The organism is Aliihoeflea aestuarii (genome assembly GCF_024105665.1).
Lineage (GTDB): Bacteria > Pseudomonadota > Alphaproteobacteria > Rhizobiales > Rhizobiaceae > Aliihoeflea > Aliihoeflea aestuarii.
On sequence record NZ_JAAAMK010000002.1, the window covers coordinates 222,581 to 277,440 of the forward strand.

Annotated in this window: 63 protein-coding genes and 1 riboswitch (2 of these 64 running past the window's edge); of the genes, 31 read left to right on the forward strand and 32 right to left on the reverse strand. The window is 61.6% G+C overall.

Going from position 1 to position 54,860, the window contains the following annotated elements:
* A protein-coding gene (locus GTW25_RS05350; RefSeq protein ID WP_252910932.1) for a DNA polymerase IV crosses the window boundary here: on the forward strand, positions 1–884 show its 3' portion. It extends 427 nt beyond the left edge of the window; 884 of the gene's 1,311 nt are visible here — the last part of the coding sequence; the start codon falls outside the window, past its left edge; the stop codon is at positions 882–884.
* A gap of 1 nt (position 885) precedes the next feature.
* On the opposite strand, the gene GTW25_RS05355 is transcribed toward GTW25_RS05350, so the two are convergent.
* From GTW25_RS05355 to GTW25_RS05370, 4 genes are all read right to left on the reverse strand, one after another.
* On the reverse strand, positions 886–1,377 hold the full coding sequence (locus GTW25_RS05355) for a hypothetical protein (protein ID WP_252910933.1): 492 nt from the start codon (positions 1,375–1,377) through the stop codon (positions 886–888).
* A gap of 112 nt (positions 1,378–1,489) precedes the next feature.
* Positions 1,490–4,945, reverse strand: a complete 3,456-nt coding sequence (gene dnaE, locus GTW25_RS05360; protein ID WP_252910934.1) for a DNA polymerase III subunit alpha — start codon at positions 4,943–4,945, stop codon at positions 1,490–1,492.
* 73 nt (positions 4,946–5,018) lie between these two features.
* Positions 5,019–5,294 (reverse strand): DUF2267 domain-containing protein, encoded by a 276-nt coding sequence (locus GTW25_RS05365; protein ID WP_252910935.1) that lies wholly within the window; start codon positions 5,292–5,294, stop codon positions 5,019–5,021.
* On the reverse strand, positions 5,206–5,466 hold the full coding sequence (locus GTW25_RS05370) for a DUF2267 domain-containing protein (protein ID WP_252911461.1): 261 nt from the start codon (positions 5,464–5,466) through the stop codon (positions 5,206–5,208). The genes GTW25_RS05365 and GTW25_RS05370 overlap by 89 nt, the downstream gene beginning before the upstream one ends.
* A 90-nt stretch (positions 5,467–5,556) precedes the next feature.
* On the opposite strand from GTW25_RS05370, the gene GTW25_RS05375 reads away from it, so the two are divergent.
* The 9 genes from GTW25_RS05375 (at position 5,557) to gcvP (ending at position 14,612) form a co-directional block, all read left to right on the forward strand.
* The gene (locus GTW25_RS05375; RefSeq protein WP_252910936.1) at positions 5,557–6,684 is read left to right on the forward strand and encodes an S-(hydroxymethyl)glutathione dehydrogenase/class III alcohol dehydrogenase; all 1,128 of its coding nucleotides are present in this window, start codon (positions 5,557–5,559) and stop codon (positions 6,682–6,684) included.
* A 118-nt stretch (positions 6,685–6,802) separates the two neighbouring features.
* Positions 6,803–7,615, forward strand: a complete 813-nt coding sequence (locus tag GTW25_RS05380; protein ID WP_252910937.1) for a hypothetical protein — start codon at positions 6,803–6,805, stop codon at positions 7,613–7,615.
* The gene (locus GTW25_RS05385; protein WP_252910938.1) at positions 7,612–8,073 is read left to right on the forward strand and encodes a YaiI/YqxD family protein; all 462 of its coding nucleotides are present in this window, start codon (positions 7,612–7,614) and stop codon (positions 8,071–8,073) included. The genes GTW25_RS05380 and GTW25_RS05385 overlap by 4 nt, the downstream gene beginning before the upstream one ends.
* The gene (locus tag GTW25_RS05390; protein WP_252910939.1) at positions 8,070–8,684 is read left to right on the forward strand and encodes a DUF1345 domain-containing protein; all 615 of its coding nucleotides are present in this window, start codon (positions 8,070–8,072) and stop codon (positions 8,682–8,684) included. Before GTW25_RS05385 ends, GTW25_RS05390 begins: the two co-directional genes overlap by 4 nt.
* Before the next feature lie 7 nt (positions 8,685–8,691).
* Positions 8,692–9,540 (forward strand): S-formylglutathione hydrolase, encoded by an 849-nt coding sequence (gene fghA / locus GTW25_RS05395; protein ID WP_252910940.1) that lies wholly within the window; start codon positions 8,692–8,694, stop codon positions 9,538–9,540.
* A gap of 134 nt (positions 9,541–9,674) precedes the next feature.
* Positions 9,675–10,082, forward strand: a complete 408-nt coding sequence (locus tag GTW25_RS05400; protein WP_252910941.1) for a helix-turn-helix domain-containing protein — start codon at positions 9,675–9,677, stop codon at positions 10,080–10,082.
* Between the two features lie 27 nt (positions 10,083–10,109).
* A riboswitch (glycine riboswitch) is annotated at positions 10,110–10,195 on the forward strand.
* Between the two features lie 150 nt (positions 10,196–10,345).
* Entirely contained in the window at positions 10,346–11,443 is a 1,098-nt protein-coding gene (gcvT, locus tag GTW25_RS05405; protein ID WP_252910942.1) for a glycine cleavage system aminomethyltransferase GcvT, read from the forward strand.
* 5 nt (positions 11,444–11,448) lie between these two features.
* Complete coding sequence (gene gcvH / locus GTW25_RS05410) at positions 11,449–11,817, forward strand: glycine cleavage system protein GcvH (RefSeq protein WP_252910943.1); 369 nt, start codon at positions 11,449–11,451, stop codon at positions 11,815–11,817.
* A gap of 14 nt (positions 11,818–11,831) precedes the next feature.
* The gene (gene gcvP, locus GTW25_RS05415) at positions 11,832–14,612 is read left to right on the forward strand and encodes an aminomethyl-transferring glycine dehydrogenase (RefSeq protein WP_252910944.1); all 2,781 of its coding nucleotides are present in this window, start codon (positions 11,832–11,834) and stop codon (positions 14,610–14,612) included.
* On the opposite strand, the gene GTW25_RS05420 is transcribed toward gcvP, so the two are convergent.
* Complete coding sequence (locus GTW25_RS05420; protein WP_252910945.1) at positions 14,609–15,757, reverse strand: GGDEF domain-containing protein; 1,149 nt, start codon at positions 15,755–15,757, stop codon at positions 14,609–14,611. The two genes, gcvP and GTW25_RS05420, sit on opposite strands and share 4 nt — an antisense overlap.
* Positions 15,758–16,003: 246 nt before the next feature.
* Here GTW25_RS05420 and parE point away from each other — a divergent pair, with 246 nt between their 5' ends.
* Positions 16,004–18,061 carry a DNA topoisomerase IV subunit B gene (gene parE, locus GTW25_RS05425; protein WP_252910946.1) on the forward strand — a complete coding sequence of 686 codons (2,058 nt, stop codon included), beginning with the start codon at positions 16,004–16,006 and terminating at the stop codon, positions 18,059–18,061.
* Between the two features lie 23 nt (positions 18,062–18,084).
* Here parE and GTW25_RS05430 read toward each other — a convergent pair whose 3' ends face one another.
* Entirely contained in the window at positions 18,085–19,209 is a 1,125-nt protein-coding gene (locus GTW25_RS05430; RefSeq protein ID WP_252910947.1) for a DUF2336 domain-containing protein, read from the reverse strand.
* A gap of 86 nt (positions 19,210–19,295) precedes the next feature.
* On the opposite strand from GTW25_RS05430, the gene GTW25_RS05435 reads away from it, so the two are divergent.
* Both GTW25_RS05435 and GTW25_RS05440 read left to right on the forward strand, forming a co-directional pair.
* Positions 19,296–19,766, forward strand: a complete 471-nt coding sequence (locus GTW25_RS05435; protein ID WP_443592367.1) for a MaoC family dehydratase — start codon at positions 19,296–19,298, stop codon at positions 19,764–19,766.
* Positions 19,766–20,638: an HpcH/HpaI aldolase/citrate lyase family protein gene (locus GTW25_RS05440; RefSeq protein WP_252910949.1), complete on the forward strand. Its 873-nt coding sequence runs from the start codon at positions 19,766–19,768 to the stop codon at positions 20,636–20,638. Before GTW25_RS05435 ends, GTW25_RS05440 begins: the two co-directional genes overlap by 1 nt.
* On the opposite strand, the gene GTW25_RS05445 is transcribed toward GTW25_RS05440, so the two are convergent.
* Positions 20,639–21,265, reverse strand: a complete 627-nt coding sequence (locus GTW25_RS05445) for a flavin reductase family protein (RefSeq protein WP_252910950.1) — start codon at positions 21,263–21,265, stop codon at positions 20,639–20,641.
* The gene (locus tag GTW25_RS05450; protein WP_252910951.1) at positions 21,265–21,849 is read right to left on the reverse strand and encodes a nitroreductase family protein; all 585 of its coding nucleotides are present in this window, start codon (positions 21,847–21,849) and stop codon (positions 21,265–21,267) included. Before GTW25_RS05450 ends, GTW25_RS05445 begins: the two co-directional genes overlap by 1 nt.
* Before the next feature lie 262 nt (positions 21,850–22,111).
* On the opposite strand from GTW25_RS05450, the gene GTW25_RS05455 reads away from it, so the two are divergent.
* Positions 22,112–23,098: an RgsD C-terminal domain-containing protein gene (locus GTW25_RS05455; protein ID WP_372493082.1), complete on the forward strand. Its 987-nt coding sequence runs from the start codon at positions 22,112–22,114 to the stop codon at positions 23,096–23,098.
* 1 nt (position 23,099) lies between these two features.
* Here the strand turns inward: GTW25_RS05455 and GTW25_RS05460 are convergent, their stop codons facing one another.
* The 6 genes from GTW25_RS05460 to GTW25_RS05485 form a co-directional block, all read right to left on the reverse strand.
* Positions 23,100–23,927, reverse strand: coding sequence for a lysophospholipid acyltransferase family protein (locus tag GTW25_RS05460; protein WP_252910953.1), 828 nt, complete (start codon positions 23,925–23,927; stop codon positions 23,100–23,102).
* Positions 23,928–24,001: 74 nt separating this feature from the next.
* Positions 24,002–25,960 carry a threonine--tRNA ligase gene (gene thrS / locus GTW25_RS05465; RefSeq protein ID WP_252910954.1) on the reverse strand — a complete coding sequence of 653 codons (1,959 nt, stop codon included), beginning with the start codon at positions 25,958–25,960 and terminating at the stop codon, positions 24,002–24,004.
* 95 nt (positions 25,961–26,055) lie between these two features.
* The gene (gene yidD, locus GTW25_RS05470) at positions 26,056–26,379 is read right to left on the reverse strand and encodes a membrane protein insertion efficiency factor YidD (protein ID WP_252910955.1); all 324 of its coding nucleotides are present in this window, start codon (positions 26,377–26,379) and stop codon (positions 26,056–26,058) included.
* Positions 26,376–26,750, reverse strand: a complete 375-nt coding sequence (locus GTW25_RS05475) for a HepT-like ribonuclease domain-containing protein (protein ID WP_252910956.1) — start codon at positions 26,748–26,750, stop codon at positions 26,376–26,378. Before GTW25_RS05475 ends, yidD begins: the two co-directional genes overlap by 4 nt.
* Entirely contained in the window at positions 26,747–27,037 is a 291-nt protein-coding gene (locus tag GTW25_RS05480) for a nucleotidyltransferase family protein (protein WP_252910957.1), read from the reverse strand. The genes GTW25_RS05475 and GTW25_RS05480 overlap by 4 nt, the downstream gene beginning before the upstream one ends.
* An 11-nt stretch (positions 27,038–27,048) precedes the next feature.
* Positions 27,049–27,495, reverse strand: a complete 447-nt coding sequence (locus GTW25_RS05485) for an iron-sulfur cluster assembly scaffold protein (RefSeq protein WP_252910958.1) — start codon at positions 27,493–27,495, stop codon at positions 27,049–27,051.
* Between the two features lie 223 nt (positions 27,496–27,718).
* On the opposite strand from GTW25_RS05485, the gene folE reads away from it, so the two are divergent.
* Together folE and hisI are read left to right on the forward strand one after the other, a co-directional pair.
* Positions 27,719–28,357, forward strand: a complete 639-nt coding sequence (gene folE / locus GTW25_RS05490; protein ID WP_252910959.1) for a GTP cyclohydrolase I FolE — start codon at positions 27,719–27,721, stop codon at positions 28,355–28,357.
* Between the two features lie 15 nt (positions 28,358–28,372).
* Entirely contained in the window at positions 28,373–28,810 is a 438-nt protein-coding gene (gene hisI, locus GTW25_RS05495) for a phosphoribosyl-AMP cyclohydrolase (RefSeq protein ID WP_252910960.1), read from the forward strand.
* A 3-nt stretch (positions 28,811–28,813) separates the two neighbouring features.
* On the opposite strand, the gene ttcA is transcribed toward hisI, so the two are convergent.
* The 3 genes from ttcA to GTW25_RS05510 all read right to left on the reverse strand — a co-directional run bounded on the left by ttcA (position 28,814) and on the right by GTW25_RS05510 (position 31,955).
* The gene (gene ttcA / locus GTW25_RS05500) at positions 28,814–29,647 is read right to left on the reverse strand and encodes a tRNA 2-thiocytidine(32) synthetase TtcA (protein WP_252910961.1); all 834 of its coding nucleotides are present in this window, start codon (positions 29,645–29,647) and stop codon (positions 28,814–28,816) included.
* A gap of 188 nt (positions 29,648–29,835) precedes the next feature.
* Positions 29,836–30,453, reverse strand: coding sequence for a 30S ribosomal protein S4 (gene rpsD / locus GTW25_RS05505; RefSeq protein WP_252910962.1), 618 nt, complete (start codon positions 30,451–30,453; stop codon positions 29,836–29,838).
* A 212-nt stretch (positions 30,454–30,665) separates the two neighbouring features.
* Positions 30,666–31,955 (reverse strand): DUF445 domain-containing protein, encoded by a 1,290-nt coding sequence (locus GTW25_RS05510; RefSeq protein WP_252910963.1) that lies wholly within the window; start codon positions 31,953–31,955, stop codon positions 30,666–30,668.
* A gap of 120 nt (positions 31,956–32,075) precedes the next feature.
* Between GTW25_RS05510 and GTW25_RS05515 the strand changes: the two genes are divergently transcribed.
* Positions 32,076–32,537, forward strand: coding sequence for a phasin family protein (locus tag GTW25_RS05515; RefSeq protein ID WP_252910964.1), 462 nt, complete (start codon positions 32,076–32,078; stop codon positions 32,535–32,537).
* Positions 32,538–32,585: 48 nt separating this feature from the next.
* Here GTW25_RS05515 and GTW25_RS05520 read toward each other — a convergent pair whose 3' ends face one another.
* Entirely contained in the window at positions 32,586–33,122 is a 537-nt protein-coding gene (locus GTW25_RS05520; protein ID WP_252910965.1) for a GNAT family N-acetyltransferase, read from the reverse strand.
* Between the two features lie 233 nt (positions 33,123–33,355).
* Between GTW25_RS05520 and rirA the strand changes: the two genes are divergently transcribed.
* Positions 33,356–33,820, forward strand: a complete 465-nt coding sequence (gene rirA / locus GTW25_RS05525) for an iron-responsive transcriptional regulator RirA (protein ID WP_252910966.1) — start codon at positions 33,356–33,358, stop codon at positions 33,818–33,820.
* Between the two features lies 1 nt (position 33,821).
* Here rirA and GTW25_RS05530 read toward each other — a convergent pair whose 3' ends face one another.
* The 5 genes from GTW25_RS05530 to hemP are packed head-to-tail and all read right to left on the reverse strand — an operon-like array spanning position 33,822 to position 37,826.
* The gene (locus GTW25_RS05530) at positions 33,822–34,610 is read right to left on the reverse strand and encodes a heme ABC transporter ATP-binding protein (RefSeq protein ID WP_252910967.1); all 789 of its coding nucleotides are present in this window, start codon (positions 34,608–34,610) and stop codon (positions 33,822–33,824) included.
* A 7-nt stretch (positions 34,611–34,617) separates the two neighbouring features.
* The gene (locus tag GTW25_RS05535) at positions 34,618–35,709 is read right to left on the reverse strand and encodes a FecCD family ABC transporter permease (RefSeq protein WP_252910968.1); all 1,092 of its coding nucleotides are present in this window, start codon (positions 35,707–35,709) and stop codon (positions 34,618–34,620) included.
* Position 35,710: 1 nt separating this feature from the next.
* Positions 35,711–36,559, reverse strand: coding sequence for a heme/hemin ABC transporter substrate-binding protein (locus tag GTW25_RS05540; RefSeq protein WP_252910969.1), 849 nt, complete (start codon positions 36,557–36,559; stop codon positions 35,711–35,713).
* 15 nt (positions 36,560–36,574) lie between these two features.
* Positions 36,575–37,627, reverse strand: coding sequence for a hemin-degrading factor (locus GTW25_RS05545; RefSeq protein ID WP_252910970.1), 1,053 nt, complete (start codon positions 37,625–37,627; stop codon positions 36,575–36,577).
* A 7-nt stretch (positions 37,628–37,634) separates the two neighbouring features.
* A complete protein-coding gene (gene hemP / locus GTW25_RS05550) occupies positions 37,635–37,826 on the reverse strand; it encodes a hemin uptake protein HemP (protein ID WP_252910971.1) in 192 nt (63 codons plus the stop codon).
* A 216-nt stretch (positions 37,827–38,042) separates the two neighbouring features.
* Here hemP and GTW25_RS05555 point away from each other — a divergent pair, with 216 nt between their 5' ends.
* From GTW25_RS05555 to GTW25_RS05575, 5 genes are all read left to right on the forward strand, one after another.
* On the forward strand, positions 38,043–38,528 hold the full coding sequence (locus GTW25_RS05555) for a hypothetical protein (RefSeq protein ID WP_252910972.1): 486 nt from the start codon (positions 38,043–38,045) through the stop codon (positions 38,526–38,528).
* Between the two features lie 228 nt (positions 38,529–38,756).
* The gene (locus tag GTW25_RS05560; RefSeq protein WP_252910973.1) at positions 38,757–39,740 is read left to right on the forward strand and encodes an energy transducer TonB; all 984 of its coding nucleotides are present in this window, start codon (positions 38,757–38,759) and stop codon (positions 39,738–39,740) included.
* Positions 39,741–39,770: 30 nt separating this feature from the next.
* Complete coding sequence (locus GTW25_RS05565) at positions 39,771–40,022, forward strand: hypothetical protein (protein ID WP_252910974.1); 252 nt, start codon at positions 39,771–39,773, stop codon at positions 40,020–40,022.
* Complete coding sequence (hmuQ, locus tag GTW25_RS05570; protein ID WP_252910975.1) at positions 40,022–40,336, forward strand: heme-degrading protein HmuQ; 315 nt, start codon at positions 40,022–40,024, stop codon at positions 40,334–40,336. Before GTW25_RS05565 ends, hmuQ begins: the two co-directional genes overlap by 1 nt.
* Positions 40,337–40,338: 2 nt before the next feature.
* The gene (locus tag GTW25_RS05575; RefSeq protein WP_252910976.1) at positions 40,339–40,710 is read left to right on the forward strand and encodes a bleomycin resistance protein; all 372 of its coding nucleotides are present in this window, start codon (positions 40,339–40,341) and stop codon (positions 40,708–40,710) included.
* A gap of 4 nt (positions 40,711–40,714) precedes the next feature.
* On the opposite strand, the gene putA is transcribed toward GTW25_RS05575, so the two are convergent.
* A complete protein-coding gene (gene putA / locus GTW25_RS05580; RefSeq protein WP_252910977.1) occupies positions 40,715–44,314 on the reverse strand; it encodes a bifunctional proline dehydrogenase/L-glutamate gamma-semialdehyde dehydrogenase PutA in 3,600 nt (1,199 codons plus the stop codon).
* 142 nt (positions 44,315–44,456) lie between these two features.
* Between putA and GTW25_RS05585 the strand changes: the two genes are divergently transcribed.
* The 3 genes from GTW25_RS05585 (at position 44,457) to GTW25_RS05595 (ending at position 46,492) form a co-directional block, all read left to right on the forward strand.
* The gene (locus tag GTW25_RS05585) at positions 44,457–44,906 is read left to right on the forward strand and encodes an Lrp/AsnC family transcriptional regulator (RefSeq protein WP_290127910.1); all 450 of its coding nucleotides are present in this window, start codon (positions 44,457–44,459) and stop codon (positions 44,904–44,906) included.
* Positions 44,907–45,039: 133 nt separating this feature from the next.
* Complete coding sequence (locus GTW25_RS05590) at positions 45,040–45,651, forward strand: PilZ domain-containing protein (RefSeq protein WP_252910978.1); 612 nt, start codon at positions 45,040–45,042, stop codon at positions 45,649–45,651.
* Between the two features lie 229 nt (positions 45,652–45,880).
* On the forward strand, positions 45,881–46,492 hold the full coding sequence (locus GTW25_RS05595) for a transglutaminase-like cysteine peptidase (RefSeq protein ID WP_252910979.1): 612 nt from the start codon (positions 45,881–45,883) through the stop codon (positions 46,490–46,492).
* Positions 46,493–46,582: 90 nt separating this feature from the next.
* Here GTW25_RS05595 and GTW25_RS05600 read toward each other — a convergent pair whose 3' ends face one another.
* Positions 46,583–47,107: a gamma carbonic anhydrase family protein gene (locus tag GTW25_RS05600; RefSeq protein WP_252910980.1), complete on the reverse strand. Its 525-nt coding sequence runs from the start codon at positions 47,105–47,107 to the stop codon at positions 46,583–46,585.
* Positions 47,108–47,220: 113 nt separating this feature from the next.
* On the opposite strand from GTW25_RS05600, the gene GTW25_RS05605 reads away from it, so the two are divergent.
* Entirely contained in the window at positions 47,221–47,952 is a 732-nt protein-coding gene (locus GTW25_RS05605) for a hypothetical protein (protein WP_252910981.1), read from the forward strand.
* Here GTW25_RS05605 and GTW25_RS05610 read toward each other — a convergent pair whose 3' ends face one another.
* On the reverse strand, positions 47,953–48,162 hold the full coding sequence (locus GTW25_RS05610) for a DUF3126 family protein (protein WP_252910982.1): 210 nt from the start codon (positions 48,160–48,162) through the stop codon (positions 47,953–47,955).
* A gap of 96 nt (positions 48,163–48,258) precedes the next feature.
* Positions 48,259–49,089: a serine O-acetyltransferase gene (gene cysE / locus GTW25_RS05615; protein WP_252910983.1), complete on the reverse strand. Its 831-nt coding sequence runs from the start codon at positions 49,087–49,089 to the stop codon at positions 48,259–48,261.
* A 100-nt stretch (positions 49,090–49,189) separates the two neighbouring features.
* Between cysE and GTW25_RS05620 the strand changes: the two genes are divergently transcribed.
* Positions 49,190–49,990, forward strand: coding sequence for an enoyl-CoA hydratase/isomerase family protein (locus GTW25_RS05620; RefSeq protein ID WP_252910984.1), 801 nt, complete (start codon positions 49,190–49,192; stop codon positions 49,988–49,990).
* Here the strand turns inward: GTW25_RS05620 and GTW25_RS05625 are convergent.
* Genes GTW25_RS05625 through GTW25_RS05640 form a run of 4 tightly spaced genes read right to left on the reverse strand, consistent with a single transcriptional unit; the run spans position 49,979 to position 52,716 of the window.
* Positions 49,979–50,878 carry an alpha/beta fold hydrolase gene (locus GTW25_RS05625; RefSeq protein WP_252910985.1) on the reverse strand — a complete coding sequence of 300 codons (900 nt, stop codon included), beginning with the start codon at positions 50,876–50,878 and terminating at the stop codon, positions 49,979–49,981. The two genes, GTW25_RS05620 and GTW25_RS05625, sit on opposite strands and share 12 nt — an antisense overlap.
* The gene (locus GTW25_RS05630) at positions 50,875–51,651 is read right to left on the reverse strand and encodes an alpha/beta fold hydrolase (RefSeq protein WP_252910986.1); all 777 of its coding nucleotides are present in this window, start codon (positions 51,649–51,651) and stop codon (positions 50,875–50,877) included. Before GTW25_RS05630 ends, GTW25_RS05625 begins: the two co-directional genes overlap by 4 nt.
* Positions 51,648–52,154: a DUF192 domain-containing protein gene (locus GTW25_RS05635; RefSeq protein WP_252910987.1), complete on the reverse strand. Its 507-nt coding sequence runs from the start codon at positions 52,152–52,154 to the stop codon at positions 51,648–51,650. The genes GTW25_RS05630 and GTW25_RS05635 overlap by 4 nt, the downstream gene beginning before the upstream one ends.
* A 43-nt stretch (positions 52,155–52,197) precedes the next feature.
* Positions 52,198–52,716 (reverse strand): cold-shock protein, encoded by a 519-nt coding sequence (locus GTW25_RS05640; RefSeq protein WP_252910988.1) that lies wholly within the window; start codon positions 52,714–52,716, stop codon positions 52,198–52,200.
* A 295-nt stretch (positions 52,717–53,011) separates the two neighbouring features.
* On the opposite strand from GTW25_RS05640, the gene gloA reads away from it, so the two are divergent.
* Entirely contained in the window at positions 53,012–53,452 is a 441-nt protein-coding gene (gene gloA, locus GTW25_RS05645) for a lactoylglutathione lyase (RefSeq protein WP_252911414.1), read from the forward strand.
* A 17-nt stretch (positions 53,453–53,469) separates the two neighbouring features.
* Here the strand turns inward: gloA and GTW25_RS05650 are convergent, their stop codons facing one another.
* Complete coding sequence (locus GTW25_RS05650) at positions 53,470–53,907, reverse strand: hypothetical protein (protein WP_252910989.1); 438 nt, start codon at positions 53,905–53,907, stop codon at positions 53,470–53,472.
* 170 nt (positions 53,908–54,077) lie between these two features.
* Here GTW25_RS05650 and GTW25_RS05655 point away from each other — a divergent pair, with 170 nt between their 5' ends.
* Both GTW25_RS05655 and GTW25_RS05660 read left to right on the forward strand, forming a co-directional pair.
* The gene (locus GTW25_RS05655) at positions 54,078–54,248 is read left to right on the forward strand and encodes a hypothetical protein (RefSeq protein ID WP_252910990.1); all 171 of its coding nucleotides are present in this window, start codon (positions 54,078–54,080) and stop codon (positions 54,246–54,248) included.
* Between the two features lie 202 nt (positions 54,249–54,450).
* On the forward strand, positions 54,451–54,860 hold the 5' portion of the coding sequence (locus GTW25_RS05660; RefSeq protein ID WP_252910991.1) for a DUF1176 domain-containing protein. 637 nt of this gene lie beyond the right edge of the window; only the first 410 of its 1,047 coding nucleotides appear in the window; the start codon lies at positions 54,451–54,453; its stop codon lies beyond the right edge, outside the window.

The following is a 54,860-nucleotide window of genomic DNA, read 5'->3' on the forward strand; positions in this document are numbered from 1 at the left end:
ACGAAGCCTTTCTCGATCTTTCCGGCACGGAAGCGCTGCATGGCCGGCCGCCGGCGCTCGTGCTCGGGCACTTTTCCCAACAGGTCGAAAAGGAAATCGGAATCTCGGTTTCGGTCGGGCTTTCCTACTGCAAATTCCTCGCCAAGGTCGCCTCGGACCTTCGGAAGCCGCGCGGTTTCGCAGTCATCGGCGAGGCGGAGGCGCTCGAATTCCTGGCCGGCCAGCCGGTGTCGCTGATCTGGGGTGTCGGCAAAGCGTTCAATGCGGTGCTTGAGCGAGACGGAATCCGTACGATCGGGCAGTTGCAGCGCATGGAGCAGACAGACCTCATGCGTCGCTATGGTACCATGGGCCAGCGTCTCTATCGGCTCTCGCGCGGAGAGGACGTGCGCCGCGTCTCGTCCGACCGCGAGGCGAAAAGCGTGTCGGCCGAGACGACCTTCGACACGGATTTGTCACGCGCCGACGACCTCGTCCCGGTCCTTCGGGCACTCAGCGAAAAAGTATCGCGACGCCTGAAAAAGCACGGTGTTGCCGGCCGAACCGTCGTGCTCAAATTGAAGACAAGCGACTTCAAGACGCGCACTCGTAATCGCGCATTGTCTGATCCAACGCAACTCGCTGAGCGCATGTTTCAGACCGGCCTCGACATGCTCAGGCACGAGATGGACGGCACGCGTTTCCGGCTGCTCGGCATCGGCGTCAGTGATCTTGCCGACTCCAGTCGGGCTGACCCGCCCGATCTCGTGGATGTGCGCGGCGGGAAGGCGGCCAAGGCCGAAGGCGCCGTAGACCGCCTGCGCGAAAAGTTCGGCAATACGATTGTGGAAACGGGCTATACGTTCGGGCGTCCGCGCAACGGCCGGCCACCGCGCACCGAGTAGTTCACTGACGCTGAAACGAAAGTTGCGAGGTCACGATCTGCTCCTGCGTTTCGGGATGTGCCTCTCTGGTCACGATTTGCAGCGAATTGCCGGTCGCCGATAGCGACATGGCGGCCTCGCGTCCACTCTCCGGCCACGAAACGGAAAGATTGATCGTATCTCCATCGCGCGTGCCGGCCAGATTCGCGGGACCGTGAATAGAACCCGTATAGGTTCCCGAATAGCTGGTTCCGTCCACGGAGAGGTCGGCGCCGATCTCGCGCGACATGATGATCAAGGCGCTACAGGTACCGCGCATCGATACCGCGTCGGCGCTTGTGGTCGACGAAAGCTCGCAGGTCACATCGACCGGTCCGTCCTCCGGCTTGAGACGAATTTGTCCGCCGCCCGACCATTCCCCTGCCAGCGTTTGCAGAAAGTCGGCCTCGGATGCTGCGACGGGCATCGCGAATATGCTTACGGCAGTCAGCAGTGCCGGCAGGAGCTTGCGCATGTCGATCCTCTCGCTTCTGAACGAGGGACAACGCCCGAGCGGCGCAATCAGGTCATTTCTGCGTGCAAATTCGCGTTACCACCCCAAAGCCGCCATTATGGTCGAACTCCGGCTACACCAATTCCACATCGACGACGCCCGGAACCGCTTTCATCGCCGAGGCGATTTGTGGCGACAGGCGATAGCGATCGGGAAGCTCGACCTCGATCTCGCCCTGCCCGCCCTCGCGGATGACGACGAAACTCACCTGCCCCTCGCCGCGCTGGCCAAGCTGTCCGGTCAGCATCGCAAGTGGCGACGGATCGCGCAGGAAGATACGTAGCGCCTTCTGGACGCGACATGCCTCGTCCTCCAGCGATTGCATCGTCTGAACACGCAGATTGACGCCCTCAGGTCGGTTTTCCGCCGCAACTGTCACGACCACCGATTTGCCCGGCTCGAGAAGATCGCGATATTGCGCCAGCATCTCGGAGAACAGGACAGCCTCATACTGGCCCGTCGCATCCGACAACTGCAGGATCGCCATCTTGTTGCCGGTCTTGGTTCGTCGCTCCTGACGCGACGTGATGGTGCCGGCCAGCCGTCCGGCCGATGCACCACGCTTCACTGCGGCCTGGAATTCAGTCCAGTTCTGGACACGCAGTTTTTCGAGCGTTGACTTGTATTCGTCCAGCGGATGCGCCGACAGATAAAATCCGACCGCATTGAATTCGCGATGAAGCCGTTCGGCCGGCAACCACGGTTCGGCCAGCGGCAGATGCAGCTTTTCGGGCTCCGCACCCATCGCGGCGCCGAAAATGTCGGCCTGCCCGCTCGCCGCGTTCTCACTGACGCGCGCGGCAAGGCCCATCATCCGGTCGAGCCCTGCGGCAAGGGCGGCGCGATCATGCCCGAAGCAATCAAACGCACCGGCCGCGATCAGGCTTTCGAAGACGCGTTTACCGACGATCTTGGGATCAATCCGCGAGCAGAAGTCTTCGAGGCTCTGAAACGGACGCTCCTTGCGCACCTCGACGATGTGGTCGACCGCGCCTTCGCCGACCCCCTTGATCGCCGCCAGCGCGTAGAAAATCTTCTTCTCGCCGACCTCGAACGGCCGATGGCTCGTCATCACCGATGGCGGTACGACCTCAATGCCGAGACGCATCGCATCCTGTCTGAAATCAGATAGTTTCTCGGTGTTGTTCATGTCGTACGTCATCGACGCAGCGAGAAATTCAGTCGGATAGTGCGCCTTGAGATACGCCGTCTGATAGGAGACGATGGCGTAGGCGGCCGCGTGGCTCTTATTGAAGCCGTAGTCGGCGAACTTGGCGAGCAGGTCGAAGATGAAGTTCGATTGCGGCTTGGTCACGCCCCGCTCGACAGCGCCGTCGACGAAGCGGACCCGCTGCTTGTCCATCTCGGCGCGGATTTTCTTGCCCATGGCACGGCGCAAAAGATCGGCTTCGCCGAGCGAATAGCCCGCGAGTTCCTGCGCGATCTGCATCACCTGTTCCTGGTAAACGATGACGCCCTGCGTCTCCTTCACAAGATGATCGATCTTGGGATGGATCGACGCGATTTCCTCGTCGCCATGCTTGCGGGCGTTGTAGATCGGGATGTTCTCCATCGGACCCGGCCGATAGAGCGCGACTAGCGCGATGATGTCCTCGATACAGTCGGGCTTCATGCCGACCAGCGCCTTTCGCATGCCCGCCGATTCCACCTGGAAGACGCCGACCGTCTCGCCGCGCGACAGCATGGCGTAAGTTTCGGGATCATAGAGCGGTATGTTCGACAGGTCTATGTCGACACCGCGCCGCTTGATCAGATCGACTGCCCGTTGCAGCACCGTGAGCGTCTTGAGCCCCAGAAAGTCGAACTTCACCAGGCCGGCCTGCTCGACCCATTTCATATTGAACTGGGTGACCGGCATGTCCGAGCGCGGATCGCGATACATCGGCACGAGCTGCCAGAGCGGCCGGTCTCCGATGACGATGCCGGCGGCGTGCGTCGATGCGTGACGGTAGAGCCCTTCGAGCTTCATCGCGATGTCGAGCAGGTTCTGGACGACCGGCTCCTTCTCGACCTCCTCGGCGAAGCGCGGCTCGGCCTCGACCGCGTCCTTGAGCTTCACCGGGTTGGCGGGGTTGGCCGGCACCATCTTGCACAGCCGGTCCACCTGCCCATAGGGCATCTGGAGCACGCGACCGACATCGCGCAGAACGGCGCGCGCCTGAAGCGTTCCGAACGTGATGATCTGCCCCACCTGCTCGCGTCCGTACTTGCCCTGCACGTAGCGGATCACCTCCTCGCGCCGGTCTTGGCAGAAATCGATATCGAAATCCGGCATCGACACGCGTTCCGGATTGAGGAAGCGCTCGAAAAGCAGCGAGAACCGCAGCGGATCGACGTCGGTGATGGTCAGCGCATAGGCGACGAGCGAACCCGCGCCCGAACCGCGTCCCGGCCCCACGGGAATGCCTTGCGCTTTGCCCCATTTGATGAAGTCGGCAACGATCAGGAAGTAGCCGGGAAATTTCATACGGGTGATGATGCCGAGCTCGAATGCGAGGCGCTCGCGATAATCCTCGACCGTATAGCCCGCCGTCGGCCCATGCGCGGCAAGCCGTGCATCCAGCCCTTCGCGTGCCTGCCGCGCCAGTTCGTCGGCTTCGGCCTGGATGGCGGCTTCCGCATCGTCGGAGTCGCCGGTGAAGCGAGGCAGGATCGGCGCGCGGATTGTGGGATAGTACGAACAGCGTCGGGCGATCTCGATGGTCGAATCCAGCGCTTCCGGCAGATCCTGAAAAAGTTCGGCCATTTCAGCCTGCGAGCGCAGGAAATGGTCCGGCGTCAAACGCCGACGGTCGTCGACCGCCACCACCGACCCTGCCGCAATGGCCATCAGCGCATCATGCGCATCGTAATCGTCGGAGATCGGGAAAAACGCTTCGTTTGTTGCGACCAGCGGCAGATCGTGCGTGTAGGCAAGGTCGATACTCGCCGCCTCGATGGCGCGGTCGTATCCGACAGGCCGTTGCAACTCGACATAGAGCCTGTCGCCATACCATTCCCTGAGCTTCAGGAGACGCTGGGCGGCCAAAGCCGGCTGTTCCACTTTCATGGCAGCGCCGATAGGCCCGCGCTCCCCACCCGTCAGACAGATGATCCCCTCGGCGCGCGCTGGTAGCCAGCCGGCATCGACCTGCACCGGTTCACCCGCCGGTACGTCGAGATAGGACTTGCTGACGAGGTCGACCAAATTGGCGTAGCCCGTCTCATTCGCTGCGATCAGGACGAGCGGTGCGAGCCCGCGGTCAAAACGTCGGTCGTTGCCACGCCCGTTCTCCGCCATATCAGCGAAATTCACGTCGATCTGGCAGCCGACGATCGGTTGAACACCGTCCTTGACGGCCTTTTGGGCGAATTCGAGCGCGCCGAACAGATTGTTCGTGTCGGCGATGCCGATGGCCGGTGCCCGGTCTTTGACGGCATGACCGATGATCTTGCCGATCGGCAGCGCGCCTTCCAGCAGCGAATAGGCCGAGTGGACACGCAAATGGATAAAGTCACTGGAGGTCATTGGAACTCGTATTCGGCAGAGTGTCGGCAGGAGAAGAACTCATCGGTCATTTCAACCGAGTCCCGCCCCATTGTCACGCGCGACCGGCCGTCTCCGGCTCGTTCTCCCGGCCTTTCCAGAATTCGTGCGCCTTCCCCGGAAGCCGATCCAGCGCCTTGTTGAAGGTGATCGGATCGACGTGGTGGCGCAAGACAGTCGCGACGATCTCGATCGCCTCATCCGGCGAAAAGTCATGATTGGCTCGCCATGACCGTACTTCCTCATTGAGACTTCTCATATCGCCAAAGCCGCGCATCTTCTCGTGGACGTTCCAATCCTTGACGAAGACGGCCCGCAGAACCGCCGGCAAGGCGTCGGCAAAAAAACAGCCCTTCGCCGATCGTCACGCGCCGGCGGAAAACGCGCAGGACGGATTCCAGCGTTTGATAGGTTTGATGACGCGTATCATGGCCCAGAGCTTGTCTCAGCGCTTCGACGAATCGATCGAAATCTTCGCTTGCGCGCGCATATTCGAGCGGCATTGGCATAGCATGTCTCCTCGCAGATCGGCTTGTCATCGGCGCCGAAAGCTGTGAAACCTGCCGCAAAACGTAACGAGGAGAATTGTCGACATGAAGACCCGTGCCGCCGTCGCAGTCGCCGCAGGAAAACCGCTCGAAATCATGGAAGTCGACCTCGAAGGCCCGCGCGCCGGCGAAGTGTTGATCGAGGTGAAAGCGACCGGCATCTGTCACACCGACGAGTTCACGCTGTCCGGCGCGGACCCGGAAGGGATTTTCCCGGCGATTCTCGGGCATGAAGGCGCGGGCGTGGTGGTCGATATTGGCCCCGGCGTCACGTCTCTCAAAAAGGGCGATCACGTCATTCCGCTCTATACGCCCGAATGCCGCTCGTGCCCGTCCTGCCTGTCGCGCAAGACCAACCTGTGCACAGCAATCCGCTCGACACAGGGCCAGGGACTGATGCCGGACGGCACCTCGCGCTTCTCGATCGGCAAGGACAAGATATTCCACTATATGGGCTGCTCGACCTTCGCCAATCACACGGTCCTGCCGGAGATCGCGGTTGCGAAGGTGAACCCCGACGCACCCTTCGACAAGATCTGCTACATTGGATGCGGCGTCACGACAGGCATCGGAGCGGTGATGAACACGGCCAAGGTGGAGATCGGCTCGACCGCCGCCGTCTTTGGCCTCGGCGGCATCGGCCTCAACGTCATCCAGGGCCTTCGCCTTGCCGGAGCCGACATGATCATCGGCGTCGATTTGAACAATGACAAGAAGGAATGGGGCGAGCGCTTCGGCATGACCCATTTCGTCAATCCAACCGAAATCGACGGCGATATCGTCGCCCACATCGTCAATATGACCAAACGCGGCGCGGACCAGATCGGCGGCGCGGATTACACCTTCGACTGCACGGGCAACGTAAAGGTCATGCGGCAGGCTTTGGAATGCGCGCATCGCGGCTGGGGCGAATCGATCGTCATTGGTGTCGCCGGCGCCGGTCAGGAAATCGCAACCCGTCCCTTCCAGCTCGTCACCGGCCGCACCTGGAAAGGAACGGCCTTCGGCGGCGCACGCGGGCGCACCGACGTGCCGAAGATTGTCGACTGGTACATGGACGGCAAGATCGAGATCGATCCGATGATCACGCATACGCTGACGCTGGACGAGATCAACAAGGGGTTCGATCTCATGCACGCCGGCGAATCGATCCGAAGCGTCGTGGTCTATTAGCACTCGCTGCAAAAAGCGTTCGTCGTTTGGCACCAATCGGAGCATCGCGCGTTCATGAGCAGCGCCCGGCATCTTTGCCGTGCGCATTCTATGGATTCGTCAGATTGAGGACGCTTCGATGACCCGCTCCAAGTCTTTAGCCGCTCTGGCCTTCGGTGCCTCGCTTCTTGCTCTTTCCGCTTGCGGCGAAGAGCAGCAACAGCAATCCAGCGAGGCTCCGCCCCCGGCCACGCAGCAGCAGGACGATGCCGGACAGGCGCTTGACGATGCCGGCGATGCGGCGAACGACGCGCTGTCGCGTCTTCGCGACGCGGCCGGCCAGACGGCGGAAGAAGCCGGGCGTCTTGCCGGCGAGGCACGCGAGCGGGCCGAGCGCGCGCTTGAGGACGCCGGCCCGACGATCGACCAGGCGCGCGATATTGCGGGTCGAATCGGCCAGTCGATCGAGGAAATCGCCCAGCAGGCGCGTCAGGATTTGACCGATGCCGCGGCCGCGCTGGAACGCCGCATCGCGTCGGAAACGGGCGGGACGGTGCCTGACGAGCCGGTCGGCGATCCCGCCGCGCTGCTCGGTCCCGAAGACGAACTCAGCGCCGACACCCGCGCTGCCGCTCGGGCATCCATGGCCCATGTCGGGTCAGACTATGTGGGTGCCTGGGCCGCGAGCGCGGAAAGCTGCGCCCGCATCGACCGGGAGCCGCTCGAAATGTTCGCCGTCATCACGCCGACGACGATGCGCCGCTATGAGAGCGTCTGCAACATAGAGCCCGCCGAAACGGTCAACGGAGAGACGACCGTCGCGGCCTCCTGCATCGCGGAAGGCATGGAAGAAGAGCGCCAGATCAGCTTCGATACCAGTGAGACGAATACCCTCCGCATTTCGCAGGGCGACAATGACGGCATTCCGCTCGTCCGGTGCAGCCTTCCGTGAGCGGTCCGGCCATCTTCGTCGACGCCGACGCCTGCCCTGTAAAGGACGAGGTCGTGAAAGTCGCCGAGCGCCATGACCGCGTCGTCACCTTCGTTGCCAATGGCGGTCTGCGGCCCTCGCGCGATCCGATGATCCGCAACGTCGTCGTCTCGGGGAAATTCGATGCCGCCGACGACTGGATCGTCGAAAACGCATCGACCAACGACATCGTCGTGACCGCCGACGTGCCGTTGGCTGCGCGCTGCGTGGAAAAAGGATGTCATGTCCTCGGCATGAACGGCAGCGCCTTCACGCCCGAAACGATCGGCATGGCGGTGGCCATGCGCGATCTGAAGCAGACCTTGCGGGAATCCGGCGAAATCAAGGGATACAACGCACCGTTTTCGCAGCGCGACCGCTCCGCCTTTCTTTCATCTCTGGACCGGACGGTGCGACGCGCGTTACATGCGGCGGCATGAGACGGCGCCGTCGCCATTTCCCGTTCTACGTCGCGACATTGGCCGCGATGGCGGGACTCGTCATGGGCGCGGCGATCGGCGTTCCGGCAGCGCCCGTTCTTGCCGCCAACCTGTTTTTCATCTGCTATCTCGTCTTCGCGCTTCGCGCCCTTGCGCGGCTGGAACCGCGACATGTAATGGAAGCCGCCGGCGATGACGACCTGCCGGTCGCGCTGATCTTTCTCGTCACGCTGGCGGCGGCAGGAGCCTCGCTCGCCGCCCTGTTCGTTCTGGTCAATAGCGATGATTCACCGCAAGCTGTAAATCTCATCATTACGCTGGCAGCCGTACCGCTTGGCTGGCTGACCGTTCACATCATGGCGGCAATGCACTACGCCCATGTCTACTGGAACGGCGGCAAAGGCATCGGTTTCCCCGAAACGAAAGAGCCGTCCGGCATCGATTTCATCTATTTTTCGCTGACGATCGGCATGACGGCGCAGACCTCCGACGTCGCGGCGACGACAGCGGACATGCGCCGTCTCGTGGTCATCCACGGCGTCGTTTCCTTCTTCTTCAACACGGTCATTTTGGCCGCGGTCGTCAATTCGGCCGTCAGCATCGGCAAATGAGGAAAGCATGAAGACCATTTCGACCGCGAAATCGCATGGCGGCACGCAGGGCGTTTATTCGCACGCTTCGGAAAGCTGCGCCTGCGACATGACCTTTGCGGTCTTCGTTCCGCCGCAGGCCAAGGACGGCCCCTGCCCGGTCGTCTGGTATCTGTCGGGTCTGACCTGCACCCACGCCAATGTTATGGACAAGGGCGAATACCGGAAAATGGCGGCTGAACTTGGCCTCATAATCGTCTGCCCGGACACCAGTCCGCGCGGCGATGCCGTCGCCGACGAACCGGACAACTGGCAGTTCGGCAAGGGCGCGGGCTTTTATCTGGATGCGACACAAGAGCCTTTTGCCCCTCACTATCGCATGTACACCTACGTCGCCGAAGAACTGCCGAAGCTGATTGGCGACAACTTTACCGCCGACATGTCGCGTCAATCGATCTTCGGCCATTCCATGGGCGGTCACGGCGCGATGACGATCGCGCTGAAGCATCCCGATCGATTCAAATCCTGCTCCGCCTTCGCGCCGATCGTCCAGCCTTCGACGGCGGGATGGTCGAAGCCCGCGCTGGAGAAATATCTCGGAACCGACGCAACGAACTGGCGCGCTTATGACGCGACAGCTCTGGTCGAAGATGGCGCGCGGTTTCCTGAGTTCCTCATTGACCAAGGCGCGGCGGATGGCTTTCTTGACGAGGGCCTGCGGCCGTGGCTCTTCGAAGACGTCTGCAAGGATACCGGTATCAGCCTCACATTGCGGATGCAGGAAGGCTACGATCACTCCTATTTCTTCATTTCGACCTTCATGGATGATCACCTTCGCTGGCATGGCGAACGCCTTTTTGCTCCCGATGAGGTTTAGTCAAAGTTCGCATATCTCTGTTTTGACGATGTTTTCCTTTCAGCGGTTGCGATGGGCGATCCCTTCCTACATGCTTACGCCGCTGTCGTTCCGGCAGTGGCAACCACGGAAATGACGACGGAAAGGGGTGGCAGGTGCCTGACACCACGACGATTTATTCTGAGAATCCGGACCTCGACACGCTTGGCGGACGCTTGTCGCGTGCACGCGACGCGGTCGGGATGACCACCGCGCAATTGGCGCGGCGGCTCGGCGTTCAGACGGCGACTTTGCAGGCCTGGGAAAGCGACCGGTCGCAGCCGCGTGCCAACAGGCTTTCGATGCTGGCTGGCGTTCTCAATGTCAGCCTGTCATGGCTGCTCTACGGCGTTGGAACGGCGCCCGTTGACGAGGATTTGCGCGATGAAACCGTCCGCGCCATCTCGGCGCAGCTTACAGAATTGAAGCGCCTTCATGCGCAGAGCGCCGCCGTCATCACGCAGATCGAGGAAGAGTTGAGGATATTCGCCCGCGAGGGTGACAACGCCGGGGCGATCGGCTAGGTTCGCGGCGTCAGGAGCGTCAAGCTCCGCCGGTTCGCGGGAGAGAGCAGCATCGCTGCCGCCGAAGGGGAAATCGCCCGAAATCTCTCAGGCAAAAGAACCGTTTGCCGGTCAAGACACTCTGGAAAGTCGAGGCTCGTCCTCGCGCCGAAGGTGTAAGCGTTGCCGACAGAGTTCCGGCCGCGCAAGTCTCTCAGGCTTCCGACAGAGGGGCACGAACAGGCCGCGTCAGCGGCGGAATGCGTGCGACTTCTGGAGGCCTGATGGCAGATACGGGTGAGCTTAAACAACTTCCATTGAAATCCCTGCATGAGGCGGCCGGCGCGAAGTTCGGCGGGTTCGCCGGCTGGTCTATGCCGCTGACCTATCCGGCCGGCGTGATGAAGGAACATCTTCATTGCCGCGATGCGGCCGGATTGTTCGACATTTCCCACATGAAGCTCTTTGCGGTAAGCGGTCCGGGCGCCGCCGCAGCGCTTGCGCGCGCATGCCCGATCGACCCGAGAGCACTGCCTATCGGACAGGCGAAATACACGTTCTTTCTCGATGAAAACGGCGGAATCCTCGACGATCTGATCGTCACCCGCACGGGCGAAGAGCGCTTTATCGTCGTTGCCAATGCGGGCAATGCAGATGCGGACGAAGCGCAGTTGCGCGCGGTGGCATCTGCGTTCGACTGCACGGTGGAACCGCTCGACCGCGTCTTCCTCGCGCTTCAGGGACCGGCAGCCGCGCAGGTAGCGGCAGATGCCGGGATCGACGGGGCCGATCTCGTCTTCATGCAGGGCAAGGAAACGGATGACGGCTGGTTCATCAGCCGCAGCGGCTATACGGGGGAGGATGGCTTTGAGATCGCGCTTCCCGCAGGCGTGGCCCGCGCAGTTGCCGAGCGGCTTATCGGCGACGAACGCGTCGAATGGGTCGGCCTTGCCGCGCGCGACAGCTTGCGGCTGGAAGCCGGGCTTTGTCTTCACGGTCAGGACATCACCTCCGAAACGAACCCGGTCGATGCCGGGCTTTTATGGGCGATCCCGAAAGGTCTGCGTTCCGGCGGCGACTTCATCGGCGCGTCGGCCCTTGAAAAGGCGATTTCCGACGGCCCGGCGCGCAAACGCGTAGGCCTGAAACCGGAAGGACGCCAGCCCGTTCGCGCCGGCGCTGCGCTGGTCGATGGCGATGGAAACGCTGTCGGCATGGTTACATCAGGCGGCTTCGGCCCGTCCTTCGGCAGCCCGGTCGCAATGGGCTACGTATCCGTCGAGGCAAAAGAAAAACCGATCCTTGCAGAAGTGCGCGGCAACCGCCTGCCACTCCAGATCCACCCTCTTCCCTTTCAGCCACATCGCCAGCGCAAAGGATGACGCAGATGGCACAGACCTATTTCACCTCCGATCACGAATGGATCCGCGTCGAAGGCGATGTCGCCACTGTCGGCATCACGAACTATGCGCAGGAACAGCTTGGCGACCTCGTCTTCGTCGAACTGCCGGAGACAGGCCGCGCGATCGCCAAGGGCGACACGGTGGTGGTCGTCGAATCGGTCAAGGCGGCGTCGGACGTCTATGCGCCGATCGCCGGTGAAATTACCGAAGTGAACGATACGCTTTCGTCCGATCCGGCCCTCGTCAACTCGGCAGCGGAAAGCGGCGGCTGGCTCTGGAAGATGAAGCTCACGGACGCGGCTGATCTCGATGGTCTCATGGACCGCGCCGCCTACGACGCCACGACCGCCTGACAGGAGAAAGCCCGATGAGCTTTGCCAACCGCCATATCGGACCCGGCCCGGCCGAGCAGCGCGAAATGCTGAAGGCGCTGGGCGTGACCTCGCTCGAAACGCTGATCGCGCAGGCCGTCCCAAAATCGATCCGCCTCGACCGTCCGCTCGATCTGCCTGCCCCGGCGAGCGAGCAGGATGCGCTTGCCGAACTCGGCGCAATGATGGACCGCAACGTCGTCGCCAAGAGCTTCATCGGCCAAGGCTATCACGGCACCGACGTTCCGCCGGTCATCCAACGCAATCTCTTCGAGAACCCGGCCTGGTACACGGCCTATACGCCCTATCAGGCGGAGATCAGCCAGGGTCGCTTGGAAATGCTGTTTCATTTCCAGACGCTCGTAACGGAACTGACCGGACTTCCCGTCGCGTCGTCCTCGCTGCTGGACGAGGCGACGGCGGTCGCCGAAGCGATCGGCATCGCCTGGCGTCATCACCGAATGAAGCGCCCGAAAGTGGTCATCGCCGGCGCGTTGCACCCGCAAACGTTGGATGTAATCGAAACCCGCGCCGAACCGCTCGGCATTTCCATAGGCAACGGCAATGTCGATGAGGAGACGGCAGCACTCCTCATCCCGTGGCCCGACACTGCCGGCATGTTCGCCAATCATGCCGACGCCATCAAAGGCGCGAAGGAACGGGGCGCGGTCGTCATTTTCGTCGCCGATCCACTCGCGCTGGTCACGACGCAATCGCCTGCATCGCTCGGCGCGGAGATCGCCGTCGGCTCCATGCAGCGCTTCGGCGTGCCCATGGGCAATGGTGGCCCGCACGCCGCCTATTGCGCGGTGGACGACAAGTTCACGCGCCTGATGCCGGGCCGCATCGTCGGGCAGTCGGTCGATGCGGGTGGCCGGGTCGGGTATCGACTGGCTCTTCAAACGCGCGAGCAGCACATCCGCCGGGACAAGGCGACGTCGAATATCTGTACGGCGCAGGCGCTTCTCGCCAACATGGCCGCCGCCTATGCGATCTGGCATGGCCCGCAGGGACTTCAGGCCATCGCGCAGCGTATCCACGGCCTTGCCGCGCGTCTCCATGCAGGCATGAAGGCCAAAGGCATCGAAGTTGCGGGCAACGCGTTTTTCGACACTGTCACGGTCAAGTCGAAACACGCCGAAGCGATCCTCGAAAAGACGATGGAGCGCGGGCTGTGGCTGCGCGATCTCGGCGACGATCGCATCGGCATCACATTCGACGAGACTTCGACGGAAACCGATCTTCTCGCCATCGCCGATCTTTTCGGCCTCAAACTGCCGGATAACGCGGACGCGCGCCTTCCGGGCAAGCGCGAAGGCGCATTCCTCAGCCAGCCCGTCTTCCACGAAAACCGGTCCGAAACGGAGATGATGCGGTTCCTGCGTCGTCTCGCGGACAAGGATCTGGCGCTCGACCGGGCGATGATTCCGCTCGGTTCATGCACCATGAAGCTCAACGCCGCGGCCGAGATGATGCCGGTGAGTTGGGCCGGCGTTGCGAATCTTCACCCCTTCGCGCCCGAGGGAAGCGCGGAAGGCTATCGCGCGATGTTCGATCAGATCGAGGCCTGGCTGGCGGAGATCACCGGATTCGACGCCGTCTCGCTCCAGCCCAACGCCGGCAGCCAGGGCGAATATGCAGGGCTTCTGGCGATCCGCCGCTATCATCGCGCCAATGGCGACGATCAGCGAACGGTCTGCCTCATCCCCTCCTCCGCCCACGGAACCAATCCGGCAAGCGCCTCGATGGCCGGTATGGATATCGTCGTCGTCAAATGCACGGATCACGGCGACGTCGATGTGGACGATCTGAAGGCCAAGGTGGAGCAGCACGCCGAACGGCTTGCCGCCCTGATGATCACCTATCCCTCGACACATGGCGTGTTCGAGGAAGGCGTGCGCGACATCTGCCGGATCGTCCATGATCACGGCGGGCAGGTCTATCTCGATGGCGCGAACCTCAACGCGATGGTCGGCCTCGCGCGTCCCGGTGATCTCGGCGCCGACGTCTGCCACATGAACCTCCACAAGACCTTCTGCATCCCGCATGGCGGTGGCGGACCGGGCATCGGCCCCATCGGCGTCAAGGCGCATCTGGCGAAGTTCCTGCCGGGGCATGTGGCGGAAGGCTCGCGCAGCGCCGTCGCGGCCGCGCCGTTCGGCTCTGCCTCGATCCTGCCGATCACCTGGATGTATATCCGCATGATGGGCGCGGCCGGGCTGAAACGCGCCACGGAAACCGCGATCCTGTCCGCTAACTACATCGCCGAGCGGCTCGAACGCAGCTATCCGGTGCTCTATCGTGGACGCAACGGGCGTGTTGCGCATGAGTGCATTCTCGACACGCGGGTCCTGAAAGACAGTGCCGGCATTTCCGTCGAGGATATCGCGAAGCGGCTGATCGACTACGGCTTCCACGCGCCGACCATGTCGTGGCCCGTTGCCGGAACGCTGATGGTCGAGCCGACCGAATCCGAACCGAAGGCCGAACTCGACCGCTTCTGCGACGCGATGATCGCGATCGCCGCCGAAGCGGGCAAGGTCGCCTCCGGCACATGGCCGAAGGACGACAACCCGCTCGTCAATGCGCCGCATCCGGCCATCGACCTGATGGCCGATGACTGGTCGCATCCCTATTCGCGGACAGAAGCGGCGTTTCCGGCAGGCGACGAAAATATGGCGTCGAAATACTGGCCGCCGGTTTCTCGCATCGACAATGTGGGAGGAGACCGCAACCTCGTATGCTCCTGCCCACCTCTGGAGGCGCTGGCGAGTTAGATTGCCAACCGCAGATTGCCCTCGATCTCGACCCTATTGCGGCCAGCCTTCTTGGCCGCATAAAGGGCACTGTCCGCTCGGGCGAGCACGTCGCTGACCGAAGGACGCCGATCGTCGCCAAATCCGATGCCGGCACTGACGGTGCACCTGTACAAGCCGTTGCCGACGAATTCTTCGTCGGCAAGCATTGCGCAGATGCGCCTTACCGTGGATGCGGCGTTCTCACCGTCCGTGCGCGGCATGAAGAGCGCGAACTCCTCCCCGCCAAGCCTTATGGCGATATCCCGGTTGCGCTTGCCGTCTTCGAGGATGTTGGCAAACCGAACCAGCACCTCGTCGCCGCTCGCATGGCCGTGCCGGTCGTTGATCTGCTTGAAATGATCGAGATCGAAGATGGCGATTGCCGCATACGAACCGAGTGCCTTGTCCGGCACTGTGAGGATCATTCCGCGGCGGTTGAGCAGACCCGTCAGAGGATCGGTCACAGCTTCGAACCGATGATGCTGGGCAAGACGCGTCTGGTCGAGCGCAACCGAAAGCGCACCTGCGCCGGTCATGCCGATGATGGCCACGACGATGTTCACGCGCTCGGCCCAATTGTCAGGCACGCCATTTACGATCCATTCGCCGTTCGCAAGCAAGACAATGCCACAAAGCCCGAATGACAGGGCTGCCACGTAATAGAGAGCCGCCATGAGAAGGAGAGGCCCCGCCTGCGACCGGTTTTTGAAGTATAGATTTCCCGAAATGACGAGCAGAACGGTCGCTGCGGCATATTGAGCGATGAATGCGACGCCGTCCAGACCGGCGAAGAGCGGCGGCAATGACAGCGCCAGTGAGACGGTCATGGGAACTGCGACGTGCCGTGGCCGTATCGGCATGGCGAAAAACTGTCGCGTCGCGCAATAGATGAAGGCGAACCCCAGTGGCAGCAAGGCGACCATCAAGGCGCCCGTGAATGCCTGCGGATTCCTGGAATAGAAGGAATAGGCAACGACGTGGGCGACGAGAGCGAGAATGCCGATTGCCCATGTCAGTTTGAACACGTCGCGTCGTGACGCGAACCAGAAGGCGATCATCGTGCTCGACAGGCACACGCCGGAGATGACAGTTGCCAGAAGAAGAGACCCGTAATCGACAGCCATCACGCCACCCCGCGCCAAACACCTGCCCCCGCAGGTATCCACATTTACTCCGTCAATTGTTCCTAATCGATTACACTTGCCATTCCACTTTTTGATGAACGTCGTCGTCATGCGCACCGGCCTGTGGACGAATCGGGAACGATACCCTTCAATTTTGCCGCGATCTCCTGCATTAGAGCGTTTCCTTCTATCATGAGAAAGAGCGGATATATCCTCCGCTGATTCGCAAACGGACGATCCTGTGCCATGGACGACAACAATGATCTTTTCGGCGATCTCGGCGGCACGGCCCTGCCGGTAAAGCCGTCCGCACGCCCTGTCGATCCTATCGTAGCCGCGTCCAGGCGTTCCGCGACACCGGCGCCGCGTGAGGCGAGCGATGGATACAGCGCAGCCGACATCGAGGTCCTGGAAGGACTTGAGCCCGTGCGCCGGCGGCCCGGCATGTATATCGGCGGCACCGATGAAAAGGCGTTGCATCACCTCTTCGCCGAAGTCATCGACAACTCGATGGACGAGGCGGTCGCAGGTCACGCGACCTTCATCGAGGTCGAACTCTCGGCCGACGGATTTCTTTCGGTGACCGATAACGGGCGCGGCATTCCGGTCGATCCGCACCCGAAGTTCAAGGATAAATCGGCGCTCGAGGTCATTATGACCACGCTGCATGCGGGCGGAAAGTTCGATTCGAAGGTCTACGAGACCTCAGGCGGCCTCCACGGTGTCGGCGTTTCGGTCGTCAACGCGCTGTCGGACGATCTCGAGGTGGAAGTGGCGCGAGGCCGCAAGCTTTATCGCCAACGCTTCTCCCGCGGCATCCCGCAGGGCGGGCTGGAGGTCGTCGGCGATGTGCAAAACAGGCGCGGTACGAAGGTGCGGTTTCATCCCGATGCGCAGATTTTCGGCGACAAGGCGAAGTTCGAGCCCGCACGCCTCTACAAGATGGCGCGCTCCAAAGCGTATCTGTTCGGCGGCGTCGAGATCCGCTGGTCGTGCGATCCCTCGCTCATCGGGGAAAAGGACCCGACGCCGGACAAGGCGACGTTCCATTTCCCCGGCGGATTGAAGGACTATCTGCTTGCCTCGCTCGGCACGGACTATCAGGTCACACGCGAACCTTTCGCCGGCAGGAGCGAGAAATCGGGCGGCCATGGCTCACTCGAATGGGCCGTGACGTGGCACGGCGGCGACGGTTTCCTCAATTCCTATTGCAACACGATCCCGACGCCTGAAGGCGGCACGCACGAGACGGGCATGCGCAACGCGCTTTTGCGCGGCCTGCGCGCCTATGCGGATCTGACCGGCAACAAGCGCGCCTCGATCGTCACGGCCGAGGACGTGATGATTTCGGTCGCAGGAATGCTCTCGGTCTTCATCCGTGAGCCCGAATTCGTCGGGCAGACGAAGGATCGCCTGGCGACCGGCGAGGCGCAGCGCATCGTCGAGAACGCGGTACGCGATCCGTTCGACCACTGGCTTGCGGACAATCCGCAGGAGGCGTCGAAACTTCTGGACTGGGTCATCGCTCGCGCCGACGAACGTGTGCGCCGCAGGCAGGAGAAGGAAGTCAGCCGAAAGAGCGCGGTCCGCAAATTGCGCCTGCCGGGCAAACTGGCCGACTGCACCCAGAACGCCGCTGCCGGCGCCGAAATCTTCATCGTGGAGGGTGATTCGGCCGGAGGCTCCGCCAAGCAGGCCCGCGACCGCGCCAGCCAGGCCGTGCTGCCGTTGCGCGGCAAGATCCTGAACGTCGCCAGCGCCGGCCGCGAAAAGCTCACCGCCAACCAGCAGATCGCCGACCTCATCCAGGCGCTCGGCTGCGGCACGCGATCGAAATATCGCGACGAGGATTTGCGCTACGACCGCGTGATCATAATGACGGACGCCGACGTTGACGGCGCCCATATCGCCGCGCTTCTGATCACCTTCTTCTATCAGGAAATGCCCGAACTCATTCGCGACGGACATCTCTATATGGCCGTTCCTCCCCTTTACAAGCTGACGCAGGGCGGCAAGACCATGTATGCGCGCGACGACGCCCACAAGGACGAACTCCTGCGCACCGAGTTCACCGGGCGCGGCAAGGTCGAGATCGGTCGTTTCAAAGGTCTGGGTGAAATGATGGCCAGCCAGCTCAAGGAAACGACGATGGACCCGAAGAAGCGCACGCTTCTGCGCGTCGAGGTTCAGGAAGCCGAGGATGAAACGCGCGCTTCGGTCGATGCGCTGATGGGCACGAAGCCCGAAGCGCGTTTCCGGTTCATTCAGGACCGCGCGGAATTCGCCGACGAGCTGGATATCTGACGTAATCTGAAAGATCGCGGCGCTTAGGCGGCGATCGACCGGGACGTTTCGATCGCGGAAGCACGGATCGCATCGGACTGGATTTGACGCAACAGACTGACGATCGCGACCGATTGCGGATCGGAACTTCCCGTCAGACAGTCGATCATCACCTGACTTGCCTCTCGTGGGCCGCCTATATGGTCGCCGCGCATGGAAGCACGCCACAGATGGATCGCCGCGGTCAGCGGTGGATGTATAGACGGCGCGAAACCGGCTTTGTCGAAAAGAGCGACCAGCGCCAGATCGCGACCCGAAACGATAAGGGTCCGCACCCGATCCTGCGGTATGGATGCCAGATGCGCCGCGAGATGACCGAAAAAATCGACCTTGCCGCCCGCAATGCAGCGCAGGACGAGCGCCGTCGTCAATTCGCCGGACTGGCGCAATCGATCGACGAGAGACGAGAACTCGGCCGGGCGTGACCGGTCGATGAGCGAGACAGACGAGCGCGCGCAGGCGTCGCGCGTAACCCTTGCCGCCCGATCCGTTCCGATCAGGGCGCACACGAATGACGACTGGCGCAGAACGTCGCCAAGACTTGCCAGAAGCCGATGCCGGCAATCGATGGGAAGGCGAGGATCGCGGATCAGGATTTCGCGCAACTCGCCGTCGGTTCCGAAGCGCTCCACCATTCGGCGAAAGCACCAGGCAAGAATGTCGGCGTCCTCGTTGCGGGCAAGCTCGATCACCGCCTCTAGTGCGCCGAGTTCGCATAGGGCCGCGGCGACGCGTGCCGTCAAGGCGGGGCGGCGCGCGATCATAGTCTGGCCCTTTGCATCCAGTGTAGCGGCCAGTTCGATGAGGTCGCCCTCGCCCAACAGCGGCGATCGCAGCAGGATCGACCCGGCGACGCCGGGCTGGTCCTTTGCCAGATGAAGAACGATGTGAAGCGGTGCGCGGCTGCTGCCGGCCAATGACGTGGCGATGGCTGCGCGAACCTTCGGGGACGGATCATCGGCCAGAAGCGTCAGAGCGCACTCGGCCGCATGCCGTTCATCTGCGAACGTGCCGATATCGAGATATAGATTTGCGAGATACTCGGCCGCCGTCGCACGATCTGCCGCCCGCGTCGAGCGCAGGAACCGTTCCGCAGTTGCAGTCGTCACTTTAGCCCCCATCGCAAACTCCGGTGGACGCTAGCGCGAATTGGTTTACGAACGGTTCACCATATTCTTTAAGGCATGCGAGCAAGATGCGAGGAGGCACAAACATGGCTGGGCTCTATCTGGAGGAGTTCGTTCCGGGCGAGGTGATCCGTCACGTACTGACCAAGTCGATCACCGAGAGCGACAACATGCTCTTCTCGGTCATGACGCTGAATCCGCAGCCGCTGCATATCGATTTTGATTTCGCCGCCAAGAGCGAATGGGGCAAGCCGCTGGTCAATTCGCTGTTCACGCTCGGCCTGATGATCGGCATTTCGGTACATGACACGACGCTGGGAACAACCATCGGCAATCTTGGCATGACCGATACGGCCTTCCCGCATCCCCTCTTCCATGGCGATACGATGCGTGTGGAAACCGAAATCAAGTCCGTGCGCCCGTCGAAGTCGAAACCGGATCGGGGCGTCGTCGAGTTCGAGCATCGAGCCTATAACCAGAACAATGTTCTGGTCGCCAGATGCACGCGTCAGGCGATGATGCTGCGGAAGCCGGCCTGATGCGGTCGCTGCTCTTCGTTCCCGGCGATTCCGAACGCAAGCTGGAAAAAGGACTGCAATCGGGCGCCGACGCGCTCATCATCGATCTTGAGGATTCGGTCTCAGCCGCGAACAAGCAGGCCGCGCGGGCGCTGACGGCCGAATTCCTTGCCGCGCACAGTGAAAGGACCGCCATTTTACTCGTGCGGCTCAATGATTTGTCCACCGGGCTGACGGACGACGATCTTGCCGCCATCATGGCGGGCGCCCCCGACGCGATCATGCTGCCGAAAGCCGGCGGGCTCGACGATGTCGTCCGGCTTTCGGCAAAGCTGCGGGTCCATGAAGCGAACCATGGGCTGGCCGACCGCGTGACCGGCATTCTTCCGATCATCACCGAAACGGGCGCGGGCGTTCTCAATGCGCACACTTACGCGCCGGATTCGCGGCTCATCGGTCTGACATGGGGCGCCGAAGATTTGTCGGCGGAAATCGGTGCGTCCGTCACGCGACGGGGGGACGGTGAATATACGGACGTTTTCCGGCTGGCGCGGGCGGTGACGCTTCTGGCCGCCAGCGCCGCGCAAGTCGCCGCGATCGATACGGTGTTTCCGAATTTTCGCGACGAAGACGGCTTCCGGCGCGATTGTGAGCACGCCGTACGGGATGGCTTTACCGGACGCATGGCAATCCACCCCGCGCAGGTGCCCGTCATCAATGCGGTGTTTACGCCCTCGGCCGAGGCGATTGCCCACGCGCGGGCCATAGTCGATGCTTTTGCGGACGCCGGAAATCCGGGCGTCGTCGGCATCGACGGTGCCATGTATGACCGCCCGCATTTGAAGCGGGCCGAGCGCCTGCTTCAACGCGCCCGCGTCGCCGGCCTCGCCTGATCAGCCGGTCTTTGCGGGCTTGGTGTCGGCCCAGCGCGGGCGGCGCATCTGGAACGTTTCGGTTACGGCGGCGTAGTCCATGTAGCCGAGGCGAGCGACCGTGCCCGCCTTGACGATGTCGAACAGACCATCGGTCATCACGGCCTCGTCGATATGGATGCCCACCACCTCACCGAAGACGACGAATCGCTCTCCGGTCTTGCCGTCGAGGCCCTTGGGCTCGAGGATTTCCGTGACCTTGCATTCGAGCGCCGCCAGCGCACCCTCGACGCGAGGCGGCCTGACCATGCGTGAGAGTGCGGGCGTCAGTCCGGCATAGTCGAATTCCGAAACGCCGCGCGGCGCATCGACGGCGGACGCGTTCATCTGCTCGACGAGCGCCTGCCCCACCAGATTGACGACGAACTCCCCGCTCTCGCGGGCAAACACAACGCTGTCCTTTTCGCCTTCGGACGAGAACATCACGAGATGCGGATGCGTCGAAAGCGCATTGAAGAACGAATAGGGCGCCAGATTCACGTCGCCCTTGGCGTTGATCGAGGAAATCCAGCCGATCGGCCGCGGCGCGACGATGGCCTTGAAAGGGTCGTGCGGCAGGCCGTGGCCCTTGGCGGGTTCGTAGAACATTATGTTTCCTTCGGGCCGGAATAATCGGACGTGACGGCGTCGAGATCGGGACGCGGGCGCTCGAACACATCACCGTCGAAATTGCCGATATGGACGAAGCCGATGACACGCTCATGCGGTTCGAGCCCGAGTATGGCACGGCCTTCCTCGACATCGGAATACCAGTTGGTGATCCAGTTGGCGCCGTAGCCCATCGCGTTCGCCGCGATCAGCAGGCTCATGGCCACCGCCCCGCCCGACAAATGCATCTCCCATTGGGGAATCTTGGGATTGTCGCGCGGCACATGGACGACGCCGATGACAAGCGGCGCACGCGAAAAGCGCGTCAGTTCCTGCTCGCGGCGGGCGTCCGTCAACGGTCCTTCGCGCTTCTCGGCAAGGTCTGCGAGCTTTTCACCGACTTCGCGCCGCGCGTTTCCACGATAAAGAATGAAACGCCACGGCACGAGGCGGCCATGATCCGGCACGCGCGCGGCGATCGTCAGCAGGGTTCGGATTTCCTGCTCGCTCGGTCCGGGATCGCGCAGTTCCGCTATGGGAGCGGATTTTCTGCCAAGAAGGAAGTCGATCGTCGAAGACGTCAAACCGTTGCTCCTGTTCGGGGAGGTTTGGGGAACGCGCATGCCGCGCGATGAGAGCCTTGAAAATGCCACCGGATTCAGGTTCAACGCAAGACATGATCGCTTGCTTCCACCACTCCCCATGCGACTGACCTCGGTCATTGCTCTGGCTGCGCTGACAGTTGCCGCTCCCGCACTCGCGCAGGAAGGCGGCCCCGGTGGAATGTTCGGTGGTGGTCCTGGCATCGGCGGCAATCGCGACGTCTCGCAACCGCCTTCCGGCGCGATGCCTCGCCTCGAACTGCCGGGTGCCGTTACGCCGGCCCCACTCTCGCTGCCCCCGATCCAGTCACAGACAGACACGCAGTCGGGCGCTTTACCGCAGTTTCAGCTCCCGATGCCGCTGCCGCAGATCGAGCTGCCGGGGATAACCGGCTATGCCGCACCGATCATCGGCACCCCGCTCGCGCTGCCGGGCGCAGGATCGCTGACGCTCTCGGCACGGCTGACGCCCGAGGGCGACGAAATTCAGCGCGGTATGGTCTGGCGGGTCTTCCGGCCCGAACCCGGCCCGGACGGCGCGCTGCCCTTGATCGCGACGGCTCAGGGAGGAACGAGCAATTTCCAGCTCGATCCGGGCAGCTATCTCGTACACGCGGCATTCGGACGTGCCGGCGCCACGAAGCGCCTGACAGTCGGGCCGGACCAACGCGACGAACAATTCGTGCTGGACGCCGGCGGCATGAAACTCGACGCCGTCATCGCGGGCGGCGCCGACATTCCGTCCGACAAATTGCGCTTTTCCATTTTCGAAGGCGGGGGCGACGCGGCAGGCGATCGTGCGTTGATCGTCCCCAATGTCAGTCCTCAAACCGTGGTTCGGCTGAACAGCGGCATCTACCACGTCGTTTCCACCTACGGAAACGTCAACGCGGTGATCCGATCCGACATTCGCGTCGAGGCCGGTCAGCTCACCGAGGCGACCGTCGAGCACAAGGCGGCGGAAGTGACGATGAAACTCGTGCGTGAGGCAGGCGGCGAGGCGATCGCGGACACATCCTGGGCCGTATTGACCGATTCGGGCGACATCGTGCGCGAAAGCGTCGGCGCTTTCGCCACCATGGTTCTGTCGGAAGGGAAATATGTCGCCGCCGCGCGCAACCGCGAGCGTCTTTACGAACGTGAGTTTCAGGTCGTCGCCGGCCGCAACAGCGACGTCGAGGTGCTCGCCGACGAGACGAGCGGACGCGAAGTCATCGGCACGGGCGATTAATTCACTTCGCCAGCGAGAACACCGCCCGATGGACGGTTTGAAGTATCGCCTTGCGGTCATCGAGTTCAGCAAGGGCGTCTGCGGGAATAATCCGACCTATCGTCACGTCGATCGGCTTTCCCATGCGCCTTACGAATTCGGGCACTAGCAACGACAGGCGCAGCGTCATCGACACCCGCGTGGCCAGATGAAACAGCAAGCTGTTCTGCCCTGAAAAATAAAGCGGCATGACCGACGCTCGTGCATCCTTCACGAGGCGCGCGGCGAAGGTCTTCCATGGCAGATCCTGCGCCTTGCCGAATCCGCGAGCAGCGGTCGACACGCCTCCGGCCGGGAAAATCACGATCGTCACGCCCTGTCGCAGAAGCGCGACCGCCTCATGACGCACCGCAAGGTTGTTCGCCATCGCTTCGCGGGTATCGGAAAAATCGATGGGCAATGCATAGGGCCGCATCTCCTCGACCTTCAACAGGTCGGAATGGATCATGACGCGAAACGGCCGGCCGAGCCGCTCGGCCAAAGACAGGATCGCGATTCCGTCTGCGATGCCGAACGGGTGGTTCGCGACCATGACCAATGGTGTATCAGGCAACGAAGGTGGCCAGGTGCCCGACAGACGCAGCTCGATACCCACCATCGCCAACATCTTTTGAAACATCGCGTCGCCGCTCGGCACGACTTCGCGCCGCCAGGAATCGTAGAGGCTGGCGAGCCGGTTGCGGCCGGCAAGCGTCTCGATTGCCTCGATGACGAAGCGCTGCAGACGGCTGTGGCCGTCATTGGCGTAGGTCAGTTCCGGAAAGAGCGCGTGGCCGACAATGGTTTTCATGCACGAAGCATGGCGGACTCGCGTGACAGCGATGTGAAGCGGGGCGAGCGAGCCGCCCCGCGATCGTCAGGCCGTCATCCGCGCAAATCTGGCGGAACCGCTTCGCTCGAAAGCGTATCGATCGCCTCGGCCAGCGAAAGCGACGACTGGTCGCGCGAGCCGAGCCGGCGCATGTTGACCGATTCTTCCTCAGCTTCCCGTTTGCCGCAAACGAGGATCACAGGGACCTTGGCAAGGCTGTGCTCACGGACCTTGTAGTTGATCTTCTCGTTACGAAGATCGGTCTCGGCGTGAAGTCCGGCGGCGCGAAGCTTCGCGACGACGGATTTCGCGTAATCGTCGGCATCCGACGTGATCGTCGCCACCACTACCTGAACCGGCGCGAACCAGAGCGGGAAGTGCCCGGCGAAATTCTCGATCAGGATGCCGAGGAAACGCTCCATCGAACCGCAGATTGCGCGGTGGATCATCACCGGCTGCTTCTTCTCCGAATCGGAGTCGATGTAGAAGGCGCCGAAGCGTTCGGGCAGGTTGAAATCGACCTGCGTCGTGCCGCATTGCCACTCCCGCCCGATCGCATCGCGCAGCGTGTATTCGAATTTCGGCCCATAGAACGCGCCCTCGCCTTCGAGAATGCCCGTCTTGATGCGTCCGCCCGACTGCGCCTCGATCTGCTTGAGAACGTCCATCATGACGGCTTCGGCGCGATCCCACAGCGCGTCCGATCCGACGCGTTTCTCGGGTCGCGTCGAAAGCTTCACGACGATCTCGTGGAAGCCGAAATGCTCGTAGACCGACAGGATCAGATCGTTGATCTTCAGGCACTCGGCGGCCATCTGCTCGTCCGTGCAGAAGATGTGCGCGTCGTCCTGCGTGAAACCGCGCACGCGCATCAGACCGTGAAGCGCGCCCGACGGTTCGTAGCGATGCACCGTGCCGAACTCCGCAAGACGGATCGGGAGTTCGCGGTAGGACTTCAACCCATGCTTGAATATCATGACATGGCCGGGGCAGTTCATGGGCTTCAGCGCGAAGACGCGCTGATCCTCGGCCTTCGGATCGGCCGACTGCACCGCGAACATGTTCTCCTTGTACCAGCCCCAGTGGCCCGAGGTTTGCCAGAGCGAGGAATCGAGCACCTGAGGCGCGTTCACTTCATCGTAGTCGCCTTCGAGCCGGCGGCGCATATAGGCCGTCAGTTTCTGGAACATGCGCCAGCCCTTGGCGTGCCAGAAGACCACGCCCGGCCCTTCCTCCTGGAAATGGAACAGGTCCATCTCGCGGCCGAGGCGGCGATGATCGCGCTTCTCGGCTTCTTCGAGCATATGAAGATAGGCGTCGAGTTCGGCCTGATCCGCCCACGCCGTGCCGTAGATGCGCGTCAGCATCGGATTGTTGGAATCGCCGCGCCAGTAGGCACCCGCGACCTTCATCAGTTTGAAAGCGGTTCCAACCTGGCCGGTGGACGCCATGTGCGGCCCGCGGCACAGATCGAACCAGTCGCCCTGCGCGTAGATCTTGAGGTCCTGATCTTCCGGGATCGCGTCGATCAGCTCGACCTTATAGCTCTCGCCCTTGTCGGCGAAGATCTGCCGCGCCCTTTCGCGCGTCCATACCTCTTTCGTGAACGGCTTGTTGCGGCCGATGATCTCGCGCATCTTCTTTTCGATGACCGGCAGGTCGTCGAGCGTGAATGGCGTGTCGCGGGCGAAATCGTAATAGAATCCGTTCTCGATGACCGGTCCGATGGTCACCTGTGTTCCCGGCCACAGTTCCTGTACCGCTTCAGCCAATACGTGTGCCGCATCGTGGCGGATGAGTTCGAGCGCGCGCGGATCGTCGCGTGTGATGATCTCGACCGCGCCGTCAGCCCCAAGCGGGTCGGAAAGGTCGCGCACGGTGCCATTGACCGCGTAGGCGATGGCCTTCTTGGCAAGCGACTTCGAAATGGAGTTGGCGAGATCGGCACCCGTTGCGGCAGCGTCATAGGCGCGCACGGAACCATCGGGAAATGTCAGGGAAACGTCAGGCATGCTCATGCTCCTATCCAGTCCTGCAAACGAGCGCAGGTGGTTGTTGATGACGCGCGTTTAGCGGATCGATCGGGCAGCGGCAAGGCGTCGGAAGGTCAGGATTTGCGGCTGATACGCCACAATCGCCACGGCGCGAACCAGCGCTGATCTGTTTCGAGCGCTTCTGGAACGAGATCGATGCCGTGCGTCCCCCCCGGACCGCAACGCGCCACCCGGAACAGCCCCATCCAGCCGCCATGCCAAAGCCCATGCCGCGCGATCGCCTCATAGGCGAATTCCGAGCAGGTCGGATAATGCCGGCAGGAATTGCCGACGAAGCCGGAAAGAGTGAGTTGATAGAACCGCACGAAGCCTGTGCCGAAGAGCCGGCCGGGCGTGGGACGCCATGGACCGGACCAGTTTCGCGAGCGGATCATCATTCCGGCTTTGAAGAAGATAACATCCGCAACACGTCAACGGTCGATTCTGCCAAATTTGGTGCATCGACCGTTGCGGTTTGCCAAATAACATCCAAGCTTACGGAACCATAACCGTGAGAGGACCTGTTCCGTGCCCGATAAGCCTGACGGAGAGCCAGAGTCGGAAAATTCGAACCCGCATCCGGGTCGATCTTTAGAATCTGACCCGCAGCCTCACCAATAACTTCAAGGCAACGAATTACCGCATCCTGCATCATGGGGTCGCGCTCGAACGTAGCGTAATCTGCATCGCCGATGTGACGCCGCATGCGCGCGGTCCAGTGAGCGATATCATTCAATCTGACGACGATCGTTGCAGCATTAGCCGTCATATGGGCCGCATATCGCGAGACGCCGTCTCGTTGGCGGCAATCGACAGTTCGCTCGGCAGGCGCACATCGACGCGCGTATTCAGTATCGCTTCTAGAGCAAGTTCCAACTCCGCCAATTTGAAAGTCGATATCGGCGAATCATAGTCTACGAGGATGTCGATATCACTGTCTTCTCGATCTTCACCACGAGCGACAGAACCGAAAATCCGGGGATTCGAAAGTTGGTAACGTGCGATCACGTTCAAAACTTCACTGCGATGTTGCTTTAGAGCTTGAGATGGTCGCATCTGTATTCTCCTCAGGCCGCCTCGCCTGCCCGTTTCTTCTCGATCTTGTCGATCGCATCGACCACCGCGTCGAATGTCAGCATAGTCGAGGCATGACGCGCCTTGTAGTCGCGAACGGGTTCCAGATAGCGCAGATCGGCAAAGCGGCCCTCAGGTGGTGCACCGTTTTCCTTGAGCATCGTGCGCATCGTCTCCCGCACGGCGCGCAATTCATCCGCCGATGAGCCGATGACATTGCGGGCCATGATCGAAGATGACGCCTGTCCGAGCGCACAGGCTTTCACCTCATGCGCGAAATCGCTGACCACGTCGCCATCCATCTTCAGATGGATCGTCACGGTGGAACCGCAAAGCTTCGAATGCGCCGTCGCGGACGCGTCAGGTGCGTCAAGCCGCCCAAGCCGCTCGATATTGCCAGCGAATCCGAGAATTTTTGCGTTGTAAACGTCGTTGATCATGAAAAATCGTCCCATTTAGCGCTATCGGCAGAGCAGACGACGCGCGGGCGTCTTTCCATCATTGGCTCGATACATATATAAGGACCGTGATGTCGAGGCGACAAGGCGTTTGCCAAGCCCGATCCGACAGCATGCACGCCGTATCGGGCTCGTTCCGAAAAAGGCTGTGGTCCGTTCAACTCGTTCCTCCGTATCAGAGAGGAACTACGGGAGACGCCTTTTCATGGACGCCATAGTGAAATCATTCCCCAATCGCGCCGAAGCCGACCAGAAATCCGAAACTGCACCCCGCCCGACACAGGCCGAGGTGGAAGACGCGGTCAGCGTCCTGTTGCGCTGGACGGGCGACGATCCGGGCCGCGAAGGTCTCGCAGATACGCCCAAGCGTGTCGCGAAGGCCTATCGCGAGATGTTCGGCGGTTATGACGAGGACCCGGCCGAGGAACTCGGCCGCGTGTTCGAGGAGGTCGCCGGCTATGACGATCTCGTCCTGATCCGCGACATTCCGTTTTATTCGCACTGCGAGCACCACATGGTGCCGATCATCGGAAAGGCGCATGTCGGCTATCTGCCGGACGGCCGCGTAGTGGGACTGTCGAAGATCGCGCGCGTCGTCGATATTTTTGCACGGCGTTTGCAGACGCAGGAGGCGATGACGGCGCAGGTTGCCGGCGCGATCCAGGAAGCGCTCAACCCGCGAGGCGTCGCCGTCATCATCGAGGCCGAACATATGTGCATGGCCATGCGCGGCATCCGCAAACAGGGCTCGTCCACGCTGACCTCGACCTTTACAGGCGCGTTCCGCAATCATCCCGAAGAGCAGGCGCGCTTCATGATGCAGTTGCGCGACATGCGCTCCTAATCGATCAGACACGTCATGAAATTCGCTTTACCGCCGCCATCCAAGGCGGCACTCGAAGAGGGTGCCGTTTTCGCGCCGCGCTTCGATGCGTCCGGGCTGCTGACGGCCGTCGTAACGGACGCGAAGGATGGCGCGGTGCTGATGGTCGCGCATATGAATGCAGAGGCGCTGTCGTTGTCCATCGAAACCGGCATCGCGCATTATTGGTCGCGCTCGCGCAAATCGCTTTGGAAGAAAGGCGAAACATCCGGAAATCTTCAGCAGATCGTAGAGATGAGAACCGATTGCGATCAGGACGCCGTCGTCCTGACAGTCAACGTATCCGGGCATGACGCGACATGTCACACGGGCCGCCGCTCCTGCTTCTATCGCAGGATCGAAAACAGCGACGGCGAAGCGCGGCTTGTGATCGAGTCCGAGCCGAAATTCGACCCGGCCGACATCTATCGCTGATGGCTACAGGCCTGCGAAGTCGAAGAGCTTCGTGTCGAGCAGATGCGAGGGGCGTACATTGGCCAGAGCGCGGATCATCGCTTCCTTTCGGCCCGGCATACGCCTCTCCATCTCCGCGATCATGTCCTTCATCGCGTTGCGTTGCAGCCCGTCCTGACTGCCGCACAGATCGCAGGGAATGATCGGGAAGCGCATGGCCTCGGCAAACTTGGCGAGATCCGCCTCCGCGCAATAGGCAAGCGGACGCAACACCATCACGTCGCCGTCGTCGTTGAGAAGCTTGGGCGGCATGGCGGCAAGCCGCGCGCCATGGAAGAGATTCAGGAAGAACGTTTCCAGAATGTCCTCGCGGTGATGGCCGAGCACCACGGCCGAACACCCCTCCTCCCGCGCGATCCGGTAGAGATTGCCGCGCCGCAACCGCGAGCAGAGCGCACAATAGGTGGCGTTCTGAGGCACCTTCTCCGTCACGATGGAATAGGTGTCGCGATACTCGATCCGGTGCGCGATGCCGTGCCGGTTGAGGAAATCGGGCAGCACATGCTTGGGAAAGTTGGGCTGGCCCTGATCGAGGTTGCAGGCGAGAATCTCGACCGGCAACAGCCCGCGCCACTGAAGGTCGAGCAGAACGGCGAGAAGCCCGTAGGAGTCCTTGCCGCCGGATAGTGCGACGAGCCACTTTTCACCCGGCTTGACCATCGCGAAATCGTCGAGCGCCTCACGCGTCTGGCGCAACAGCCGCTTTCGCAGTTTGTTGAATTCGACCGAACGCGGTGCGTCCGCCATCATCGGTGGCGCGGCGGCAGCGAAATCGTCGTCCCTGGGCTGGATCGTCATAGGGCGGATTTAGACCGAGATGCAGGCAAAAAGAAAGGCCGCGTCGAAACGCGGCCTTGATACTGTCATTGAGCTTCGCTTCACACTTGGCCGTCATCCTCGGCCTTGTGCCGAGGATTTGCCGACGCCAAACATTATTGGCACGTTTGCAGATGCTCGGAAAAAGCCCGAGCACGACGTCAGGAAAATTAGCGCGAATAGAACTCGACGACGAGGTTCGGTTCCATCTGGACAGCGAACGGAACGTCCGCGAGGCCCGGAGCGCGAACGAAGGTCGCGGTCATCTTCGAGTGATCGGCCTCGATGTAGTCCGGAACGTCACGCTCTGCGAGCTGGACGGCTTCGAGAACGACGACGAGCTGCTTCGACTTCTCGCGCACTTCGATGACGTCGCCCGGACGGCAGCGAAACGACGAAATGTTCGTGCGGCGGCCGTTGACGTTGACGTGACCGTGATTGACGAACTGGCGCGCAGCGAAGATCGTCGGCGCGAACTTCGCGCGGTAGATGATCGCGTCGAGGCGCGACTCGAGCAGACCGATCAGATTGTCCGGCGTATCGCCCTTGCGACGGTCGGCTTCCTCGTAGGTCTTGCGGAACTGCTTCTCGGAGATATCTCCGTAGTGGCCCTTCAGCTTCTGCTTGGCGCGCAGTTGCAGACCGAAGTCGGACAGCTTGCCCTTGCGGCGCTGACCATGCTGGCCGGGGCCGTATTCACGCTTGTTGACCGGCGACTTGGGGCGACCCCAGATGTTTTCGCCAAGACGGCGGTCGAGCTTGTACTTAGCGGACTGGCGCTTGCTCATCGCATTCCCTTTCAAACAATTGCACCCGAAAGCTCACGCTTCGGGCGAAGGAAACGCGCCCTCCTCTGGCCTCCTTTTTCGAGACCTGACAGGATCTTGCCCAACGCTTCGGGCCGATCCACGGGACACGTCAAATGAAACACCGCGCTTTTGCGGCGCGGCGTTGAGTGGTCTGCTATGCGACTGCACAAAAATTGTCAAGCGACACGCGCCTAACCAAAGATCGCTCGCTCGCCGATATGCAGCAGCAGACCCGCAATTCCGCCGATGATCATGCCGTTGAAGCGTATATATTGCAGGTCGCGGCCGATATTGAGTTCGATCAGCCGCGTCGTCTGCATGATGTCCCATGCCTTCACCTGATCGGCGATGAATGTCGCGACCCCTGCCTTCTGCTCTTCGACGAAAGACGCCAGCGCGACGACGAAACCGGCATTCATGTCGGCTCGGATCGCTTCGTCGTCCGCAAGCCTTTTGCCGATCTCAACAAACATCGATGCCAGATGGGCGCGGATGATTGAGTCCTCTGCTTGTGCATCCTCCGTCAGGAAGGCGGCAAGGCTCTTCCATATCTCGTCCGCCAGCCGCCCAAGTTCCGGACGTGCGAGCAGATCGGCCTTGATGCGCTCAGCCCGCGCGACATAGGCGGGATCGGTTTTTAGATCCTCGATGAAGCGTAGGGCGAATTCATCGAATTCGCGGCGCAGCGGGTGATCCGCATCGCCGGCCGCCTCCTCCATAAGCCGACCTGCCGCTGCGACGATCTTGTTCAGGAGATAGGCGTCCGCGCGGAAGATATTGGCAAGCGTCGGAAGCTCGCCGCGTATCTTGTCCCGCATGACGGCAAGAGTCGCCTCATCGTTCAGGATGCCGCTCATGACCTTGAGAAGCCCGTCGAACAGGCGCTGATGGCGACGCTCCGCGGTCACCGCCGACAACAATTCGGCGGCCAGCGGCGCGATGTCGATCCGCTCCAGACGCTCAATGACCCGCTGTCCGAGAAAACCACGCAGGTTCGAGTGCTCGAGCGCTGCCAATGCCTGTGGCGTCATCCGCGTGACGAAACCGGCGAGATCGTCGGCATGCCGCCGCTCGCCAAGCCATTCGGCGACGAGACGTCCGAAATCGACTTCCTTCAACTTCGCGCGAACGACATCCTCCTTGAGGAAATTGCCTTCGATGAAGCGGCCGAGATTGTCCGCGATCCTGTCCTTATTGCGCGGAATGATCGCCGTGTGCGGGATCGGCAACCCCATCGGACGCCGGAAAAGGGCGACGACGGCATACCAGTCGGCAATGCCGCCGATGGCGGCGGCTTCCGCGAAAGCGGCGACATATGCCAGCGCCGGATAATCCGGCTGGAACGCGCGCGCGGCCAAAAAGATCGCTACGCACAGGACAAGCGAGCCGGTCGCGACGGCCTTGGTTCGCTTCAGGGCGCGGGCTTTATTTTCATCGTCCAGCGCAGCGATTCGGTCTTTGACATCAGTCCGATTCAACATATTTTGCATCGCACACTGATTTTATGTTGCATTGCACAAATTCATCTCTATATACGCTTCAGCCTCGGGCCATAACGGGCGGGGTCCAACCATGGCTCATTGAAGAGAATGGAGTTTGAAATGGCAAAGACCAAGACCGACCAGACCGCAGCATCGTTTTTCAACGGATTCACGCGTACGTTCGACGAACTCGGCGCAACTGTGCAGATACCGGAGGCCACTCGCGATTTCGTTCGCAGCCAGGCCGTTGCCGCTTCGACGCGCGCCGAAGAAGCCCACAAGCAGTTCGTATCTTTTGCCGATCAGGCGAAGTCGATGTTCGGCCCCTTCGCCGGCAGCTATTCGACGGTAACCCGCTCGATGCTCGACGTGACGCTTGCCAACACGCAGCATTATTTCGCTACGGTGGAAAAGCTTGCCGACGCCAATTCGTTCGGTGACGCAGTGTCGATCCAGAGCGACTATGTGCGCGAGGCGACCAGCGCCAATATCGAGCGCATCCGCGGCGCAGCCGAACAGGCGAAGACACTGATGAGCGAAAACACGAAGATCGTTCAGGATCAGGTCAAGACAGCCGCCTGAAATCATCTGACATCTAAAAAAGCCCGGTTTCGACCGGGCTTTTTGTATTCAGGCCGCCAGAAATCGAGCCTGAGACATCATTTGTGGAGCGAAGACCTCTTCGGCGGGCTCCAGTTCGATCAGGCCGACCGTCTCGCCGCCCTCGAACCGCAACCGCGCATCGAATTTGGAGGCGAGCCGCTTCATCGCCTGGTTCTGAGGGTGCGTGGTCACGCGCAACTGCGTGTATCCCAACGCATGCGCATGCCAGATAAGCCGCTGGAACAGACGGCTCCCGATGCCGCGATGCTGAAGCGTTCTTTCGACCGAGAAAGCGATCTCTCCGGTCGGCTCGCCGTCTCCATCAATCTCGTGAAGTTCTGCCGCGCCGAGCACTTCGCCGTTCTCGACATAACCGATAACAGTCGTTCCCGCGCGAAACGCGCGCTCGGCATAGGCTTCGACGAAAGCGTCGCTGGACGGACCGTTGAAGCGGTCGCGACGGCTCTCGATGTCGAGACGGCCAAGATGCTCGCGGAATTTTGAAAGGTCCGATGGCCGAAGCTGTCGGATGACACCGGATGCGTTCGTTTTCAGTGTTGCCATGTCATTCATGTCGCCGCTCTCTATCAAGGGCTCCTCCCCTGAATCGAAGCATTCGACCCGACCGGTATATTGTGCATTGCAGCATCAATTTTCAAGTGGTCATTCGCCGCGCATGGCAGCCATGCGCTTTAAAACATGATATCTGTGTTCATGTTTTTGAGTTGCGCCTTGTCTGGAATAGTTCTAAGAAATGCATCGTACATTGCGAACGATGGAATCGCGAAAGGCACGCCATGAGACTGACCCGTCAGACCAATTATGCAATTCGCATTCTCATGTATTGCGCAGCCAATCACGGGCGGCTGAGCCGCATTCCGGAAATCGCCAGCGCTTACGGCGTGTCGGAGCTGTTCCTGTTCAAGATTTTGCAGCCGTTGGTCGAGCACGGCATGGTCGAGACGGTTCGCGGGCGCAATGGCGGCGTGCGTCTTGGGCGCGCTGCGGCTGAGATCACCCTTTTCGATGTCGTGCGCGTGACGGAGGACAACTTCGCCATGGCCGAATGCTTCGAGAAGGATGCGACCGACTGCCCTCTGGTCGATTCGTGCGCGCTCAACGAGGCGTTGCGCAAGGCGCTCGGCGCGTTCTTCGAGGTTCTTGAAAGCTATACGATCGAGACGCTGATCGACGCCCGCCCGAATGTCCGCTCGCTTCTTGGCATCGACATCGAGCCACCGCGCCAGCTTGCCGTGAACTGAATTACGCCACGGATTGCGGCAGAACGAACGGCACGCCGGATCGCGGCGTGCGACCGACGCGCAGCCGGCAATCGAATACGCGCTCGATGGTCGTATCGGTGAGAACCGCCGCAGGCGAACCGACTGCCGCCACCCTGCCCTCATGAACCATCATCACCTCGTCGGCGAACATCGCCGTCAGGTTGAGATCGTGCAGAACCGCGATCACGCCGCCGCCGCGCCGCGCATAGTCGCGCGCGATCTCCATGATCACGAGCTGATGCTTCACGTCGAGGCTGGACACAGGCTCGTCGAGAAAGAGGAAGCGCGAAGTTCCGTCGACGACCGGCTGCCAAACCTGACACAGCACCCGCGCCAACTGAACACGCTGCTGCTCGCCGCCCGACAGTTCCTGATAATAGCGTCCAGCAAAACCGGCCAGATCGACCTTGGTCAGGGCACGTTCGGGCAGCGTTTCTAGATCTCGCACTGGGACGCCGGACCGTCCGCCCAGCAGACCGAGACGCAAGATCTCACGCACGGTGAACGGGAACGACAGGACGGTCTGTTGCGGTAGGACAGCGCGAAGACCGGCCGCCTGCCATGGCTTCATGATTTTCAGGTCGCGGCCTGCGATCACAATCTCGCCCGTCGAACGCAAATCCCCCGACAGCGCTTTCAAAAAGGTCGATTTGCCGGAGCCGTTCGGCCCGACGATCGCCGTGACTTCGCCCGCGCGCGCGGCGAAATCGATCCCGTACAGAATCTGCCTGCCACCGAGCGAAACCCTCACGTTTTTCGCTTCGATCATGTCGCCCTCAAAGGTCGAGCACGCCGCGACGGCGCAGCAATATCCACAGGAAGAACGGGGCGCCGACGGCGGCCGTTACGATGCCAATCGGCAGTTCCGCCGGCGCCACGATGGTCCGCGACACGGCATCGGCCAGAAGAAGCAGGCTCGCGCCGAGCAGAGCGGAGGCCGGCAAGAGATAGCGATGATCCGGCCCGATCGAAAGGCGCAGGAGATGCGGCACCACGATCCCAATGAACCCGATCCCGCCGGACACTGCGACGGACGCGCCAACGGCAGCGGCAACCGCGACGATCGCGGTGTTCTTCAATCGTTGAACCGGCACGCCGAGATGATTGGCAGCCGCTTCGCCAAGCGCGAGCGCATTGAGGCCCTTCGCCAGAAAGGGCGCGGCCAGAAGTGCCAGGACGATGATCGGTCCTGCTGCCGCGATCTTGGCCCAGGTCGCGCCCGCAAGCGATCCCAGCCCCCAGAAAGTCAGATCGCGCAACTGGTTGTCGTTCGCCATGTAGACGAGAACGCCGGAAAAAGCGCCCGCCAGGGCGCCCAGCGCGATACCGGCCAGAAGCATGGTTGCGACCGACGTCTGGCCGCGTCGCGTGGCGACTTTATAGAGAAGCAGCGTCGTCGCCAGCCCGCCGCAAAAGGCTGCGAGCGGCAGCGCGTAGATGCCGAAAAGCGCAACGACTGGCCCGAGCGCAGTGCCGCCCAATACGATGATCGAAATCGCGCCCAACCCTGCACCCGCCGAAACACCGACGAGCCCCGGATCGGCGAGCGGATTGCGGAAAAGCCCCTGCATCACCGCTCCGGACACCGCGAGAGCCGCGCCGATCAGAATGCCGAGCACGATGCGCGGCAGGCGAATTTCGTAGATGATGACGCGGTCGCGCGCCGAAATGACGGCATCCTCGGAAAACGAGGCACGGATGAGATCGGCCACGGACGCGTCCGAAGCGCCCGTCGTCAGGCTGAACAGCGAGACGAAAACGAGCACGAGCGCGAGCGTGGCGATGACAAGCCTGCCGAGGGCGGATCGATCGCCCGCCGCGCGCATCCGTCCGAAACGCGTCGTCGGCAGATTTTGCACCAATGCCATGTCAGTCCGTCACGGTGTTGCCGTAGAGTTCGTCGGCGAGTTCGCGGGCGGCCGCGCCCGTACGCGGACCAAAGCCGAGAACGTAATTGCCTTCGACGAGGACGACCCGACCGTTTTGCGCCGCGGGCGTCACCGAGAGAGCTTGCTGCGACGACAGGTCTGTCGATGTCGGTTCACTCTCGCCGCCGCGATTCATCAGCAGGATGACATCGGGTGACGCCGTCACGATCGCCTCGTCGGTCAATTGCTTGTAGCCGGCATAATCGGTGATGGCGTTCTGCCCGCCGGCCAGTTCGATCATCCCGTTCGCGGCCGTTCCGGTGCCGGAAGCCAGCACGCGGCCGCCTTCCATGGACAGGATGAACAGCACTCTGGCGCGTTCATCGATCGAGGCCGCCGCATCTTCGGCGGCGCGCAGATCGGCATCGACGTCTGCCGCAAGCTCGGCGGCTTCCTCTTCGATACCGAGTGCCTGCCCGACCGCATCGATCTTCGCCAGCACCCCTTCGCGGTCGAAGCTTTCCGGCACCGTCACGACCGGCACGCTCGCCGACTTGATGACCGCAACCGCTTCGGGCGGCCCCGCCCCTTCGAGCGTCAGGATCAGATCGGGATCGACGGAAAGCACGCCTTCCGGCGACAGGGCGCGCATATAGCCGACATCGGGCAAATCGAGCGCCTGCGCGGGGAACAGGCTGGTCGAATCGCGTGCGATCAGCCGCTCTTCCTGCCCGAGCGCGTAGACAATCTCGGTCAAGGAACCACCGATCGCGACGATGCGTTCCTGCGCGACGGCGGACGTAGCGAGTGAAACCAGCGCTACGGAAAGCAGACTACGGACGATTGTCATTGATGAAATCCCGATTCACGCCGCTGTCGAGCGCGCGACGCGCGGCAGGTTCTCGGCGATCAGGCGCCAGTCGCTTCGCTCATCCTGGCCCTCCGACCGTTTGCCGAAGAACTGGATGATGAGTTCACCCTTGGCGTCGTAGGCTTCAATGGACGTGGCGTGCCCTTCCTTGGTCGGCTTGCGCACGCCCCATAGTTCGGCAACGTGATCGGCCCGCAAATGGAGATGGAATGTCGGATCCATGACGTTGATCCACGGTCCCATCGGCTTGACGTTCACGATCGGCCCGGAATGAATCTGGATGCAACCCTGGTTGCCGACGAAGCACATGATCGGGAAGCCCTGATCCACGGCGTGATTGAACATCGCATTCAGGCCGCTGACATCCAGTTGCCAGGCATAATCGTCGCCGACCAGACCGACGGCCTCGCGGCGCGACAGTTTCAGCGAACGCAAAAGCCCGACGAACTGGTGCGGATCGGTCATCGTGCTCCAGCGCTCGCGAACGGCGTTGCCGTCGGCGTCGGCAGGCACTACCGCGGAAGGCGCCGAGTGTTCGATCTCAAGTTCCTGCACCTGTTCGTCGCTGGCGAGTTCAGCCACGAGCTTGTGGAAAGCGTAGAGGTTGGATGCCGGGCGCAGATGGATCTTGTGGACCGCGTTTCCGAACGTGTCGAAGAATTGCAGGCTGCGGCGGATATCGTCGCCGTCGCGCTTTTCCACCGCGAAGCCGTGTGCCCACGCACGCGGAAATATCCGAAGATCGATCTCGCCGCCCAGCACCATCGCACTGTGCGTGCCCGGGTGGACGTTGTCGTAAAAGCCGATCTTCTCATGCACGGCGCTTTCGTTGCGGGTCAGCGCCATCACTTCGCCGACGGCTTCGAGACCTGCAAGAAGGTCGTTCACGCGCGGCTCGATGCATGTGGTGCCCTCGCCGACATGCGCGGCGACGAACTGCGCCTCACTGATGCCGAGTTGTGCAGCAAGATCGCGCTCGCGCATTTTTGGATTGTCAGCGCGAGCCTGACGGATTTCGCGCGGCGACGGCTTGATGAAAGTCGTCATGGAACACCTATTTGTTGAGGATCAGCTTGCCCTGGCGGGTGATCTTGAGGCGGTATAGCGAGCCGCCGTGATCGATGCCGATTTCGGTCTGCCCGGCGAAGAGGTCCGAACTCTTCAGGCGGCGCAGTTCAAAATGGGAGTCCGTCGGCTTCCAGTCGGTCTTCGACCGGTCCGTGAACGCGTCGGGTGCGTTGCTCATGTTCACGTCTCATACCCCTTGAAGTGCCGGGCTTGCCGAGGGCTGGCTGGGCGACATGAAAGTTTGTATTCTTGACACCAATAATCAGGTTTTATAGGGGATGGCAATACCGGAGTATTTCACTCAACAAATAGCCTTTCACATCGAACGTCGACAAGCTGCCCGGCGCAAAATACGCTGCCCCAACGTCCCTCACGCCGCAATTCGGAGAGTTTCATGCCCCTGATTTCCAAGCGTCTTCCTCTTGGCCTCATGATCGGGGCACTCCTGTGCTCGTCTGCTTTTGCGCAAAACGCGACGCCGGACGATGCGCAGGCAGAAACGACGTCGGAGGCCGCGCAGGAAACGCAGACGGGGCCGCTATCGGTCGAGCTCAATTCGCTTCAGCCATCCGATGGCGGATGCCGGCTGACCTTCGTTGTGGAAAACGGCATGGGCAGCGATCTGTCGCGGGCGGCGTTCGAACTCGTTCTTTTCGATGCCGAAGGAACAGTCGAACGCATCACCGTCGTCGATTTTCAGGATCTGCCGGATGCCGGCACGAAAGTCCGGCAATTCGACTTCAAGGGCACGCAATGTGATCGGCTGGGACGCGTCCTCATCAACGATACGACCGATTGCACCGGCGACGGTGTCGAGCCGCGAGCCTGCCTGAACAGCCTGGAAACGTCGACCAGAACATCGATCGAATTTGGAACCTGAACAGCCGCCGTCCCGTCGTGATCTTGCATAAGGTGTTGCCATGAAGCCGGTTTGGCGTCTTCCCTCATCGAAACAGGGCCGAGAAGCGGCGGTTCTTGTTGTCGTCGGCGTTTCCATGTTCGGCTTTGCCGTGATCGGAAACTCGATGACACGGCCGCTCGATCATCTGCTGGATGCCGACAATAGAAATGCCGCGACGATTCAGGTCGTGACCCAGCATGTGAGAAGATGACAACACGCCACCTCAAATGGACCGCCGCTTTCGCCGTTTCGACCGCGCTTCACGCAGGCGCCGTCGGGCTGTTCATGATGCCGTCGGACGAATCCGTGCAGATTGCGGGCGGACAGCCCGTCGTCCTGAGCATTCAGGGCAATGCGATGGAGGACCTGACTTCCGCGGGCGAAATCGCCGAGGCAGTCGAGCCGACCGATACCGCCGAGGCGGTCGAGCCCGAGCAGGAAATTGCGGCAGTGCAGCCCGAAACGGTACAACCCGAGCGCACCGAGCCGGAGCCCGCACAGGAAATCGAACCCGTTCAATCCGAAGCGGTCGAACCCGAGCCGGTGGAAACCCCTCCCGAGCCTACCGAACAAGCCGTGCCCGTGCCCCCCGATGCTGTGCCGCCGCCCGAAGCGCCGGACACTGCCGCGGTCGAGCCTGAGACTTTGGCGCCGTTGCCCGAAGACGAACTGGCATTGGTCGATGTGCCGATCCCCACCGCACGTCCCGAATACACGCCCCCGCCCCCGCCAAGACAACAGGCGCAGCGCACCGAGCGGCCACGCCAGCAGCAGGCCGCTCCACGCCAGCAAGGCTCGGGCGGACAGAACCAGGCGGACACGCGCCGCGGTGCCGAACAGGGTGGCGCAAGCGGGGCCAGCGCCCCTTCGGGCCAATCGGCACAGTCGAACGCCGCCGGAAACGCGGCCGTATCCAATTACCCCGGTCAGGTGGCCACTCGGCTGCGCCGCGCGCTGCAATATCCGCGTGATGCACAGCGGCAGGGCATTCGCGGCGAGGTGCATGTACGCTTCACCGTCAACGCATCCGGGCAGGCGGCAGGCATCACCGTTGCGCGCAGTTCCGGCCATGCCGTTCTCGATCAGGCAGCCGTCGCCACGGTGCAGCGCGCCTCGCCGTTCCCGGCCATTCCCGCTGCCGCGGCGCGTTCGTCATGGCCATTCACCGTGCCTCTCGTGTTCTCCCGGTAACCGGCCATGTCTCTGCTCGGATTTCACCTGATGGCAAGCGAACGGGGCGACGGCCTTCATCCTCAGCTTCGCACGCTTCTGGAAAGCCGTCACAAAATCGAAACCGACGAGCGCGTCGTCGATCTTGCTTCCAACCGACCGGGATCGATGATCCAGGCAGGTCCCAATCCCATCGCGCTCGGCAACGATTTTCGTCCGGGCAATGTCGTCAGGTTCGACGGCAACGACAGGCAGGCCGTGCTCGATGCACGGCCGACGCACAGCATGAAAGGTAAGGTCTAATGTATATCGCGATGAACCGCTTCAAGGTGAAGAACGGCTCGGAAACCGATTTCGAGGATGTCTGGAAGAACCGCGACTCCACCTTGTCCGAAATGAAGGGGTTTCGCGAGTTCCACCTTCTGCGCGGGCCGGTGAACGAAGCGGAAGGCTATACGCTCTTCGCCTCGCATACCGTCTGGGAAAGCCAGGACGACTTCACCGCCTGGACCAAATCCCAGAATTTCCGCGATGCCCACAAGAACGCGGGAACGACGAAGCCCGCCTATATCGGACATCCGCAGTTCGAGGGCTTTTCCGTCGTCGAAGGTGCCTGACAATGCGCGATCTGGAGGAGACGGCGCGCGCGATCCCCATCCTGCCCTCGCTCGATATTGCCCGCACCCGGCGCTTCTACGAGGAAAAGCTCGGCTTTTCAGGCGAGCATTACGAGGACGAAGACTATCTCATCGTCACGCGCGGCGAGATCGAACTGCACTTCTGGCGGACCGATGACGAGAAGCTGCCGCCCGTCTCCTCCGCCTACATTCGCGGCCGCGACGTTCTGGCCCTCCACGCTGATTTCACGGCGCGCGGCGCCGAGAAAATCAGCGAAGTCATGTCCCGCGACTGGGGCATGACTGAATTCTATGTCTGGGACCCGGACGGCAATCTTCTGCGGATCGGCCTGCCGACCGAGTGCTTCGCCTGAGCGATCACTCGGCGGCGGCAAGCAGGCTGGCATTGCCGCCTGCTGCGGTCGTATCGACGCAGACCGACCGCTCATGGGCATATGCGGCCGGATAGATCGTATCCGTAACGAGCGGCACGATCGCCCCCTCTTTCGCCGCAAGTGCCTTTCGGATCGAGCGCAATGTGTCGGCATCGGCGGAGCAGGCAACGAGATCGACGGCCAGCGCGGTAAGATCGCCAGCCTCTACCGCGCCATCAAGCGCCGCGACCGGCAAACCTTTGGCAAGAAGCGGTTTCAGTGCCGCATTGGCACGCGGCGCGACGGCCAGAAGGGCATTTCCTGCCGCCAGCGCCTGCACAACCTGCGCAACGAGAGCGTCATCCGCTGGGCCGAGGCAAAGCACGCGGCCGCGCGGGGCCAGCGACAATGAGTTGGCCTCGCCGGTCGGGCCGGGCAGATCGGCCGGACCGAAATCCAGTGCCGCGGCCGCGCCCACGACATCGGCCGCCTTGCCACGCAGATGCTTGCGCAGGACGGCTATCCGGTCGGAGCGTATCGACCAATCCTGAATGCGATTCGGCAGGTGATCTTGCAGTTTGACGAGCGGAACGACCTGTGCAGTTTCCCCGGATTGGTCGTCCGAGACGGTTTTACGAAACCGACGCAGATAATGCGGCCCGCCGGCCTTCGGCCCGGTCCCTGACAAGCCCTCACCGCCGAACGGTTGCGAACCAACAACGGCGCCGATCTGGTTGCGGTTGACATAGATGTTGCCTGCATGAACGCGGTCGACGATATGCTGGACGCGTGCATCGATCCGCGTGTGCAACCCGAAGGTCAGCCCGTAGCCCGCTTCATTTATGCGGGAAATCACCGTATCGATCTTGTCGGCATCGAATGTCGCGACATGCAGAACCGGCCCGAATATTTCACGGTCGAGTTCCTCGATGCCCTTCACGCGGAAGATATGCGGCGCGACGAACAACCCGTTCTCGGGTTCATCGCGCTTCGAGATCAACCTGCCATCGTCTTCCATTTTGCGGCAGTAATCGGCAATCGTCGACTGCGCCTCTGCATCGATCACCGGTCCGATATCGGTGGCAAGGTTCCACGGATCGCCGATGGTCATCGCATCGAGCGCGCCCTTGAGCATGGCAAGCATATGCTTTTCGACATCCTTCTGGATGTAGAGCATGCGCAGGGCTGAGCAGCGCTGCCCGGCGGACTGGAAGGCGGAGGCGACGATGTCGCGGACGGCCTGCTCGGCAAGCGCGGTCGAATCGACGATCATCGCGTTGAGCCCGCCGGTTTCGGCGATCAGCATCGCGTCGGGCGCGGCGGTTTGCGCAAGCTGGCGCTCGATCAGCCGCGCCACATCCGTGGAACCGGTGAAGCAAACCCCGGCAATGCGTGGATCGGCGGTGAGCGGCGCACCTACTGTGGGCCCATCTCCGATAACGAGTTGCAAAACATCCGCCGGAATACCTGCTTCATGGAGCAATTCTAACGCACGCGCGGCAATCAGCGGTGTCTGCTCGGCCGGTTTTGCGACAACTGCGTTGCCGGCGGCAAGCGCCGCCGCTACTTGGCCCGTAAAAATCGCTAGCGGAAAATTCCACGGCGAGATGCAGACGATCACACCGCGCGCCACGCCAGTCTTCTCCGCTTCGGCAGCATTGGCCGCATAATAGCGCAGGAAGTCGACCGCCTCGCGCACCTCCGCTATGCCGTCAGTCACGGACTTTCCAGCCTCGCGGGTAGCAAGCGCAAGGAATTCGATCGTGTTCTTTTCATAAAGATCGGCGGCGCGGCGCAGTATGTCGGCACGTTCCGTGACTGGACGGGCGGCCCAGCCCGGCGCGGCCTTGATGGCACGCCCGACGATCGACGCCACGTCGTCAGCTTTCGTTTCGACGACGGTGCCCACCGCCTCTTCAAGATTCGCGGGATTGTGGACTGTGCGCCCCGTGCCGTTACCGCCTGCCCGCCAGCGATGCGGCGAGGAAAAGGCGGCGCGCTCGGCCTCAATGGCTTCCTCCGTCGAAGGATCGGTAATGTCCCAGCCCTTCGCGTTGATGCGCCCTGCCCCGAAGATTTCAGCGGGGCTAGGCAGCGCCGGATTGCGGGCCGAGCCCTGTGTCTCGACAACCTCGAAAGGATCACGGGCAATCTCTTCGGGCCGCACGCTCTCGTCGACGATCTGATGGACGAATGACGAATTCGCCCCGTTTTCAAGCAGGCGGCGCACGAGATAGGCCAGAAGGTCCGAATGTGCTCCGACCGGCGCATAGATGCGGCAGCGCGTGCCCTCGGCCTTGCGCACCGCCTCATGCAGCGCGTCGCCCATGCCATGCAGGCGCTGGAATTCGAATGCATCGCGATCATCGCCGGCCATTTCGAGGATTGCCGCGACTGTGTGCGCGTTGTGCGTGGCGAACTGCGGATAGATGCGATCCGTCATGCCAAGCAATTTGCGTGCGCATGCGATGTAGGACACGTCGGTATTCGGCTTGCGGGTGAACACCGGATAGCCGGCCAGCCCCATCACCTGCGCGCGCTTGATCTCGGTGTCCCAATAGGCGCCCTTGACGAGCCGCACCATGATCTTGCGGTCGAGACGTTTTGCAAGATCATGCAGCCAATCGAGAACCGGCGATGCGCGCAGGCCATAAGCCTGGACAACGACACCGAAACCATCCCAACCCGCAAGCTGCGGATCGGCGAGCACCGTTTCGATGACGTCGAGCGAGATATCCAGCCGGTCGGCTTCTTCCGCATCGATATTCAGACCCATCCTCGCCTGTTTTGCGGCTAGCGCCAGCGAACGCAGACGTTCGATCATCACCGGCAGCATAGTCGCGCGCTGCGGCCGTTCATAACGCGGGTTGAGCGCCGACAGCTTTACCGAGATACCAGGATTTTTGCGGATATCGTCGGAGCGCGCCTCTTTTGCGAGCGCCGCGATCGCGTCCGCATAGGCGCGGTGATAGCGAAGCGCATCCTCCTCCGTCCGCGCCGCTTCGCCCAGCATGTCGTAGGAATAGAGATTGCCCTTCTTCACCTCACCCGTACCGCGTTTGACGGCTTCCGTGATGGTGCGGCCCAGCACGAAATTCTCTCCCATTTCACGCATGGCTGCCGCGACCGCGCGGCGAATCACCGGCTCGCCCACACGGCGCACCATTCCGCGCAGCGTCCGCTCGATGCCGCCCTCGCCCTCATCGAGCACCTTGCCCGTCAGCATCAACGCCCAGGTGGACGCGTTGACGAAGATGGAGCCCGAACCGCCCGAATGCGCCGACCAGTCATGCGGCGCGATCTTGTCGCGGATCAGGTCGTCGATCGTATCGGCGTCCGGCACACGCAAGAGCGCCTCGGCCAGGCACATCAGGGCAACGCCCTCGCCGGTCGACAATCCGTACTCGGCCAAGAACGCTTCCATCAGCTTCGGTTCGGCGGAACTGCGCACCTGACCGACGAGCTTCGTCGCGCGTCCAGCGATTTTCCTGCGGCTGTCGACGTCAAGACCGGCTTGCTCGACAAGGGCGGCCAGAACGACCGCCTCGTCAGCGAGATTGGATGAACGGATGCGGGCGCGAAGTTGCTGACTGGAAATGGACATACCGGACTTTCGGATTGCGCTGACGAATGTACATGCAAACTAGCATGGCCGAACTTTCGAAAATCGCCAAACACATGGACCTCATGGTTCGATAAGGCTATTCAGAGCCTAGCAACAAGCCAAATTGACCGTAAATACGATTATGACCGACCAAATCGACCGGATTGATAAAGGTATCATCGCAGCTTTAGCCGCAAACGCGCGGCTATCGATGGCTGAGCTTGCCGTTCAGGTGGGATTGTCGAAGACACCGGTCGCCGCGCGCTTGAAGCGGCTTGAGGCGAGCGGCTATATCCGCGGCTATTCGGCGATCATCGATCGGGAACGGTTGGGCGAAGGCCATATTGCTTTCGTGCAGGTGAAGCTGTCGGACACGAGGTCTGCCGCGCTCGACGCTTTCAACCACGCCGTCCTGACGATCCGCGAGATCGAGCAATGCCATATGATCGCGTCCAGCTTCGACTATCTTCTCAAAGTTCGCACCCGCGATATCGCCAGCTACCGACGCGTTTTGGGCGAACGCATCTCTGCCTTGCCGCATGTCGCGCAAACCTCGACTTTCGTGGCGATGGAAACCGTCAAGGATCGCTGAAATCAAGGTCGCGATTGGCCATCGATGTCGTCGCGCCGGATGAATTCGGCTTACACGATGTTAACGACTGTGGCGGTAAATTAGCTTCGGTTAATTCGATGCGCTCGATCACGTTGGCGGGGCTAAGGTTGAGATGAATTCAGCGGCAGTACAGGTCGCACCGGCGCGAGCAGAACGTCGCGGTTTTCAGCGCGTTCGGGTAAAGATTTATGGGCGCTTCATGCTCGAAGACCGCTCGGAGCATCCTTGCCAGGTGATCGATATGTCGCCTGGCGACGCAGCGGTCCGCGCCGACAAGCCGGGCGAGCCGGGCGAACGGGTCATCGCCTATCTCGATCATATCGGCCGCGTCGAGGGTGTCGTTACGCGCCTGACCGACGACGGCTTCGCGATGACCGTCATCGCGTCCGAGCGCAAGCGCGAAAAACTCGCCGCTCAATTGACCTGGCTCGCCAACAAGCACGAGCTCGACCTTCCCGAAGACCGCCGCCATCAGCGCGTCGCGCCGCGCAATCCGATCACAGTCCTCCAGTTGGAAGACGGAAGGCAATATCGCTGCCGCATTCTGGACCTGTCCCTGTCTGGCGCGGCGATCGAGATCGACGTTCGGCCGGCGCTCGGCGTTCAGGTCACGCTCGGCTCAATGCGTGGCCAGATCGTTCGCCATTTCCAGGACGGCATCGCGGTCGAGTTCGCAGCACTTCAACGCGAGGAATCGCTGGAAGCGGCCTTTACGGATCGATAGCTCCGGCCACGCATCAGACCTTCGAAAGGCCGGCCATGCGCCGGCCTTTTTCGTGCGTTCGTCCAAAGCACATGGTTATCGAAATATTACCGCAAAACGAATCATTTTAATAAGTATTGATTCGAATATCCATTCAATTTGATCTTGTTTTTACTCGAATATACAATTGACTTTTCGCGTCGAATAAATCGGAGCCTGTCATTGTCTACCCAAACGGGGAGACAAAAACATGGCGGCTTCAAATTACTTTCGCAGCGGGATGGCGCTGGTTCTGTTCGTGGCATTCTCGGCGACGGCGGCCGCAGCGCAGCCATTCATGCATGTCGGTGGACTGACGACGCAGCCGGTGGGCCACTACGATTTTTGCCAGCGCAAGCCGAACGAATGCCAGCCGACCGCCGATGCCAATGGCCCCGTCGAACTCAGCCGCGAATTGTGGGCCGAAATCGTCAATGTGAACAACATGGTCAACCTGTCCGTACAGCCGCGTACCGACATGGAGATGTGGGGCGTCGAGGAATATTGGTCTTATCCCGTCAATGGCTACGGCGACTGCGAGGATTATGCGCTGGAAAAGCGCAAGCGCCTGATGGCGCTGGGCGTACCGGCATCGAACCTGCTCATGACGGTCGTGCGTCAGCCCAATGGCGACGGCCATGCCGTGCTGGTCGTCAGCACCTCGATGGGCGATTTCGTTCTCGACAATCTGGAAATGCGAGTCCTGCGCTGGAACGAGACGGAATACACCTATCTCAAGCGCCAGTCGCAGCGCCATGCCGGCATGTGGGTCACGATCACGGACGATCGCGACATCCTCGTCGGCAGCGTCGTCAATCGCTGATCTCATTCAGGAACAGCCAGGTCGAGCCCCACTCCCCGTAAGTTCGACCAGGCGGAGCCGGCCCATCCCCGTGGGTCGGCTCCATTCTTTTCAGTCGATGCGCTTCAACCCCGATGTGAAGCGTTTGCCGTTCGCGACATAGGACTTTGCCGAAGCACGCAATGCGTCATCGCTGGAAATCGTACGGATGACTTTCGCAGACGCGCCGACGATCAGGGAATTGTCAGGAAACTCCTTGCCTTCCGTCACCAACGCGCCCGCACCCACCAGTGAATTCTTTCCGATCTTTGCGCCATTGAGAATGGTCGCGCCCATGCCGACCAGCGAATTGTCGCCGATCGTGCAGCCGTGAAGGATTGCGCGATGGCCGATCGTGCAGCCTGCTCCCACCGTCAGCGGCATGCCGGGATCTGTGTGCATGACCGCATGTTCCTGAATGTTCGACCCCTCGCCTATGGTGATACGCTCATTGTCGCCGCGCAGGACAGCGCCGAACCAGACGCCCACATCGCGTCCGAGCGTGACCTTGCCGATCACATGCGCATCCGGGGCGATCCAGTTGGTCGCGCGGTCCTCGAAATCCGGGGCGACACCATCGAGTTCGTAGATCGGCATGAAAATCCTCCTCTGGTCAGTGATGCGGCAACGAGCCTTTACGCGGCATTTACCATGATCGGCGAGATTTGAACGCAGCCGACTCGGGCTTTCCAACTGCCAGCAAGTGCGCGATGACCGATTTCACACGTTTCGACAATGCCCGGATCGAACAGGTCGGTGCGAACTTCATGATGAAGGTGTTCTATGCCTTCCTCGTGCTTGCCGTGCTTTCGGTCGGCATCAGCTATGCCGGCAAATCGATCGGACGAACGATCGCTCTTGCGGGCCACACCACCGACACCACGATGCAGGGCGTCGTCATCGGCGGCGAAATGCTGGCCGTTCCCTCCAACATGATCCGCTTCGCTTCCGAACGCCGATCGGGCGATGCGAGAAAGCTCGACATCTACCTGTCGTGGCCGGACCTCAACGGATATTCGGAGGAAGAACGGCCACTGTTCAACCACGCCACGGCAGACAACCGGATAATCTTCGCGACTTTTGAGCCAAGATCCATGGCCCGCGACATGTCACAGCGCCTCACTCCGATTTATCGCTTGCTGATCGAGGAACCGGGTGAACCGGTCGAGGCCGGGCTGGTCGCGCACCGCTTCATCGAAGCGTCCGGCTATGGCGACGAAATGCTGATCGTCGATCCGACGCGCTTCAGGGCGCCGTTCGTCGCCCGATGCCTGTCGGGACCGGAAGCGGATACCGCGCTGGCATCATGCGAGCGCGATATCGATTTCGGTGCCAATCTGTCGATGCGCTACCGCTTTCCGCGCGCGCTGCTCGAAGATTGGCGCAAGCTCGACGCCGCAATGCAGGCATTTGCCATGCAAACGCTGCAGGCGGCCGAGTGATCAGGTCAGATCGACGTCGAGGATCGCCATCGAGAAATTGTACGACAACTCACCATCGTCTTCGTCCTTGAAGATGATTCCCAGGAATTCGTCGCCCACGTAAAGCTCGCATGAATCGTCCTTGCGTGGACGTGCCTTCACCTCGAGCGTCGGATTATTGAACGTCCGCTTGAAGTAGGCGTCGAGCTTTCGGATTTCTTCCGGTTTCAATGGATTACTCCGGTCCTGGTTTTCAAAGAGAGGCGCTTCTGGCACGCGTTCGAAGCGCATGTAAAGCCCGAACCGCCTCTTTCAACCGAAGCTGGACTATTCGCCGGCACCTTTCGCACCGAAAAGCTGATCCATGGCGCGCGACGGCTCCTCGCAGCCCGCCTCGCCGACGACCCGGCCCGGTACGCCGGCCACCGTCTTGTTGTTGGCGATGGATTGCAGGACGACCGACCCGGCCGCGATCTTGGTGCAATGTCCGATCTCGATATTGCCGAGGATCTTAGCGCCCGCGCCGATGAGGACGCCATGCCGGATCTTGGGGTGACGATCGCCGCTTGCCTTGCCGGTGCCGCCGAGCGTCACGTCGTGCAGGATGGAAACATTGTCCTCGATCACAGCCGTTTCACCGACGACGAGCCCGGTGGCATGATCGAGAAAGATGCCTCGGCCCACGATAGCGGCCGGATGGATATCCGTCTGAAACACCGCCGATGACCGGCTTTGGAGGTAAAGCGCAAAATCCTTGCGCCCGCGCGACCACAGCCAGTGCGCCAGCCGGTGCGTCTGGATGGCATGAAAGCCCTTGAAATAGAGGATCGGCATCAGGAACCGGTCGCAGGCCGGATCACGGTCGAAATAGGCCTGAATGTCGACGCGAACGGTAGTCGACCAGTCCGCATTGTCGCGCAGCATCTCGCCATAGGTCTGCCGAATGAGATCGGCGCCCAGATCCTGATGATGCAGACGTTCCGACAGGCGATGGATCACCGCCGCCTCGAGGCTGTCCTGATTGAGAATGGTCGAATAGAGAAACGCCGAGAGGATCGGATCGGCCGCGACCGCATCGGCCGCCTCGGCCCGCACCGCGCTCCAGATCGGATCAACCGGCTGCACCGCATGGCTGCGCTGCTTCATCGAGATCGTCATCGTCTTCCTCTGTCGTCAGGCTTGGCAGTGGGAATATTGTAGTTCAAACAGAACGCTCTTTGAACTCAGTTTTCCTTATTCATCGTTCAGGTGGCGCGAATTGGCCGAAAATCAAGATGGTTTGGTAAAGCCCGGTTTCGATATCGAACGCACGGGGCATGTCCTCGTCGTCGAGATCGCGCGGCCCGACAAGAAGAACGCGCTGACAGAAGCGATGTGGATCGCGCTGGCCGAAATTTTCGACGACGTCGCGGGCAATACCGACGTCAGGGCCGTCATCCTCACCGGACGCGACGGCTCGTTTTGCGCCGGCGCGGACATCGCCGAATTCGATACGGCGCGGCGCGGTTCTCGCGCTGCGATCTATGAAGCGGCGAATTCGCGCGCTTTCGCCGCCGTTCGCGACTGTCCGGTGCCGACCATCGCTGCCATCGACGGCATCTGCTTCGGCGGCGGCTTCGGGCTGGCGGCGGCGTGCGATTTGCGGATCGCCTCCGCCGATGCGCTCTTCAGCGTTCCTGCCGCACGGCTCGGACTGGCTTATCCCGTCGACGCGATGGCCGATATCGTGCATGCGGTCGGGCCGCAGCTTGCACGGTATCTGACCTTTTCAGCCGGCCGTCTCGATGCGCAAACCGCGCTTGCCGCCGGCTTCCTGCTCGAAGTGACAGAACAATTGCCCGCACGCGACCGCGCACTGGATCTGGCGCAATCCATCGCCATGAACGCGCCGCTCTCCATCAAGGCGTCCAAGGCTTCCATTCGCGCCGTGCTGTCGGGATCGTCCGAAGACATGACGGCCGCCGCCCGGCTCGGCGCGATGACTTTCGAAAGCGACGACTACGAGGAGGGCCGGCAGGCTTTCAAGGAGCGTCGCGCGGCAAATTTTTCAGGCCGCTGACGAGTTCGCCCGGTTGGCGGGCGCATTTACCTGCTCTTCGAAAAAAGCGATGACGGCGTCCGAAAACAGATCGTTGCGGTCCCCGGCAACCATATGCCCCGCGCCGCCGATATCGACATAGCGCGCGTTTTTCGCTTGCGCCACGAAGTCGCGGGCGGCTGCCTCGTCGACGAGTTCGGACTGCATCCCTCGCACCAGAAGGATCGGAAGATCGAGCTCGGGAAGCTTCTCCAGAACGCCGCTCAGCAGCGCTTTGCCGTCCGCGTCGATGCTGGTCGCGCCGCGCACGAAAGCGGGGTCCCAATGCCAGCGGAAGCGCCCATCAGCGCCCAGCCGCAGGTTCTTGCTCAACCCGTCGAGCGAACGCGGACGCTTGCGACTGGGCAGATAGGCGGCGATCTCGTTGGCCGCCTCTTCCAGGGAGCCAAAACCTTCTTCCAGCCGCGATCCCATGAAGCCGATGATGCGCGCGACGCCCGCAGGGTTCATCTGCGGCACGACATCGACCAGAACGAGCCTGTCTATGAGCGGCCCGAAATCGGCCTCCGCCAACAGCGACGCAAGCCCGCCCAACGACGCACCGACGATCGCCGGGCGCGCGCCGAAGCGACGATTAAGGTCGCTCACCACGGCCTGAATGTCCTCAGCGTAATGCAGAAAGCTGTAATTGCCGCTGTCGACCCAGTCGCTTTCGCCGTGGCCGCGAATATCGAGGGTGACCGCCCGCTTGCCCTTTGCCGCAAGGTGCTCGGCCGTGCGCTGCCAGGCATGACGCGTCTGCCCGCCGCCATGCAGGAACAGGACAGGCTGACCGCCGCCGTCCCACAGCGAGCCGATGAGCAAATTCTTCTCGGCGCCACGAAATTCGATGCGCGTTTCCGCGATCACAGCGGATGCTCCTGCAAGAACTCCAGCGCCCTCGCTTTGAAAGTCCGGTCCCCGACCGAAAGCATGTGGTCCCGCCCGACAATGTCGAAGGCCGTCGCGTCCGGCATCAATCTCGCAAGCGCATGCGGATCGCCGGCGATATCGTCGGTCGTCCCGACGGCGATGAGTGTGGGCTGATCGATCCGGCCCATCTGCGATTGTGAAAGCTCCTGTCGCGACGTCGCGATACAGGCCGCCAGCGCTTCGCGGTCGCTTTTCGTCTGGTCGGCGAAGGCGCGGAACATGCGCCCGCGCGGGTTTGAAACGTCATCGAGGGACGGCGCGCGCAGCGCATCGGCGATCGGATCCCAGTCGCCCACCCCATCGACCATACCCATCCCGAGCCCGCCGAAGATCAGGTTCGCCACGCGTCCGGGATGTTCGCGCGCCATGAAAGCCGAAACGCGCGCGCCCATCGAGTAGCCGAAGACATGCGCGCGTACGATGCCCAGATGGTCGAGCAGTGCGACGGCATCCGAAGCCATCGCGGAAGGCGTATAGACCGATGTGTCGTAGCTTTTCGTCGTGTCGCCGTGCCCGCGATGATCGAAAGCGATGACACGGTAGCCGGCGCGCGTCAGCGTCTGCACCCAGCCCGGCTGAACCCAGTTGATGCGAAGCGTCGAGGCAAAACCGTGGATGAGCAGGATCGGTTCGCCGTGACGGTCGCCCTCGTCGATATAGGCGATGTCGAAACCGTCATGAGAAAAATACTGCACGTCGCGTTCGCTCACTGATCTGCCACCGCGTCGATGATGGGGTGATGAAGCCGCGTCCCGGCGACAATCCCGACTTCATCGGCGGTGCCAGCATGAAGTTCGAGAACGAACCGGCTCGGCGCGCCCGGGCCTATCGATGCCGTCGAAAACGGTTCCCCCGGCAAGGTGTCGATCACAACGCCGTCTTCTCCGACGAAGACGAGATCGAGCGGCAATGGCGTGTTCTGCATCCAGAAACTGACCTGGCGCGTTTCGCCGAACACGAAAAGCATCCCGCGATCTTCGGGCAGGTCCGTGCGGAACATCAGGCCGCGCGCGCGGCGCTCCGGCGTGTCGGCGATTTCGACGTCGAAGGCGACCGTCTCACCACCCGCTTCGAAGGTCAGCGGCGCGGCATCGACGGGCAATTTCATCTCAGCGCCCTGAACGACAGGCTGTGCGAAAGCGATCGGCACCGATACCGACATTCCAAAGGCGCCCGTCAGCGCGAGGGCCAGAACTGCAATGCGTTTGTTCACGAGGCGAATCCTTCGGCGTTGGCGGCGCGCAATGACGAAGGTGTCAATGCGCGGCCGGCAAAGTCCCGATATCGGGGTGAACTTCGGCAGCCATAAGGCCTTTGTCGCCACGTCCGAAGCGAACGAGAACGACCTGCCCCGGACGCAGTTCGGTGACGCCGAAGCGGCGCAGCGTTTCCATATGCACGAATATGTCTTCCGTGCCCTCGCCGCGTGTGAGAAAGCCGAAACCTTTCGTCCTGTTGAACCATTTGACCAGAGCACGCTCAAGCCCGCTTTCCGGCGTGACGGTGACATGGGTACGTTCGGTCGGCTGTTCGGACGGATGAACGGCCGTCGACATGTCCATCGCGAGGATACGGAAGGCCTGAAGCCCGCGCTCGCCCTGGCGAACCATGCAGGTCACGCGCGCGCCTTCGAGCGCCGTCGGATATCCGTCACGGCGCAGGCACGTCACATGAACAAGAATATCCCCCAAGGCAGGATCGTCGGCATTGATGAATCCGTAGCCTTTGGCGACGTCGAACCATTTGATCGAGCCGGTGGCCTCAATCAGTTCCATACCGTCGCTTTTGCTATCGGTGGAATCGCTTCTTGCCGACAGATCCCTCGCCGAGGCATTTTCCCCCATGCCCGAACCCTTCCAAGACACACCGCACCTGATTCTTGGACGGCAGGATAGCATTGTGCATTCGGGTGGGTGCAAGGCCCCATTGTGGCTTTTTCGCAGCGAAGCGGGTGAAATACTTCGCAAGGACGACCCGCCTTACCTGCATCCGACGGTTGTCGCGGATCGAATGCCGCCATATGTAGCGCACATTGGCGGTCGTCTTGATCAATGGAAAAAGGATAGGAAAATGCGCTACTTGCATACAATGGTCCGTGTAAAGGACATCGACGAATCGCTTGATTTCTACTGCAACAAGTTCGGAATGCAGGAAGTGCGCCGCGTCGAGAACGAGCAAGGCCGCTTTACGCTCATTTTTCTTGCCGCAAGGGAAGATACGGAGACGGGGAAGTCCAAACAGGCGCCGCTTCTCGAATTGACCTACAACTGGGACCCGGAAACCTACCAGGGCGGCCGCAATTTCGGTCATCTCGCTTTCGAGGTCGACGACATTTACGAAACCTGCCGGAAGCTTTCCGAACAGGGTGTTACGATCAATCGGCCGCCGCGCGACGGCAACATGGCGTTCATCAAGTCGCCCGACGGAATCTCTATCGAGCTGCTGCAAAAGGGACCAGCCAAGGAGAAGGCAGAACCCTGGATGTCGATGGAAAACACCGGCAACTGGTAACTATCACGCGGCGGCGGTCACTCGATTGCCGCCGCCTTGGCCGTGTCGATCAATCCGTTGGCGATGCTCATGCGCTCGACGGCGCGTGCGTGGAGGTGCGGAGCCAGCCGGTCCGGGTGATTGGCGAAGGCGAAGCGCCGACGCGCACGATCAAGATCGGCAATGCTTCGAAGTTTTCCGATTTCAAGCTCGCGCGCGATCACATCCGGATCTGTCGACAGGTCCGGCATGAGTGTGTCGAGTGCTTCGATCACTTCAGGAGCCAGCGTCGGCTCCCTGTAGGCGTGACGCGCCGAATTGTCGAAAAGCGGCGCGTTCGCGCCTTGCAGCCGCTCGATCTGATACAGCAGATCGCCGCGCAAGGTGGGTGCCGGGCCGCTTTCCGGCTCTTGCGGCGCAGTGGAGATCAACTCGTCGAGCAAATCTCCGAAACTCCTGGCGTTACCGCCTGCCATTCACGGCCTCCCAGCCATCTTCATTATCCCGGCAGATTAATCGTCAATTCCTAAAAAAGGTTCCGCTTGAAGGCTTCCGCGCATGGCAGGTCTGCAATTTTTCCGACTGCATCTCTCGGACAACCGGTGTCATTCTGATTGCGGGAGGATCGAAACTTCGGAGACGATCCATGGGCATCTTCACGGAATTCTTTGCACGGCCCCGGCCGATTTATGCCAACCAGAAACGCGGCATGCTGATCCTGAACATGATGAGCCAGGCGGAGTTGTCGGATCTCGGCATCAAGCCGGCCGATTTTCCGAATGTCGCGCGCGACATGGGGTCCAAGCGTCGCGCCTAGCGCATGTCTCCCGAAAGTGGGCACCGGTTTCGGGATAAAGACATGCGCAAAAACAAGAACCTAAAGCGTATGGAGCGAATCTGAAAGATTGCGACTCGCTTTAGCCGGAGCGGATCAACATTTCGGTGATCCGCTGGATTTTGCGGGCGTCTCGTGTCTCACTCGGCATGATTCGAAGGGACACGATTCGCGAGGTCTTCTCATGCGCGCGCTTCCCCGGCTTCTCGCTCCGGCCCTTGTCCTATGCGGCACGGCGGCTGGCGCACAGCCCGCCTATATCGACGACAGGTCCGCGCCGGATGTGCTGGTTCGCTCGCTCTACAACGCGATCGAACGCGCCGAATTCGCGCGCGCCTGGAGCTATTTCGCCGAACCGCCGGCCGACAGCGTCGAGGATTACGCGGCAGGTTTTGCCGATACAAGGTCGGTCGAACTCCTGACCGGCACACCATCGGAAGAAGGGGCCGCGGGCAGCGTCTACTATCAGTTGCCGATCGTGCTCAAATCCGCCGCCGCCGATGGCAGCGAAACGGTCTATGCGGGCTGCTACACACTGCGCCAGCCAAACCCTGCCAACAACCCGGACGAGTTCACGCCGCTCAGGATCGAAGA

Bases quoted from the DNA above. Each gene is read 5' to 3' on its own strand.
- cysE (WP_252910983.1), bottom strand. From the start codon at position 49,089: ATGACGATCTCGATGAAGCAGCGCAGCCATGCGGTGCAGCCGGTTGAT.
- GTW25_RS05535 (WP_252910968.1), bottom strand. From the start codon at position 35,709: ATGGCATTGGTGCAAAATCTGCCGACGACGCGTTTCGGACGGATGCGC.
- folE (WP_252910959.1), top strand. From the start codon at position 27,719: ATGGACGCCATAGTGAAATCATTCCCCAATCGCGCCGAAGCCGACCAG.
- GTW25_RS05375 (WP_252910936.1), top strand. From the start codon at position 5,557: ATGAAGACCCGTGCCGCCGTCGCAGTCGCCGCAGGAAAACCGCTCGAA.
- GTW25_RS05565 (WP_252910974.1), top strand. From the start codon at position 39,771: ATGGCAAGCGAACGGGGCGACGGCCTTCATCCTCAGCTTCGCACGCTT.
- hemP (WP_252910971.1), bottom strand. From the start codon at position 37,826: ATGAGCAACGCACCCGACGCGTTCACGGACCGGTCGAAGACCGACTGG.
- rpsD (WP_252910962.1), bottom strand. From the start codon at position 30,453: ATGAGCAAGCGCCAGTCCGCTAAGTACAAGCTCGACCGCCGTCTTGGC.
- GTW25_RS05370 (WP_252911461.1), bottom strand. From the start codon at position 5,466: ATGCCGCTCGAATATGCGCGCGCAAGCGAAGATTTCGATCGATTCGTC.
- gcvT (WP_252910942.1), top strand. From the start codon at position 10,346: ATGGCAGATACGGGTGAGCTTAAACAACTTCCATTGAAATCCCTGCAT.
- GTW25_RS05590 (WP_252910978.1), top strand. From the start codon at position 45,040: ATGAATTCAGCGGCAGTACAGGTCGCACCGGCGCGAGCAGAACGTCGC.
- gloA (WP_252911414.1), top strand. From the start codon at position 53,012: ATGCGCTACTTGCATACAATGGTCCGTGTAAAGGACATCGACGAATCG.
- parE (WP_252910946.1), top strand. From the start codon at position 16,004: ATGGACGACAACAATGATCTTTTCGGCGATCTCGGCGGCACGGCCCTG.
- GTW25_RS05555 (WP_252910972.1), top strand. From the start codon at position 38,043: ATGCCCCTGATTTCCAAGCGTCTTCCTCTTGGCCTCATGATCGGGGCA.
- thrS (WP_252910954.1), bottom strand. From the start codon at position 25,960: ATGCCTGACGTTTCCCTGACATTTCCCGATGGTTCCGTGCGCGCCTAT.
- GTW25_RS05460 (WP_252910953.1), bottom strand. From the start codon at position 23,927: ATGAAAACCATTGTCGGCCACGCGCTCTTTCCGGAACTGACCTACGCC.
- GTW25_RS05545 (WP_252910970.1), bottom strand. From the start codon at position 37,627: ATGACGACTTTCATCAAGCCGTCGCCGCGCGAAATCCGTCAGGCTCGC.
- hmuQ (WP_252910975.1), top strand. From the start codon at position 40,022: ATGTATATCGCGATGAACCGCTTCAAGGTGAAGAACGGCTCGGAAACC.
- GTW25_RS05520 (WP_252910965.1), bottom strand. From the start codon at position 33,122: ATGGCAACACTGAAAACGAACGCATCCGGTGTCATCCGACAGCTTCGG.
- GTW25_RS05510 (WP_252910963.1), bottom strand. From the start codon at position 31,955: ATGTTGAATCGGACTGATGTCAAAGACCGAATCGCTGCGCTGGACGAT.
- GTW25_RS05485 (WP_252910958.1), bottom strand. From the start codon at position 27,495: ATGATCAACGACGTTTACAACGCAAAAATTCTCGGATTCGCTGGCAAT.
- GTW25_RS05585 (WP_290127910.1), top strand. From the start codon at position 44,457: ATGACCGACCAAATCGACCGGATTGATAAAGGTATCATCGCAGCTTTA.
- GTW25_RS05595 (WP_252910979.1), top strand. From the start codon at position 45,881: ATGGCGGCTTCAAATTACTTTCGCAGCGGGATGGCGCTGGTTCTGTTC.
- GTW25_RS05600 (WP_252910980.1), bottom strand. From the start codon at position 47,107: ATGCCGATCTACGAACTCGATGGTGTCGCCCCGGATTTCGAGGACCGC.
- GTW25_RS05515 (WP_252910964.1), top strand. From the start codon at position 32,076: ATGGCAAAGACCAAGACCGACCAGACCGCAGCATCGTTTTTCAACGGA.
- GTW25_RS05420 (WP_252910945.1), bottom strand. From the start codon at position 15,757: ATGGCTGTCGATTACGGGTCTCTTCTTCTGGCAACTGTCATCTCCGGC.
- gcvP (WP_252910944.1), top strand. From the start codon at position 11,832: ATGAGCTTTGCCAACCGCCATATCGGACCCGGCCCGGCCGAGCAGCGC.
- GTW25_RS05435 (WP_443592367.1), top strand. From the start codon at position 19,296: ATGCGAGGAGGCACAAACATGGCTGGGCTCTATCTGGAGGAGTTCGTT.
- GTW25_RS05390 (WP_252910939.1), top strand. From the start codon at position 8,070: ATGAGACGGCGCCGTCGCCATTTCCCGTTCTACGTCGCGACATTGGCC.
- GTW25_RS05380 (WP_252910937.1), top strand. From the start codon at position 6,803: ATGACCCGCTCCAAGTCTTTAGCCGCTCTGGCCTTCGGTGCCTCGCTT.
- ttcA (WP_252910961.1), bottom strand. From the start codon at position 29,647: ATGACGATCCAGCCCAGGGACGACGATTTCGCTGCCGCCGCGCCACCG.
- GTW25_RS05540 (WP_252910969.1), bottom strand. From the start codon at position 36,559: ATGACAATCGTCCGTAGTCTGCTTTCCGTAGCGCTGGTTTCACTCGCT.
- fghA (WP_252910940.1), top strand. From the start codon at position 8,692: ATGAAGACCATTTCGACCGCGAAATCGCATGGCGGCACGCAGGGCGTT.
- yidD (WP_252910955.1), bottom strand. From the start codon at position 26,379: ATGATGATCCGCTCGCGAAACTGGTCCGGTCCATGGCGTCCCACGCCC.
- GTW25_RS05640 (WP_252910988.1), bottom strand. From the start codon at position 52,716: ATGGAACTGATTGAGGCCACCGGCTCGATCAAATGGTTCGACGTCGCC.
- hisI (WP_252910960.1), top strand. From the start codon at position 28,373: ATGAAATTCGCTTTACCGCCGCCATCCAAGGCGGCACTCGAAGAGGGT.
- rirA (WP_252910966.1), top strand. From the start codon at position 33,356: ATGAGACTGACCCGTCAGACCAATTATGCAATTCGCATTCTCATGTAT.
- GTW25_RS05530 (WP_252910967.1), bottom strand. From the start codon at position 34,610: ATGATCGAAGCGAAAAACGTGAGGGTTTCGCTCGGTGGCAGGCAGATT.
- GTW25_RS05455 (WP_372493082.1), top strand. From the start codon at position 22,112: ATGCCTCGCCTCGAACTGCCGGGTGCCGTTACGCCGGCCCCACTCTCG.
- GTW25_RS05560 (WP_252910973.1), top strand. From the start codon at position 38,757: ATGACAACACGCCACCTCAAATGGACCGCCGCTTTCGCCGTTTCGACC.
- dnaE (WP_252910934.1), bottom strand. From the start codon at position 4,945: ATGACCTCCAGTGACTTTATCCATTTGCGTGTCCACTCGGCCTATTCG.
- GTW25_RS05475 (WP_252910956.1), bottom strand. From the start codon at position 26,750: ATGACGGCTAATGCTGCAACGATCGTCGTCAGATTGAATGATATCGCT.
- GTW25_RS05650 (WP_252910989.1), bottom strand. From the start codon at position 53,907: ATGGCAGGCGGTAACGCCAGGAGTTTCGGAGATTTGCTCGACGAGTTG.
- GTW25_RS05445 (WP_252910950.1), bottom strand. From the start codon at position 21,265: ATGTTCTACGAACCCGCCAAGGGCCACGGCCTGCCGCACGACCCTTTC.
- GTW25_RS05575 (WP_252910976.1), top strand. From the start codon at position 40,339: ATGCGCGATCTGGAGGAGACGGCGCGCGCGATCCCCATCCTGCCCTCG.
- GTW25_RS05605 (WP_252910981.1), top strand. From the start codon at position 47,221: ATGACCGATTTCACACGTTTCGACAATGCCCGGATCGAACAGGTCGGT.
- gcvH (WP_252910943.1), top strand. From the start codon at position 11,449: ATGGCACAGACCTATTTCACCTCCGATCACGAATGGATCCGCGTCGAA.
- GTW25_RS05480 (WP_252910957.1), bottom strand. From the start codon at position 27,037: ATGCGACCATCTCAAGCTCTAAAGCAACATCGCAGTGAAGTTTTGAAC.
- GTW25_RS05440 (WP_252910949.1), top strand. From the start codon at position 19,766: ATGCGGTCGCTGCTCTTCGTTCCCGGCGATTCCGAACGCAAGCTGGAA.
- GTW25_RS05355 (WP_252910933.1), bottom strand. From the start codon at position 1,377: ATGCGCAAGCTCCTGCCGGCACTGCTGACTGCCGTAAGCATATTCGCG.
- putA (WP_252910977.1), bottom strand. From the start codon at position 44,314: ATGTCCATTTCCAGTCAGCAACTTCGCGCCCGCATCCGTTCATCCAAT.
- GTW25_RS05655 (WP_252910990.1), top strand. From the start codon at position 54,078: ATGGGCATCTTCACGGAATTCTTTGCACGGCCCCGGCCGATTTATGCC.